Annotated in this window: 54 protein-coding genes (1 of these 54 cut by a window edge); 33 read left to right on the plus strand and 21 right to left on the minus strand. The window is 70.0% G+C overall.

Annotated features, from left to right (window positions below):
- Positions 1 to 227, plus strand: a 227-nt coding sequence (locus JJL56_RS17885) for a TRAP transporter large permease subunit (protein WP_200485806.1), incomplete at its 5' end; no start/stop codon positions are given.
- Positions 228 to 304: 77 nt separating this feature from the next.
- Here the strand turns inward: JJL56_RS17885 and mgrA are convergent.
- Positions 305 to 1,345, minus strand: a complete 1,041-nt coding sequence (mgrA, locus tag JJL56_RS17890) for an L-glyceraldehyde 3-phosphate reductase (RefSeq protein ID WP_145627721.1) — start codon at positions 1,343 to 1,345, stop codon at positions 305 to 307.
- Between the two features lie 95 nt (positions 1,346 to 1,440).
- Entirely contained in the window at positions 1,441 to 2,232 is a 792-nt protein-coding gene (locus tag JJL56_RS17895) for a GntR family transcriptional regulator (RefSeq protein WP_211111902.1), read from the minus strand.
- Between the two features lie 260 nt (positions 2,233 to 2,492).
- Here JJL56_RS17895 and JJL56_RS17900 point away from each other — a divergent pair, with 260 nt between their 5' ends.
- From JJL56_RS17900 to JJL56_RS17910, 3 genes are all read left to right on the plus strand, one after another.
- Positions 2,493 to 2,927 (plus strand): methylglyoxal synthase, encoded by a 435-nt coding sequence (locus JJL56_RS17900; protein WP_014199988.1) that lies wholly within the window; start codon positions 2,493 to 2,495, stop codon positions 2,925 to 2,927.
- A 211-nt stretch (positions 2,928 to 3,138) separates the two neighbouring features.
- On the plus strand, positions 3,139 to 4,542 hold the full coding sequence (uxaC, locus tag JJL56_RS17905; protein WP_145627719.1) for a glucuronate isomerase: 1,404 nt from the start codon (positions 3,139 to 3,141) through the stop codon (positions 4,540 to 4,542).
- A gap of 116 nt (positions 4,543 to 4,658) precedes the next feature.
- Entirely contained in the window at positions 4,659 to 6,182 is a 1,524-nt protein-coding gene (locus tag JJL56_RS17910) for a UxaA family hydrolase (protein WP_200485807.1), read from the plus strand.
- A 128-nt stretch (positions 6,183 to 6,310) separates the two neighbouring features.
- On the opposite strand, the gene gcvA (JJL56_RS17915) is transcribed toward JJL56_RS17910, so the two are convergent.
- Positions 6,311 to 7,225, minus strand: a complete 915-nt coding sequence (gene gcvA, locus JJL56_RS17915) for a transcriptional regulator GcvA (protein WP_145627715.1) — start codon at positions 7,223 to 7,225, stop codon at positions 6,311 to 6,313.
- 125 nt (positions 7,226 to 7,350) lie between these two features.
- On the opposite strand from gcvA (JJL56_RS17915), the gene JJL56_RS17920 reads away from it, so the two are divergent.
- The 15 genes from JJL56_RS17920 to JJL56_RS17990 all read left to right on the plus strand — a co-directional run bounded on the left by JJL56_RS17920 (position 7,351) and on the right by JJL56_RS17990 (position 23,535).
- Positions 7,351 to 8,103, plus strand: coding sequence for a TSUP family transporter (locus tag JJL56_RS17920; protein WP_247891130.1), 753 nt, complete (start codon positions 7,351 to 7,353; stop codon positions 8,101 to 8,103).
- A gap of 275 nt (positions 8,104 to 8,378) precedes the next feature.
- Complete coding sequence (locus tag JJL56_RS17925; RefSeq protein WP_186453014.1) at positions 8,379 to 8,546, plus strand: hypothetical protein; 168 nt, start codon at positions 8,379 to 8,381, stop codon at positions 8,544 to 8,546.
- A gap of 51 nt (positions 8,547 to 8,597) precedes the next feature.
- Positions 8,598 to 9,569 (plus strand): Bug family tripartite tricarboxylate transporter substrate binding protein, encoded by a 972-nt coding sequence (locus JJL56_RS17930; RefSeq protein WP_200485809.1) that lies wholly within the window; start codon positions 8,598 to 8,600, stop codon positions 9,567 to 9,569.
- A 79-nt stretch (positions 9,570 to 9,648) separates the two neighbouring features.
- Positions 9,649 to 10,626, plus strand: a complete 978-nt coding sequence (locus JJL56_RS17935) for a Bug family tripartite tricarboxylate transporter substrate binding protein (RefSeq protein WP_247890675.1) — start codon at positions 9,649 to 9,651, stop codon at positions 10,624 to 10,626.
- Between the two features lie 69 nt (positions 10,627 to 10,695).
- On the plus strand, positions 10,696 to 11,184 hold the full coding sequence (locus JJL56_RS17940) for a tripartite tricarboxylate transporter TctB family protein (RefSeq protein WP_145627711.1): 489 nt from the start codon (positions 10,696 to 10,698) through the stop codon (positions 11,182 to 11,184).
- A 53-nt stretch (positions 11,185 to 11,237) separates the two neighbouring features.
- Positions 11,238 to 12,770, plus strand: a complete 1,533-nt coding sequence (locus JJL56_RS17945) for a tripartite tricarboxylate transporter permease (protein ID WP_200485810.1) — start codon at positions 11,238 to 11,240, stop codon at positions 12,768 to 12,770.
- 27 nt (positions 12,771 to 12,797) lie between these two features.
- Positions 12,798 to 13,469 carry a TerC family protein gene (locus JJL56_RS17950; protein WP_200485811.1) on the plus strand — a complete coding sequence of 224 codons (672 nt, stop codon included), beginning with the start codon at positions 12,798 to 12,800 and terminating at the stop codon, positions 13,467 to 13,469.
- A 13-nt stretch (positions 13,470 to 13,482) separates the two neighbouring features.
- Complete coding sequence (locus tag JJL56_RS17955; protein WP_145627707.1) at positions 13,483 to 14,361, plus strand: universal stress protein; 879 nt, start codon at positions 13,483 to 13,485, stop codon at positions 14,359 to 14,361.
- Positions 14,362 to 14,399: 38 nt separating this feature from the next.
- Positions 14,400 to 15,074: a response regulator transcription factor gene (locus tag JJL56_RS17960; RefSeq protein WP_145627705.1), complete on the plus strand. Its 675-nt coding sequence runs from the start codon at positions 14,400 to 14,402 to the stop codon at positions 15,072 to 15,074.
- Positions 15,061 to 17,589 (plus strand): extracellular solute-binding protein, encoded by a 2,529-nt coding sequence (locus tag JJL56_RS17965; protein WP_345772601.1) that lies wholly within the window; start codon positions 15,061 to 15,063, stop codon positions 17,587 to 17,589. The genes JJL56_RS17960 and JJL56_RS17965 overlap by 14 nt, the downstream gene beginning before the upstream one ends.
- A 784-nt stretch (positions 17,590 to 18,373) precedes the next feature.
- Positions 18,374 to 18,781: a glycine-rich domain-containing protein gene (locus JJL56_RS17970; RefSeq protein ID WP_200485813.1), complete on the plus strand. Its 408-nt coding sequence runs from the start codon at positions 18,374 to 18,376 to the stop codon at positions 18,779 to 18,781.
- Positions 18,782 to 18,954: 173 nt separating this feature from the next.
- Complete coding sequence (locus JJL56_RS17975; protein WP_145627699.1) at positions 18,955 to 20,010, plus strand: helix-turn-helix transcriptional regulator; 1,056 nt, start codon at positions 18,955 to 18,957, stop codon at positions 20,008 to 20,010.
- A gap of 185 nt (positions 20,011 to 20,195) precedes the next feature.
- Positions 20,196 to 21,761 (plus strand): ABC transporter substrate-binding protein, encoded by a 1,566-nt coding sequence (locus JJL56_RS17980; protein WP_200485814.1) that lies wholly within the window; start codon positions 20,196 to 20,198, stop codon positions 21,759 to 21,761.
- Positions 21,762 to 21,811: 50 nt separating this feature from the next.
- Complete coding sequence (locus tag JJL56_RS17985; RefSeq protein WP_247889568.1) at positions 21,812 to 22,711, plus strand: ABC transporter permease; 900 nt, start codon at positions 21,812 to 21,814, stop codon at positions 22,709 to 22,711.
- A complete protein-coding gene (locus JJL56_RS17990) occupies positions 22,708 to 23,535 on the plus strand; it encodes an ABC transporter permease subunit (RefSeq protein ID WP_200485815.1) in 828 nt (275 codons plus the stop codon). Before JJL56_RS17985 ends, JJL56_RS17990 begins: the two co-directional genes overlap by 4 nt.
- A gap of 12 nt (positions 23,536 to 23,547) precedes the next feature.
- Here JJL56_RS17990 and JJL56_RS17995 read toward each other — a convergent pair whose 3' ends face one another.
- The 10 genes from JJL56_RS17995 to JJL56_RS18040 all read right to left on the minus strand — a co-directional run bounded on the left by JJL56_RS17995 (position 23,548) and on the right by JJL56_RS18040 (position 33,375).
- Entirely contained in the window at positions 23,548 to 24,318 is a 771-nt protein-coding gene (locus JJL56_RS17995) for a GntR family transcriptional regulator (RefSeq protein WP_145627693.1), read from the minus strand.
- An 81-nt stretch (positions 24,319 to 24,399) separates the two neighbouring features.
- Positions 24,400 to 25,671, minus strand: a complete 1,272-nt coding sequence (locus JJL56_RS18000; protein WP_145627691.1) for a TRAP transporter large permease — start codon at positions 25,669 to 25,671, stop codon at positions 24,400 to 24,402.
- Positions 25,672 to 25,700: 29 nt separating this feature from the next.
- Positions 25,701 to 26,312: a TRAP transporter small permease gene (locus JJL56_RS18005; protein WP_145627689.1), complete on the minus strand. Its 612-nt coding sequence runs from the start codon at positions 26,310 to 26,312 to the stop codon at positions 25,701 to 25,703.
- A 14-nt stretch (positions 26,313 to 26,326) separates the two neighbouring features.
- Positions 26,327 to 27,715, minus strand: a complete 1,389-nt coding sequence (locus JJL56_RS18010; RefSeq protein WP_200485816.1) for an amidase — start codon at positions 27,713 to 27,715, stop codon at positions 26,327 to 26,329.
- Positions 27,712 to 27,933: a hypothetical protein gene (locus JJL56_RS18015; protein ID WP_200485817.1), complete on the minus strand. Its 222-nt coding sequence runs from the start codon at positions 27,931 to 27,933 to the stop codon at positions 27,712 to 27,714. Before JJL56_RS18015 ends, JJL56_RS18010 begins: the two co-directional genes overlap by 4 nt.
- 76 nt (positions 27,934 to 28,009) lie before the next feature.
- Positions 28,010 to 28,774 carry a GntR family transcriptional regulator gene (locus tag JJL56_RS18020; RefSeq protein WP_145627685.1) on the minus strand — a complete coding sequence of 255 codons (765 nt, stop codon included), beginning with the start codon at positions 28,772 to 28,774 and terminating at the stop codon, positions 28,010 to 28,012.
- Entirely contained in the window at positions 28,771 to 29,976 is a 1,206-nt protein-coding gene (locus tag JJL56_RS18025) for a CaiB/BaiF CoA transferase family protein (protein WP_145627683.1), read from the minus strand. Before JJL56_RS18025 ends, JJL56_RS18020 begins: the two co-directional genes overlap by 4 nt.
- 158 nt (positions 29,977 to 30,134) lie before the next feature.
- On the minus strand, positions 30,135 to 31,310 hold the full coding sequence (locus JJL56_RS18030) for an acyl-CoA dehydrogenase family protein (RefSeq protein ID WP_186453012.1): 1,176 nt from the start codon (positions 31,308 to 31,310) through the stop codon (positions 30,135 to 30,137).
- 23 nt (positions 31,311 to 31,333) lie between these two features.
- On the minus strand, positions 31,334 to 32,740 hold the full coding sequence (locus JJL56_RS18035) for an MmgE/PrpD family protein (RefSeq protein WP_200485818.1): 1,407 nt from the start codon (positions 32,738 to 32,740) through the stop codon (positions 31,334 to 31,336).
- Between the two features lie 137 nt (positions 32,741 to 32,877).
- Positions 32,878 to 33,375, minus strand: coding sequence for a MaoC family dehydratase (locus JJL56_RS18040; protein ID WP_145627679.1), 498 nt, complete (start codon positions 33,373 to 33,375; stop codon positions 32,878 to 32,880).
- A gap of 135 nt (positions 33,376 to 33,510) precedes the next feature.
- Here JJL56_RS18040 and JJL56_RS18045 point away from each other — a divergent pair, with 135 nt between their 5' ends.
- From JJL56_RS18045 to dctP, 3 genes are all read left to right on the plus strand, one after another.
- Positions 33,511 to 34,407, plus strand: a complete 897-nt coding sequence (locus JJL56_RS18045; RefSeq protein ID WP_200485819.1) for an HpcH/HpaI aldolase/citrate lyase family protein — start codon at positions 33,511 to 33,513, stop codon at positions 34,405 to 34,407.
- 53 nt (positions 34,408 to 34,460) lie between these two features.
- Positions 34,461 to 35,663 (plus strand): MFS transporter, encoded by a 1,203-nt coding sequence (locus JJL56_RS18050; protein WP_186453011.1) that lies wholly within the window; start codon positions 34,461 to 34,463, stop codon positions 35,661 to 35,663.
- A 130-nt stretch (positions 35,664 to 35,793) separates the two neighbouring features.
- On the plus strand, positions 35,794 to 36,825 hold the full coding sequence (dctP, locus tag JJL56_RS18055; protein WP_200485820.1) for a TRAP transporter substrate-binding protein DctP: 1,032 nt from the start codon (positions 35,794 to 35,796) through the stop codon (positions 36,823 to 36,825).
- Between the two features lie 85 nt (positions 36,826 to 36,910).
- On the opposite strand, the gene JJL56_RS18060 is transcribed toward dctP, so the two are convergent.
- From JJL56_RS18060 to JJL56_RS18070, 4 genes are all read right to left on the minus strand, one after another.
- Positions 36,911 to 37,612, minus strand: a complete 702-nt coding sequence (locus tag JJL56_RS18060) for an SDR family oxidoreductase (RefSeq protein ID WP_200485821.1) — start codon at positions 37,610 to 37,612, stop codon at positions 36,911 to 36,913.
- A 139-nt stretch (positions 37,613 to 37,751) separates the two neighbouring features.
- On the minus strand, positions 37,752 to 37,877 hold the full coding sequence (locus JJL56_RS33710; RefSeq protein WP_256380068.1) for a hypothetical protein: 126 nt from the start codon (positions 37,875 to 37,877) through the stop codon (positions 37,752 to 37,754).
- A 207-nt stretch (positions 37,878 to 38,084) separates the two neighbouring features.
- Entirely contained in the window at positions 38,085 to 39,215 is a 1,131-nt protein-coding gene (locus JJL56_RS18065) for a glycosyltransferase family 9 protein (RefSeq protein ID WP_200485822.1), read from the minus strand.
- Positions 39,212 to 41,851, minus strand: a complete 2,640-nt coding sequence (locus tag JJL56_RS18070; protein WP_200485823.1) for a tetratricopeptide repeat protein — start codon at positions 41,849 to 41,851, stop codon at positions 39,212 to 39,214. The genes JJL56_RS18065 and JJL56_RS18070 overlap by 4 nt, the downstream gene beginning before the upstream one ends.
- An 81-nt stretch (positions 41,852 to 41,932) precedes the next feature.
- Between JJL56_RS18070 and JJL56_RS18075 the strand changes: the two genes are divergently transcribed.
- Genes JJL56_RS18075 through JJL56_RS18085 form a run of 3 tightly spaced genes read left to right on the plus strand, consistent with a single transcriptional unit; the run spans position 41,933 to position 43,535 of the window.
- The gene (locus JJL56_RS18075) at positions 41,933 to 42,646 is read left to right on the plus strand and encodes an RNA polymerase sigma factor (protein ID WP_282186567.1); all 714 of its coding nucleotides are present in this window, start codon (positions 41,933 to 41,935) and stop codon (positions 42,644 to 42,646) included.
- Entirely contained in the window at positions 42,643 to 43,071 is a 429-nt protein-coding gene (locus tag JJL56_RS18080; protein ID WP_200485824.1) for a hypothetical protein, read from the plus strand. Before JJL56_RS18075 ends, JJL56_RS18080 begins: the two co-directional genes overlap by 4 nt.
- Entirely contained in the window at positions 43,068 to 43,535 is a 468-nt protein-coding gene (locus JJL56_RS18085; protein ID WP_200485825.1) for a periplasmic heavy metal sensor, read from the plus strand. The genes JJL56_RS18080 and JJL56_RS18085 overlap by 4 nt, the downstream gene beginning before the upstream one ends.
- 6 nt (positions 43,536 to 43,541) lie before the next feature.
- Here the strand turns inward: JJL56_RS18085 and JJL56_RS18090 are convergent, their stop codons facing one another.
- Together JJL56_RS18090 and gcvA (JJL56_RS18095) are read right to left on the minus strand one after the other, a co-directional pair.
- Positions 43,542 to 44,072: an ankyrin repeat domain-containing protein gene (locus JJL56_RS18090; protein ID WP_200485826.1), complete on the minus strand. Its 531-nt coding sequence runs from the start codon at positions 44,070 to 44,072 to the stop codon at positions 43,542 to 43,544.
- Between the two features lie 30 nt (positions 44,073 to 44,102).
- Positions 44,103 to 45,035, minus strand: coding sequence for a transcriptional regulator GcvA (gcvA, locus tag JJL56_RS18095; protein ID WP_247890829.1), 933 nt, complete (start codon positions 45,033 to 45,035; stop codon positions 44,103 to 44,105).
- Positions 45,036 to 45,140: 105 nt separating this feature from the next.
- Between gcvA (JJL56_RS18095) and JJL56_RS18100 the strand changes: the two genes are divergently transcribed.
- Complete coding sequence (locus tag JJL56_RS18100) at positions 45,141 to 45,353, plus strand: YjiS-like domain-containing protein (RefSeq protein ID WP_145627660.1); 213 nt, start codon at positions 45,141 to 45,143, stop codon at positions 45,351 to 45,353.
- 41 nt (positions 45,354 to 45,394) lie between these two features.
- Here the strand turns inward: JJL56_RS18100 and JJL56_RS18105 are convergent, their stop codons facing one another.
- Positions 45,395 to 45,790, minus strand: coding sequence for a hypothetical protein (locus tag JJL56_RS18105; RefSeq protein WP_200485827.1), 396 nt, complete (start codon positions 45,788 to 45,790; stop codon positions 45,395 to 45,397).
- A 191-nt stretch (positions 45,791 to 45,981) separates the two neighbouring features.
- Here JJL56_RS18105 and JJL56_RS18110 point away from each other — a divergent pair, with 191 nt between their 5' ends.
- Genes JJL56_RS18110 through JJL56_RS18120 form a run of 3 tightly spaced genes read left to right on the plus strand, consistent with a single transcriptional unit; the run spans position 45,982 to position 48,596 of the window.
- Positions 45,982 to 46,377 carry a VOC family protein gene (locus JJL56_RS18110; protein ID WP_014200037.1) on the plus strand — a complete coding sequence of 132 codons (396 nt, stop codon included), beginning with the start codon at positions 45,982 to 45,984 and terminating at the stop codon, positions 46,375 to 46,377.
- A gap of 52 nt (positions 46,378 to 46,429) precedes the next feature.
- Positions 46,430 to 46,996: a twin-arginine translocation signal domain-containing protein gene (locus JJL56_RS18115; RefSeq protein ID WP_247891131.1), complete on the plus strand. Its 567-nt coding sequence runs from the start codon at positions 46,430 to 46,432 to the stop codon at positions 46,994 to 46,996.
- Positions 46,997 to 47,024: 28 nt separating this feature from the next.
- A complete protein-coding gene (locus JJL56_RS18120; RefSeq protein ID WP_200485828.1) occupies positions 47,025 to 48,596 on the plus strand; it encodes a GMC family oxidoreductase in 1,572 nt (523 codons plus the stop codon).
- Positions 48,597 to 48,679: 83 nt separating this feature from the next.
- Here JJL56_RS18120 and JJL56_RS18125 read toward each other — a convergent pair whose 3' ends face one another.
- On the minus strand, positions 48,680 to 49,219 hold the full coding sequence (locus JJL56_RS18125; protein ID WP_345772602.1) for a ribbon-helix-helix domain-containing protein: 540 nt from the start codon (positions 49,217 to 49,219) through the stop codon (positions 48,680 to 48,682).
- A 428-nt stretch (positions 49,220 to 49,647) separates the two neighbouring features.
- On the opposite strand from JJL56_RS18125, the gene glf reads away from it, so the two are divergent.
- The 4 genes from glf to JJL56_RS18145 all read left to right on the plus strand — a co-directional run.
- Complete coding sequence (gene glf, locus JJL56_RS18130) at positions 49,648 to 51,963, plus strand: UDP-galactopyranose mutase (RefSeq protein ID WP_200485829.1); 2,316 nt, start codon at positions 49,648 to 49,650, stop codon at positions 51,961 to 51,963.
- Positions 51,964 to 52,163: 200 nt separating this feature from the next.
- Positions 52,164 to 53,327, plus strand: coding sequence for a beta-glucosidase (locus tag JJL56_RS18135; RefSeq protein ID WP_200485830.1), 1,164 nt, complete (start codon positions 52,164 to 52,166; stop codon positions 53,325 to 53,327).
- The gene (locus tag JJL56_RS18140; protein ID WP_200485831.1) at positions 53,324 to 55,090 is read left to right on the plus strand and encodes an ABC transporter ATP-binding protein; all 1,767 of its coding nucleotides are present in this window, start codon (positions 53,324 to 53,326) and stop codon (positions 55,088 to 55,090) included. The genes JJL56_RS18135 and JJL56_RS18140 overlap by 4 nt, the downstream gene beginning before the upstream one ends.
- A 209-nt stretch (positions 55,091 to 55,299) precedes the next feature.
- On the plus strand, positions 55,300 to 55,768 hold the start of the coding sequence (locus tag JJL56_RS18145; RefSeq protein ID WP_247891132.1) for a PAS domain-containing protein. Its footprint extends 2,486 nt past the window's final position; only the first 469 of its 2,955 coding nucleotides appear in the window; the start codon lies at positions 55,300 to 55,302; its stop codon lies beyond the right edge, outside the window.

Consider the following 55,768-nt stretch of genomic DNA (forward strand, 5'->3'; position numbering starts at 1 on the left):
TGGACCCGGTGCAGTTCGGCATCGTCATGCTGATCAACTGCGCGCTCGGCCTCAACACCCCGCCCGTCGGCACCACCCAGTTCATCGGCTGCGCCATCGGCGAGGTCTCCGTCGGCGAGGTCATGCGCTCCATCACACCCTTCTACGGCGCCCTCTTCGTCACCCTCCTCCTCGTCACCTACGTCCCGACCTTCTCCCTTTGGCTGCCCCATCTCCTCATGCGCTGAGGCAACCTCCGCAGGGTCATGAAAAAGGGCCGCGCCGGCATCCCCGGCGCGGCCCTTTTCTGTTCGCCTCCGACGGATCAGCCGGCTTCGGCGTTCGACGAGTTCTGCCACAGGTTCAGCCCGCCATCGACGGCGTGGCGGTCGATCTCCGCCAACTCCTCCGGCGTGAAGGCGGTGTTCTTCAGCGCGTCGAGCGAGTTGTCGAGCTGCTCGACGTTGCGGGCGCCGACCAGGGCGGAGGTCACCCGCGGGTCGCGCAGCACCCAGGCGATGGCCATCTGGGCCAGCGTCTGGCCGCGCCGCTGGGCGATGGCGTCGAGGGCGCGCACCCGCTCCAGATTCTCCGGCGACAGGAAATGCGCCTTCAGCGTGCCGCCCTTGGCGGCGCGGGCGTCGGTGGGCTGGCCGTTCAAGTACTTGGTGGTCAGCATGCCCTGGGCCAGCGGCGAGAAGGCGATGCAGCCGATCCCCGTCTCGTCCAGCGCGTCGAGCAGACCGCCCTCGATCCAACGGTTCAGCATGGAATAGGACGGCTGGTGGATCAGGCAGGGGGTGCCGAGATCCTTGAGGATCGCCGCCGCCCGCCGGGTCATCTCCGGCGAGTAGGAGGAGATGCCGACATAGAGCGCCTTGCCCTGCCGCACGGCGTGGTCGAGCGCGCCCATCGTCTCTTCCAGCGGGGTGCGCGGATCGACGCGGTGCGAGTAGAAGATGTCCACATAGTCGAGCCCCATGCGCTTGAGGCTCTGGTCCAGACTGGCCGTCAGATACTTGCGCGAGCCCCAGCTCCCGTAGGGGCCGGGCCACATGTCGTAGCCGGCCTTGGTGGAGACGATCAGCTCGTCGCGGTGGGCCTTGAAGTCGGTCGCCAGGACGCGCCCGAAATTCTCCTCCGCCGAGCCCGGCGGCGGGCCGTAGTTATTGGCGAGGTCGAAATGGGTGACGCCGCGGTCGAAGGCCCGGCGCAGCACGGCGCGCCCGGTCTCGAACACGTCGGTGCCGCCGAAATTCTGCCACAGCCCCAGCGAAATGGCCGGCAGGTCGAGCCCGCTCCGCCCGCTGCGACGGTAGGTCATGGCGGTGTAGCGGGCCGGATCGGCGCGGTAGAGCGATTGCATCGCGGTCTCCTGGCTGTCTTGCGCGGTGTTGGGAGGAACGTGACTGATATATTAGAAATCAGCCGCGGTCCAAAGCCAAGTGCGCAGAGCAGCCTTCAGACCGGCTCGGCCTCGTCCTCCGTGGGAGCGGTGAAGTAGAGCGGGTTGGCCTTCTGCGCGTCGGCAATGGTGACCTGGAGATAGTCCAGATGCAGGTCGATGGCCTTCGCCGCCGCCTCCGGGTCGTTGTTGGCGATGGCCTCGATGATGACCGAATGCTCGGCGATCACGTCCGGCACGCGGCCCAGCACCGGCAGGGTCAGCAGGCGGTAGCGGTCCACCTGCACCTTCACCTGCTGCGTCAGGTTCCAGAAGCCGGGATAGCCGGCGGTCTCCGCCAGCAGCGCGTGAAAGGTTTCGTCGGCCTGGTGGAAGCCTTCGAAATTCTGGGCGGCCTCCATCTCGCGCTGGAGTTCCAGGTTGGCGCGCAGCTTGGCGATCTGGCTGCGGGTGGCGCGCTTGGCGGCGTAGCGGACGGTCGCCTCCTCCAGCGCCTTGCGGATGGCGATGGCTTCCGGCAGGGCGCCCAGCGGGATGCGGGAGACGAAGGTGCCCGATTGCGGGAAAATCTCGATCAGCCCCTCGTCCGCCAGACGCAGCACGGCCTCGCGCACCGGGGTGCGGCTGACGCCGTAGTCCTGGGCGATCACCTTCTCCGCGACCGGTTCGCCCGGCTTGCGGCGGAGCGAGACGATCTCGTTGCGCAGGTCACGGTAGATCGTCGCGGCCACGGTGGTGCCGCGCTGGGCCGGGCGGGCGACCGCCGCCGCCGTGCGGCGCCGGGTCCGCGTCCTGACGCCCTCCGCCTGTTCGGAATCCACCGCCGATGTCTGCGCCGCCTTTTTCAACACCCGCTCCTGCCAGGAAAACTCAGGGCGCCGGATCTCCGGGACACCGGCGTCGGACCCGCTGGTTCACGCCGCGGCCGGCCCACCCTTCATCGCAATATACTAATACCCGGCGGTGTGGGTCAAACGCCTTGGACCCGCGCGGCGCCCCGGTTCCGCGCCAGTTTGTCCCACCGGGAAGCGCGTTGCGCCACTTATCGGTATACTAGTATATTGAAGAAAGCTCCACCGCGGAGCGCACAGCCGCAAGGACCGTCACCGTGGACCGCAAACGCATCGCCCTCGTCGCCCACGACGCCCGCAAGCCCGACCTGATCGGCTGGCTCGGCGCCAACATCCACGCGCTGGAGGGCAATGTCTTCTGGTCCACCGGCACCACCGGCCGGCTGGTCCGGGAGGCCCATCCGCAATTGGACATCACCTCGCTGAAGAGCGGCCCGCTGGGCGGCGATCAGCAGATCGGCGCGATGATCGCGGAGGGCCGGATCGACCTTCTCGTCTTCTTCGTCGACCCGATGACCGCCCAGCCCCATGACGTGGACGTGAAGGCGCTGACCCGCCTCGCCACGCTCTACAACATCCCGATGGCCTGCAACGAGGCGACCGCCGACATGGTGATCTCCTCCCCCCTCTTCACCAGTGGCTACCGCCCGCGGGCCGTGGACTTCGCCGCCCACGATTCGCGCCGCCTCTGACCGGCCTTTATCGAACCGGCCCCTCTTGAATTGCGCGTCTTGCCGACAGAATTGTGGGCAAGGCGCACAAAGTCCTTGCATCCGGAACTGATATATTAATATATTCCGACATGCGGGGCACGACCGGCGCAGCACCACGCGCCACACCCGAACCACCCATTCAAATGGGCACCGGACCCCCGTCCGGCATCCCTCTTTCCGGAGATGAACGATGCTCCACCCCGACCGCCTCTTCCCCAGCGATCCCACGCAGCGCGACATCGCGCGCCGGCTGTACGCGGAGGTGGGCCACCTGCCGATCATCAGCCCGCACGGCCACACGGACCCGTCCTGGTTCGCGAAGAACGAGGCGTTCCCGAACCCGGCGTCGCTGTTCGTGGTGCCCGACCATTACGCCTTCCGCATGCTCTACAGCCAGGGCGTGACGTTGGAGAGCCTGGGCGTGCCGCGCAAGGACGGCGGGGCGGTGGAGAGCGACCCGCGCAAGATCTGGCGCCAACTGGCGCAGAACTGGCACCTGTTCCGCGGCACCCCGACGCGCATGTGGCTCGACCACGCCTTCGAGACGGTGTTCGGCGTGACGGAGCGGCTGAGCGGGGCCAGCGCCGACCGCATCTTCGACCAGATCGACGCCTGCCTGCAGAAGCCGGACTTCCTGCCGCGCGCCCTGTTCGAGCGCTTCAACATCGAGCTGCTGGCGACCACCGAATCCCCGCTCGACACGCTGGAGCATCACCGCGCCATCCGCGAGAGCGGCTGGAAGGGCCGCGTCATCACCGCCTTCCGCCCCGACCCGGTCGTCGATCCGGAGTTCGAGGGCTTCCAGGCCAACGTCGAGACTCTGGGCGCGCTGTCCGGTGAGAACACCGCGACCTGGGCCGGCTACCTCGCCGCCCTGCGCAACCGCCGCCAGTATTTCAAGGAGGTCGGCGGCGCCACCTCGACCGACCACGGCCACGCCACGGCGACCACCGCCGACCTGTCTGACGCCGACGCCGAGCGGCTGTTCGAGAAGGCGCTGCGCGGCACCATCACGGCGGCCGAGGCGGAGATCTTCCGCGGCCAGATGCTGACCGAGATGGCCAAGATGAGCCTGGACGACGGGCTGGTCATGCAGATCCACCCCGGCAGCTTCCGCAACCACAACCCGGGCCTCTTCGAGCGCTTCGGCCGCGACAAGGGCGCCGACATCCCCACCGGCACCGAGTATGTGCGGGCGCTGAAGCCGCTGCTCGACCGCGTCGGCAACGAGCGCGACCTGACCATCATCCTGTTCACGCTGGACGAGACCAGCTACGCCCGCGAGCTGGCGCCGCTGGCCGGCCATTACCCGGCGCTGCGCGTCGGCCCGGCCTGGTGGTTCCACGACAGCCCCGAGGGCATGCGCCGCTACCGCGAGATGATCACCGAGACGGCCGGCTTCTACAACACGGTCGGCTTCAACGACGACACCCGCGCCTTCTGCTCCATCCCGGCCCGCCACGACGTGGCCCGCCGCGTGGACTGCGCCTTCCTGGCCCGCCTCGTCGCCGAGCATCGGCTGGAGGAGGACGAGGCCGCGGAGGTGGCGGTGGATCTCGCCTACACCCTCGCCAAGAAGGCCTACAAGCTCTGACGTCGTAAATGCCCTTCTCCCCTCCCTTTCGCGCCCGCTCGCGGGCGCTGTCGGCGACAGGCGGCCTTTGGCCGCCGAGAGCGGGGAGAAGGAATCTCTACATAAGGACCACCACCATGGCATCGCTGACCATCCGCCTGCATCCCGCGGACAACGTCGTCGTTGCCGGCGCCGACCTGCCGGAGGGCACCTCCCTGCCCGACACCGGCGTCGTCGCCCGGACCGCGATCCCCTCCGGCCACAAGGTCGCGGTGCAGGCCATCGCGGTCGGCGGGCCGGTGCGCAAGTACAACCAGGTCATCGGCTTCGCGACCGCCCCCATCGCGCCGGGCGACCATGTCCATGTCCACAACATCGGCGTGGGCGACAGCTTCGAGCGCGATTACGCCTTCGGCGCCGACGTTCACCCCACCGACCTCGTTCCGGAGGCTGAACGCGCCACCTTCCAGGGCATCGTCCGTCCGGACGGGCGCGTGGCGACCCGCAATTACATCGGCATCCTGACCACGGTGAACTGCTCGGCCACCGCCGCGCGTATGATCGCCGACCAGTTCCGCGGCGACGCGCTGGCCGCCTACCCCAACATCGACGGGGTGGTCGCGCTGACCCACGCTTACGGCTGCGGCATGGGCTCCCAGGGCGACGCCATCGACGCGCTGCGCCGGACCATCGCCGGCTACGCCCGCCACCCGAACTTCGCCGCCGTGCTCGTGCTCGGCCTCGGCTGCGAAGTGAACCAGATCGACAAGCTGGTCGAGGTCGAGGGGTTGACCGTCGGCGACACCCTGCAGACGCTGGCGATCCAGGACAGCGGCGGCACCGCCGCCACCGTGCGGGCGAGCGTGGAGCGCATCCGCGCGCTGCTGCCCCGCGTCAACGACGTGAAGCGCGAGACCGTGCCGGCCAGCCACCTGATCCTGGCGCTGCAATGCGGCGGGTCGGACGGCTATTCGGGCATCACCGCCAACCCGGCGCTGGGCCACGCCGTCGATCTGCTGATCCGCAACGGCGGCACCGCGGTGCTGAGCGAGACGCCGGAGGTCTACGGCGCCGAGCATCTGCTGACCCGCCGCGCCGTCAGCCCGGCGGTCGGCGCGACGCTGGTCGAGCGCATCCGCTGGTGGGAGGATTACACCAGCCGCACCGGCGGCGAGATGAACAACAACCCGTCGCCCGGCAACAAGAAGGGCGGCCTGACCACCATCCTGGAAAAGTCGCTGGGCGCGGTCGCCAAGGCCGGCACGACCAACCTCGTCGAGGTGGTGCGCTACGCCGAACCGATCACCGGGCCGGGCCTCGTCTTCATGGACACGCCGGGCTACGACCCGGTGTCGGCTACGGGACAAGTGGCGGGCGGCGCCAACGTGCTGTGCTTCACCACGGGCCGCGGCTCCGTCTTCGGCTGCAAGCCGACGCCGTCGCTGAAGCTCGCCACCAACACGGCGCTTTTCCGGAAAATGCCCGACGACATGGACATCGACTGCGGCCCCATCGCCACCGGCGACGCCACCATCGAGGAGGTCGGGCGGGCGATCTTCCAGCTCATCCTCGACACCGCGTCGGGCCGGAAGACCAAGAGCGAGGATCTGGGCTTCGGCTCCGACGAGTTCACGCCCTGGCAGATGGGCGCCGTCATGTGAGCGAAAGAGCTTGCGCTCAGAGTGATATACTAGTATAAGTGTTTTCGTTCGGTTATCCTTTGAAACCCAGTCGGCAGGCCGCGCCATGCGCGTGGTTCCGCCGAGTGACGTTTCTCCAAAGTGCGACTTCAGACCGCCGGGGCACGCTCCGGCGGTCTTTTCTTTTCGGGGTCCGGCGATCCGACGGCGGCGCGCAGCCAGTCCCGGAAAACGGTGAAGCCCGGCTCCCGGTGCCGCGCCGGCCGCGAGACCAGATACCACGCCCGCCCCATCGGCACCGCCAGCGCGAAGGGCGTGACCAGCCGGCCCGCCGCCAGATCGTCGGCGATGTAGAGCTGCGCCCCCAGCGCCACCCCCACCCCGTCCGCCGCCGCCTGCAAGGCCATGGCGTAGCTGCCGAAGGACAGTCCCTTTGAAGCCGGCGGCGCCAGCCCCGCCGAGGCGAACCAGTGCGGCCACTCGTCCGCCCAGTGCGACACCGAGAGCAGCGTCGCCGACAGCAGATCCTCCGGACGGCGCAGGGTCCGCGCCAGGGCGGGCGCGCAGACCGGCAGCATGTCGGCGGTGAACAGCTCCTCCACCTCGTAGCCCGGCCAATGCCCGTCGCCCAGCAGCAGGGCGCAGGTCCAGTCCTCGCGGATCGGCGCCCCGGCGCCGCCGGTGGCGATGCGCACCTCCACGTCGGGGTGGCTCTCGTGGAAGGCCGACAGGCGCGGGATCAGCCAGCGCACCGCGAAGGTGGCCCCCACCCCCAGCGTGAGCACCGGGCCGTCGCGCATGGCGGCGACCCGCTCCACGCTGTCGGCGATCGCGTCGAAGGCGCCGGTCAGGCCGGGTTGCAGCGCCCGCCCGCGGCCGGTCAGCTCCAGCGCGTTGGCCCGCCGCTCGAACAGCGGGAAGCCCATCCGCTCCTCCAGCAGGCGCACCATACGACTCACCGCGGCCTGCGAGACGTTCAGCTCGCCCGCCGCCCCGGTGAAGCTGCCGTGGCGGGCCGCGGCCTCGAACGCCCGCAAGGCGTTCAGCGATGGCAGGCGCCGCATCCGATCCCCTCCCCCATGGACCCCAACATTTCCTGGGGGTCAGCATCAGACAATCCCGTTTGCGGCGCAAGCGTGCCAGGGGCATCATGCCGTCCACAGCCAAAGAAAACTTTCGGATGAGCGGGATGCTGACGGTTCCCCTGACACTCGGACTCGGCCTTGCGGCGCTGGTGACCTCGTTCCTGTCGGGCCTGTTCGGGATGGCCGGCGGCATGGTGCTGATGGGGCTGCTGCTGGTGTTGCTGCCGGTGTCCTCCGCCATGCTGCTGCACGGGATCACGCAGATGACCGCCAACGGCTGGCGGGCGTGGCTGTGGCGGCGGCACGTGCAATGGGGAATCGTCGCCCGGTTCCTGTTGGGCGGGGCGGTGGCGGTCGCCGTTTTCACCCTGATCCGCTATGTGCCCGGCAAGGCGGAGGCGCTGATCGTGCTGGGGCTTTCGCCCTTCATGGCGATGGCGGTTCCGTCGCACTGGTCGCCGAACGTGTCGCGGCGCGGCCACAGCACGCTGGCCGGCGTCCTGTGCATGGGCGTGCAGCTGATCGCCGGCATCTCTGGGCCGCTGCTCGATGTGTTCTTCGTGAAGTCCAGCCTGTCGCGGCAGAGCGTCGTCGCGACCAAGGCGACGATGCAGGTCTTCGGCCACCTGTTCAAGACGGTCTATTTCGGCTCCCTCGTCGCGGCGTCGGAGGTGGAGACGCTGGACATCACGGTGACGCTCGTCTGCATCGGCATGGCGGTCCTGGGAACGAACCTGTCGCGCCGCGTGCTGGACGCCATGAGCGACGCCCAGTTCCGCAGCTGGAGCCAGCGTCTGGTCGCCCTGACCGGCACTGTCTATCTCGGCCAGGGGCTGTTCCTGCTGGTGGTGGGGTAGGTTCCGGGGGGTTCTTGCCCCCACCCCGGCCCTCCCCCGCTTCGCAGGGGAGGGAGATTTTGTCCCCTCCCCTGCGATAGCGGGGGAGGGTTAGGGAGGGGGCAAAGTGCTCCTCCCCTTCACCCCGGCGGGGGGAAAACCGCCACGAACCGGTCTCCGCCTCTTCCGGGTGGAGCGCCGAAATTTTGCGTGCCCGGCTGGTGGCTGACAGGTTCATGACAGGTTCGCCTGCTAAACAGTTGGAACAACCAACCACCGTTCCCGGAACCTCCACCATGGCGACCGAATCCGCAGCCAGGAAGCCGGCGGAAACCACGGCGAAGACCGCATCGGCGGACGAACGCACCCCGCTCTTTTATGGCGCCGCCTGCGGCGCGGGGGCCGGCGGCTCCGTCCTCCTCTACGAGGCGCGTCCGCAGCGCCCCGACGCCAAGGCACCGTAAGGCGCGCCAAGCGCCATCCAAAAAGCAAAAAGTTCACTCGGAGGAAACACCATGAGCCTCGGCAACCCCGCCAAGGGGATGCTGGCGGCGGCCGTGCTGGCCGCTGCCGCCCTGTTCGCCGCTCCCGCGTCGGCGGAGATCAAGAACCTGGAGATCATCGCCCCCGCCAACGCCGGCGGCGGCTATGACCAGCATGCGCGCGCCATGCAGCAGGTCCTGCAGGACCACAAGCTGGCCTCCAGCGTCCAGGTCGTCAACATTCCGGGAGCCGGCGGCACCATCGGCCTCAGCCAGTTCGTCACCGCCAAGAAGCGCAACCCCGGCCTGATGATCTCCGGCCTGGGCATGATCGGGGCGATCCTGATCAACAAGTCGCCGGTGTCGCTCGATCAGGTGACCCCGCTGGCCCGCCTGACCGGCGAGTACCAGCCCATCGTCGTCGCCGCGGATTCGCCGCTGAAGACGCTCGACGACCTCGTCAGGAAGTTCAAGGCCGATCCCGGCTCCGTCTCCTGGGGCGGCTTCGCGGTGGGCAGCCCCGACCACATCCTCTACGGCCTGCTGGTCAAGGCGATTGGCGGCGACGTATCCAAGATGAACTACATCGCCGCCGGAGCGGGCGGCGAGATGATGGCCTCGGTGCTCGGCGGGCACATCACCGTGGCGACCGGCGGCTACAACGAGATGGCCTCGCAGCTCCAGGCCGGAAAGCTGCGGGCGCTGGCGATCTCCGCCCCGCAACGCCTTCCCGGCATCGACGTCCCGACCTTCAAGGAACAGGGCGTGGATGTCGAGCTGGTGAACTGGCGCGCCGTGATGGCGCCGGGCAACCTGAAGGCGTCGGAAAAGCAGATTCTCGACGACGCGGTCAGCGCCATGGTCCGCACCGACGACTGGAAGCGCATCGCCGCGGAGCGCGGCTGGATCGACCTTTACCTGCCGCCCGACCAGTTCGCCGCCTTCGTGAAGGACGAGCGGACCCGGATCGAAGGCGTCCTGACCGAGCTGGGCCTCGTCAAGTGACGGTTGGCCGGCGGCAGGCCGCCGGGTTTCAAAACAAAACACACCCCCAAAACAAGACACAGCCATGGAGCGAAGCGTCATGACCATCCGCATGCCGGGCGCCGTGAAGGGCGTCCTGACCGCCGCCGTTCTCGCCACGGCCTCCCTCGCCGCCACCCCGTCGCTGGCCGAGATCAAGGGGCTGGAGATCATCGCCCCGGCCAGCCCCGGCGGCGGCTGGGACCAGCACGCCCGCACCCTGCAGCAGGTTCTCCAGGACCAGAAGCTGGCGTCAAACATTCAGGTCGTGAACATCCCCGGCGCCGGCGGCACGGTCGGCCTCGCCCAGTTCGTCACCGCCAAGAAGCGCACGCCGACGGTGCTGGTCGGCGGCCAGATCATGCTGGGCGCCATCGTCACCAACAAGTCGGCGGTGACGCTCGATCAGGTGACCCCGCTGGCCCGGCTGACCGGTGAATACACCGCCATCGTCGTTCCCCCGGATTCGCCCATCAAGACCTTCGACGACCTGATCAAGACGTTCAAGGCGAACCCCGGATCGGTGTCCTGGGGCGGCGGCTCGGCGGGCGGCAGCGACCAGATCCTGGCCGGGCTGATCGCCAAGGCGGTCGGCGTCGATCCCAACAAGGTCAACTACGTCGCCACCGCGGGCGGCGGCGAGCTGCTGGCCTCGGCGCTCGGCGGCCATGTCACGCTCGGCATGGGCGGCTACAGCGAGTTCGCCCCGCAGTTCCAGGCGGGCAAGCTGCGCGCCATCGCCGTCTCCGCTCCGCAGCGCCTGCCGGGCTCCGACACGCCGACGCTCAAGGAGCAGGGCGTCGACCTGGAGTTCGTGAACTGGCGCGGCGTCTTCGCCCAGGCCTCCGCCAAGCCGGCCGAACTGAAGGAACTCCAGGAGGCCGTCGCCAAGGCCGTCGCCAGCGACGAGTGGAAGCAGGCCGTGAAGCAGCGCGGCTGGATCGACCTCTACCAGCCCTCCGCCGAATTCGCCTCCTTCCTGAAGCAGGAGCGCGCGCAGATCGAAGGCACGCTGAAGGACATCGGCCTCGTGAAGTGAGGGCCGAACCGGGTGGGCGCGGTCGCCGCGCCCACCGGTCCGCAAAAAACAGTCTGGGAGGATGAAGCGATGACCACCGGTCGGAGCATGCGCGCCGGAGAGGCGGTGCTGGGCGGCGGGCTGATCGCCCTTGGGGGCTTGATCGCGGTCGAAACCATGCTGACCCCGAGCGTCGGCCGGGCGGTGGTCGGCCCCGCCCTGTTTCCCTACCTGATCTCGGGCGGCCTCGTTCTGGTCGGCCTGTCCCTGCTGCGCGAAGCCTTCGCCGGGGCCATCGCCCACGCCGAGGGGCTGGAGCTGGACCTCTGGGCCGTGGCGCTGGTCGCGGCGGGGCTGGCCGTCCAGTTCCTGCTGCTGGACACGCTGGGCTGGATACCCTCCACCACCATCCTGTTCGCCGCGGTCGCCCGCGCCTTCGGCGGCCGGCGGCTGATGGTCAATCTCGCCATCGGGCTGGCGCTCGCCGCCTTCACCTTCGTGGCCTTCAATTACGGGCTCGGCCTGAACCTGCCCGAGGGCAGCATCGTCGAACGGCTCACGTCCCCCGACGCCGAGTAGGAACGCCGGACAAGCCTCGCTTCGGGGCCCCGCTTCGGGAAGGAAACTGCACAATGGATACCCTTGCCGCCCTGGGCCACGGCTTCCTCGTGGCGCTGACGCCGTACAACCTGCTGTGGTCGGCGATCGGCGTGACGGTGGGCACCGCGGTCGGCGTGCTGCCCGGCATCGGCCCGGCGCTGACCGTGGCCCTGCTGCTGCCGGTCACCTACGGGCTGGAGCCGACCTCCGCCTTCATCATGTTCGCCGGCATCTATTACGGCGCGATGTACGGCGGCTCGACGACCTCGATCCTCCTGAACGCGCCGGGCGAGTCCGGCAGCATCGTCACCGCCATCGACGGCCACGCCATGGCCCGCCAGGGGCGCGGCGCCCAGGCGCTGGCGACCGCCGCCATCGGCTCCTTCATCGCCGGCACCATCGCCACCGCGGCGCTGACCTTCGTCGCCCCGCTGATGGTCAAGCTGGCCCTGCTGTTCGGCCCGGCCGAGTATTTCGCGCTGATGGTGCTGGCGCTGACCACCGTCACCGCGGTGCTGGGCAACTCGCTGGCCCGCGGGCTGGCGAGCCTGTTCCTCGGTCTGGCGCTGGGTCTGGTCGGCATCGACATGCAGACCGGTCAGGCGCGGCTGGCCTTCGGCGTGCCGGAGCTGCTCGACGGCATCGACACGGTGGTCGTCGCGGTCGGCCTGTTCGCGGTCGGCGAGACGCTCTACGTCGCCTCCCGCCACCGCTTCGAGACGGAGGAGATCTACGCGCTCAAGGGCTCCAAATGGATGAGCCGCGAGGACTGGGCGCGGTCGTGGAAGCCGTGGCTGCGCGGCACGCTGCTGGGATTCCCCATCGGCACCCTGCCGGCCGGCGGCAGCGAGATCCCGACCTTCCTGTCCTATCTGGTCGAGAAGCGTCTGGCCAAGAAGCCGGAGGAGTTCGGCAAGGGCGCCATCGAGGCCGTCGCCGGTCCGGAGGCCGCCAACAATGCGTCGGCCGCCGGCGTGCTCGCGCCGCTGCTGTCGCTCGGCCTGCCGACCTCGGCGACCGCCGCCATCATGCTGGCCGCCTTCCAGCAGTACGGCCTGCAACCCGGCCCGACGCTGTTCGACAACAACCCGGAGCTGGTCTGGGGCATGATCGCCAGCCTCTACATCGGCAACGTGCTTCTGCTGGTGCTGAACCTGCCGCTGGTCGGCTTCTGGGTGAAGCTGCTGCTGATCCCGCGGCCCTGGCTGTACGCCGGCATCCTCGTCTTCTCGTCGCTGGGCGCCTACACGCTGAACAACAACGTCATCGATCTGGTCATCCTGTGGGTGATCGGGCTGGTCGGCTTCGGCATGCGCGTGCTGAACGTGCCGGTGGCGCCCTGCGTGGTCGGGCTGATCCTGGGGCCGCTGGCCGAACAGCAGTTCCGCCGGGCGCTGGCGATCAGCCAGGGCGACCCGTCGGTCTTCCTGACCCACCCGATCTCGGCGGCCCTGCTCCTCATCGCGGCCCTGCTGGTGATCGGCCCGATGATCCTGCGCTACCGGAGCAACGGGGCGGGCAAGGGCGACAGCGCCTCCCGGTCCGACACCCATCCCGCGACGTAAGACCGCCATTCCTCGAAGGACTTCTCCATGGAAAGCGTCGATCTCTGGTCCCAGCTCGCCGCCTTGGGACAGGTCATCGCCATCGACCTCGTTCTGGCCGGCGACAACGCCATCGTCGTCGGCATGGCCGCCGCTGCGGTTCCGTTGGCGCAGCGCCGCAAGGTGATCGTCTGGGGCATCGGCGCGGCCATCCTGCTGCGCATCTTCTTCGCGCTGATCACCACGCAGCTTCTCGCCATCATCGGCCTGACCCTGGCCGGCGGCATCCTGCTGCTGTGGGTCTGCTGGAAGATGTTCCGCGAGCTGCGCTCCCACGGGACGGACGAGGTGGCGCCCGACGAGGCGATGGACGCCCCCGACACGCCGGCGGGCGTGTCCGGAAACGCCGCCGCCGGTGCCGCGGTCGGCGGCGTCACGGTGGGAGCGGCGATCTGGCAGATCGTGGTGGCCGACGTGTCGATGTCGCTCGACAACGTGCTGGCCGTGGCCGGCGCCGCCAAGGATCACCCCACCATCCTGGTCATCGGCCTGCTGCTGTCCGTCGTCCTGATGGGGGCGGCGGCCAACATGATCGCGCATGTCCTGCACAAGCATCGCTGGGTCGGCTGGGTCGGTCTCGTCATCATCACCTATGTGGCGCTCGACATGATCTGGCGCGGCAGCAACGAAGTCCTCATGCACACCTCCCGGCTATCGTGACGGAGCGCTTCCGATGATCAAGAAGGTACTCGTTCCCCTGACCGGACGGCCGCTGGACCGCCGCGCCATCGCCACGGCCTTCCTGCTCGCCACCCGCTTCCGCGCCCATGTGGAAGGGTTGAGCGTCATGCCGCAGGTCGAAATCCGCACCTCCGTGGAAAGCGCCGCGATTCCCAAGGCGCTGGTCGAGCAACTCATCCGTATCGGGCAGGAGGATCAGGCGCGGGTGATCGACTCCGCCCACGACCTGTTCGAGGAATTCCGCAGCCGCTTCGGCGCCGCGGAGGCGGACAGCCTGACCGGCGGCGGCGAGGCGGCGGACGGGCTCTCCGCCTCCTGGCAGCAGGCGACCGGCCCGCTGGCCGAGACCCTGGCGGAGGAGGCGCGGCTCGCCGATCTGGTGGTGATCGCCCAGACATCCGACAGGACCAACGCCATGGGGCCGGCCATCGAGGCCACCCTGTTCGGCTCGGGCCGCCCCCTGCTGCTGGCGCCGGCGGCCGAACCGGCGTCGGTCGGGTCCGCGGTCGCCGTGGCCTGGGACGGCGGGGCCGCGGCCTCGCGGGCGGTCGCGGCGGCATTGCCCCTGCTGCAACGCGCCGGCAAGGCGGTCATCCTGTCGGCGGAGGTCGCCGATCCCGGACGCACCGCCGACCCCGACCGCCTGTCGGCCTACCTCGCCCTGCACGGCGTCGCGGCGACCATCCGCAAGGTCACGGCGTCAGGCCGCGCGGTCGGCCGGGCCTTGCAGGAGACGGCGACGGAGACCGGCTGCGACCTGCTGGTGATGGGCGCCTACGGCCACAGCCGGGTCCGCGAACGGGTGTGGGGCGGCGTTACGCTCGATGTACTGCGCGAACCGCCGGCCATTCCCATCTTCATGGCGCACTGATTTGTGCATTACGGTGCCCCGGCACCGGGAGACGGAACATGCGCATACTCGTCGTCGAGGATACCGAGGATCTGGCCGACGCCATCGTCCACCGGCTGCGCAAGCTGGGCTACGCCGTCGACTGGGCGCCGACCGGCGACGAGGCGGAGGAGCTGTTGCGCCAGGAGGCCTATCAGCTCGTCCTGCTCGACATCATGCTGCCGGGGGTGGATGGGCAGACGCTGCTGAACCGCCTGCGCCAGCGCCGGGACGTCACGCCGGTCCTGGTGATGACCGCCCGCTCGCAGGTGAACGTGCGGGTCGATCTGCTCGACCTCGGCGCCGACGACTTCATCGTGAAGCCCTTCGACCTGCGTGAGCTGGAGGCCCGCTGCCGCGCCCTGCTGCGCCGCTCGCACGGGCTCGCCTCCTCGCGCACGCAGTTCGGCAATCTGGTCTTCGACGCCGCGGCCAAGAAAGTTCTGATCGACGCCCGTCCCGTCGATCTGGGCGGCCGCGAGTTCCGGCTGCTGGAGCTGTTTCTCAGCAACCTGAACACCGTCCTGTCCAAGGAGGACCTGATGGACCGGCTGTTCAGCCTCGACCAGCCCACCGCGCTGAACGCCATCGAGTTGTATGTCTCCCGCCTCCGGCGCAAGCTGGAAGGCGCGTCGGTGGAGATCCGGACGGTTCGGGGGCTGGGCTATGTGGCGGAAGTGTGTGCCGAAGGCTGAGGGATTCTCGCTGCGGCGGCGGCTGTTCATCCGGCTGCTCGGCGTGCTGGCCGTCCTGACCGCCGGCCTGTTCCTGTTCGTCAGCGCCTACGCCCAGCGCGCCGCCGACGCCGCCTTCGACCGGCTGCTGATGGCGTCGGCCCTGTCGATCTCCGACACGGTGCGGGTTGAGGACGGACGCTTTTCCGTCGACCTGCCCTATTCCTCGCTGGGCATCCTGGCCCAAGCCCGGCGCGACCGCGTGTTCTACCGGATCACCGCGCCGGACGGCGAGCTGGTCACCGGCTACCACGACCTGCCGGTGGCGCCCGCCAAGGCCGCGGTCGCCGGCGCAGCCGGCAGCGACTCCACCACCCGTTTCGAGAACGCCAGCTTCCGCGGCATGCCGGTGCGCGTCGCCGTCCTGAAGCGCTTCGCCACGCAGCCGGACCTCGGCGGCTGGGTCACCATCGCCGTCGCGCAGACGCGGGAGGAGCGCGGGGCGCTGGCCCGCGACATCCTGGCGAACGCCTTCCTTCCCATCGCCTTCACCGTCGTCGCGGCGGGCGGGCTGATCTGGTTCGGGGTGCGGCAGGCGCTGGTCCCGCTGGGCTCGCTGGAGCGGATGATCCGCGAGCGGCAGCCCCACGACTTCTCCCCAATCGCCATGCCGCCGCCGCAGGAGGTGTCGCAGCTCGTCCAGGCGATCAACCAGCTCATGGCGCGGCTCAAGGCCAACCTCGACACCATGCAAACCTTCCTCGCCGACGCCGCCCACCAGATCCGCACGCCGCTGGCCAGTCTGCGCCTCCAGGCCGAACTCGCCATCGACGAGGACGATCCCGACGCCCTGCACCGCATCGCCCAGCGCGTGCACCGCAACGCGGTGGAGGCCAGCCAGCTGACCAGCCAGCTCCTCAACCACGCCATGGTGATCCACCGCAGCGAGGCGCTGAAGCCGGAGGACGTCGATCTCGGCGCCCTGCTGGAGCAGGTGTTCCAGCGCGCCCGCGCGGTGGCCGGCGACACGGCGATCCGCCTGGACATCGACCGCGCGGCGGAGTCGGCCACCGTCCCCGGCGACGCCATCAGCCTGCGGGAGGCCCTGACCAACCTGCTCGACAACGCGGTGAAGTACGCCGGCCCGTCCGGCCCCATCGACCTGTCGCTGACGCCCCGGCCGGCCGGGCGCGGCCTGCGCGTCGAGATCGCCGACCGCGGCCCCGGCGTGCCGGACGCCGAAAAGCGGCGCGTGCTGGAGCGATTCGGGCGCGGCAGCTCCGCCGCCGGGGTGGCGGGCAGCGGGCTGGGCCTCGCCATCGTCACCTCGGTGGTGGAGGCGCACGGAGCCGACCTCGCCCTGCTCGACCGTCCCGGCGGCGGGCTGATCGCGCGCATCGACTTTCCGGCGGCGGACGGCGGCGCCACGGCGGGGGGAGGAGCCGGGCGGGCCCTGCTGCCCCTGCTGTTTCTCTGCGCCCTGCTCTGGTCCCCCTGGGCGCAGGCGGCGCAACTGCTCACCTACCCCGCCCCCGGCGGCGAGCGGGAGCGGCTGCGCATCCATTCGGCCACCGACCGGCAGGCCATCGAGCCGCTGGTCCTCGACTTCCAGCAGCTCCACCCCGACGTCACCATCGAATACAAGGACATGGACACCGCCGACCTCTACGCCGAGGCGGTGGCCGTGCCGGCCAAGGGGGGTGCGGCCAAGGGGGCGGCGGCGGAGACGCCCGACCTGCTCATCAGCTCCGCCTCCGACCTGCAGGTGAAGCTGGCCAACGACGGCTACACCCAGCCCCACCGCTCCGCCCTGACGGACGCGCTGCCGGATTGGGCGAACTGGCGGGACGAGGCGTTCGGCTTCACCTTCGAGCCGGCGGTGATCGCCTACAACCGCGACCTTCTGCCGGACGCCGAGGTGCCGCGCACGCGCCCGGCGCTGATCCGGCTGCTGCGCGACGACCCGGCGCGCTTCAGCCGGCGCGTCGCCACCTACGACACCGCCACCAGCGGCATCGGCTATCTGCTGGCATCCCACGACGCCCTGCTGTTCGGCCAGTACTGGCAGCTCGTCGCGATGATGGGCAACGCCCAGGCGCGGCTGGCCTGCTGCTCCGGCGAGATCCTCGACATGGTGGAGCGGGGGGAGGTGCTGATCGCCTACAACGTCCTCGGCTCCTACGCACGGGCGCGGGCGGCGGCGGGGGCGGCCATCGGCATCGTGGTGCCGGAGGACTACACGCTGGTCATCTCCCGCGTCGCGGTGATCCCCCGGACGGCGCCCCGGCCGCAATTGGCCGGCCAGTTCATCGACTATCTGCTGTCGCCGCGCGGGCAGGAGGTGGTGGCCGACCGCTCCGCCCTGTACGCCATCTCCTCCGGGATCAAGCGGGAGGCGTCGGCGTCCGGCCTGCGCTCCAGCACGGCGGCGCCGCTGCACCCCATCGCCCTCAGCCCCGCCCTGCTGGTGTTCCTCGACCGGCTGAAGCGGGAGCGGTTCCTGCAGCAATGGCAGTCGGCGATCCTGCTGCCCTGAGCCTTGAAACGAGTCCGCAACCCGCTTCCCCGCGTGACGCCTCACCCATTCCAGCCCCCAGGCGGCGATGACCCCGCAGGGCCGCCAGCTCGAGCGGCACCGTCGTCGCGGAGTCGAAGCCACCCGACGGCGCGAGCGCGGCAAAAAGATCCGCAAGGATCAGAGCGTCCACGGCCCCGTCGGGAACCGGACGCCGCAAAGCCTCTGCGAGCAGTCCGTTGAGCCATGGCGAAGAAAAGGGATGCGCTCACCGGTCTTGCATCTGGAACCCCATAGCGCTGGCATGGATTTGCAACCTTGCGCAGAAGACACCAACTCTTCCGCGGATAGCAACGAAAACGATCCTATCAAGTGAGATGTTTCACAAGAATCGGCGATCACCCACACGAAAATGATTGCGTATGTATTCCACCCTGAGAAACCGTCATGCGCAGATTCAATACAAATACGCGATAAGTTCTTGAGCGTGTGCACAACCGTCACTATGATACACTCGGGTATGCAGGAGGGGCGCATGGCGGGCCTGTTGCAGGAGCGTACGGGACGCGCGGCGCACACGAACGCAGCCTTGGCGGCTTGCCCACGGCGTCCGCCGGATCAAGCCGAACGGTGCCACGCACTGGCACCGGCCGGCGGGACACCGCCGGTCAGGACACCTCCCGCCTGAATCCTGCCGGGTGCCACCGCGGGCAGTGTTTTCCCGCAGGGCGCGGTCCGGCGTCATCGAGCGGAGGTCTTTGAGGACCGACGTGAACCTCATTCCCTTCTGAAAGGACCATCGAGAATGAACGACAACTGCGAACGTGGCTCGACCGTGCAGCCGGCGAACCTCGACCTCTCCTTCATCAGCAAGCGGCTCGAGACGGCCGGCTACACGTCGGACCAGGCCGCGGCGTCGGTCGAGGCCTACCGGCAGTTCCTCGTCGTCGTGGCGGCGAAGCCGAACCTGATCCTGGTCCCGACGAAGGCGGCGGACGCGGCGTGGCACGAGCACATCCTGTTCATGGACCGCTACGAGGCGGACATGATGCGGCTGGTCGGCGCCCGGGTCCACCATCACCCGGACGCTCCCGACGACGCCGCGTGGCAGAAGGCCGTCGCCAACACCCAGGACGCGTTCCGGGCGACGCTCGGCGTGGAACTGCGGACGGAGGAACTCGCCGGCTGCTACCTCACGGTCGAGGCGGCCTGAGCGTCATACCATCGTATTGACCCCATCGTATTGACCGTTGCATGACGCGGTGGTTTTGCTGCTAAATTCGCTCAAATGGCAGCGCGCTCCGCGTACGCTCTCCTGACCGGCGGCCCAGGCCACGGTCAGGGGCGCACCCCGTCACCTCCGGCCGCGAAAGGGAGGAAGGATTGATGTCCGATCTGGTCCACGACCTCTCCAGCCGCGCCCGGGACATGAACGCGGCGCTGACCGTCTTCGACAAGAGCGACACGCTGCTGGCGACCAACGACAAGCAGAAGACGATCTATCCCTTCATCGACTTCTCACGCTCGGTGACGTTCCGCGACATCGTGTGGGAGTGCGTGAAGCATAAGAAGTTCGGCTCGGACACCATCTATTCCGATCCGGCGCGATGGATCGGCTACGCCGAGGATCTCCGCCGGTTCAACAGGTTCTGGCAATCCTTCACGCTCCATTCCGACGGGCGGGTCATCCAGATCACCTATGAGCGGTTGGATGACACGGACGGCTGGTGGTACCAGATCCGCCGCGACGTCACCAGCAACGTCCAGGAAAGCGTCCGGGGTGGCTTCGACAGCTTGATTTCCCTCAACGGCGGCAGTGTCCTGCCGTCGTCGGGCCGGCCCTCCTTCGTCTTGCGGCTGCTCGACGCCCTGCCCTACCCGGCGGCGCTTCTGACGCCGCGCTGCCAGGTCATCGACGGCAACCAGTCCTTCGCCTCCATCGTGGCGCGGGGGGACGGGCTGACCATGGTCGGCGGCCGGCTGTGCATCCCCGACGCCCCGGCCGAACAGGCGGAACTGTCGAAGCGGGCCGCCGGCTTCTTCCGCCGCCGCACCCGCACGCCGATCACGCTGCGCGTCTCGCGCCTGGACCAGCCGTCACCCTATTTCGCCACCCTGTCGGAACCGCCGGCCCAGAGCGTCGGAAGCGGTGGCCCGATGACCGGCATCCTCCTCCTGACCCTCGTCGATCCGGACGTGCTGCCCGCCGTGTCGGCGCGCGCCGTCGCCGAGCTTCTCCAGATCACCGGATCGGAGGCCGAGATCGCGCTGGCACTGTGCTCCGGGCGGAGCGTCGACGAGATCGCCGAGGACCGCGGGGTGGAACGGCGCACCGTTTACAATCAGGTCTCGTCCATCCTGGGCAAGACGGGGCTGCGCAACCAGGCAGGAATCGTGCGGCAGGTGACGACGATCTGCTGGCATTTCGGGTCGCGCGCCTGATCGAATCCGGGTATGGTGCTGGACGCATCGCCAGTGGCGCGAATACCTGGATATGAACGCACTCTTGTGCATACATATGGCGGACGTCCGGTGCGATTCCGGTTCCGCTCTGGCCGGAGGCCGTGAAGGAGGCAGGGGCGTCTGGTTTTCCCACCCCCGACTACCGCCCGGCAACGCCCCGCACCATGCCCCTGACCGCCGCCATCCGCCTGCTTCTGACCGTTCTGGCCATCGCGACCGGCGTTGCCGGTCCCGCGTTTCCGGCGATGGCGGGAACCTTGCGGGCCAGCCTGTCCGACGATCTGACGACCATCGACCCGTTCGCCTTCCCCGGACTGGTTTCTTCCGGTGTTCTCCGGCAGGTCTATGAGGGCTTCACCGCGATCGACGCCGCCGGCAACGCCGTTCCGGCGCTGGCCACCCGCTGGGAGACGCCGGACGGCGGGCGGACCTGGCGCTTCACCCTGCGCCCGGACGTGCGCTTCCATTCGGGGCGCCCGTTCACCGCCGCCGACGTCCTGTGGACCTGGGAACACCATCTGACGCGCAAGCCCCAGCCCGGCTACAGCGCCTTCTACCTGCGCGGCGTCGAGGGGGCCGCGGCGCTGCAGCAGGGAACCGCCGCGTCGCTGGCCGGCGTCGAGATTCCCGCCCCCCACACGCTCGTCGTCCGGCTGACCGAACCCGACGCGCTGTTCCCGCTCTACCCGTTCCTGTTCGTCGACCGCGGGATGGAGGCCGAGTTCGGACCGGCGTGGCACGAGCGGGCGTCCGGCGGCACCGGGCCGTTCCGCCTCGCGTCCTGGCGGCGCGGCGAATCCGTGCGTCTGGAGGCCCACGCCGATTATTGGGGCGGCGCCCCCACCGTGGACGCGGTGTCCCTGGCGGTGCTGCCCGACACCAACACGCTGCTGGCGCGCTACGACGCCGGAGAGTTGGACGTCGCGCCGCTTCCCGACAACGCCGTGCGCACGGTGGTCCGCCAGCCGCGCTACGACGGGCAGATCGCGGCCTTCGCCCGCGCGCAGGTGCGCTATCTCGCCCTCAACCAGGATCTGTACCCGCCCTTCCGCGACCGGCGCGTGCGCGAGGCGGTCGGCCTCGCGCTGGACCGCGCCGCCACGGTGAATGGCCTCCATGCCGGGCGGGCAGCGCTGACGAACGGCTTCGTCACGCCCGGCCTGGGCGGTTACCAGCCCGACGCGGTGCCGCTGCCGCCATTCGATCCGGACCGGGCCAAGGCGCTGCTGGCGGAGGCCGGCTACCCCGGCGGGCGCGGACTGCCGCCGCTCCAGATCGCCGGCGGCCCCAACGTGCGCGAGGAGGCGACCTATTTCGCCGCCCAGCTCACCGCGATGCTGGGGATTCCGGTCGGCGTGCGCATCCAGGAGCGCGCGGCCTTCGTGGCGGCGATCAACGAGGGTCGCGAGGCGCTGTTCATCAACGGCTGGACGGCGGATTTCCCCGATCCCATGGACCAGCTCGCCACCCAGTGGCACAGCGCCAGCCCGACCAACCGCATCCGCTGGCACAACCCGGATTTCGACCGGCTCATGGAGCGGGCGCGCGGCCTCGCCGACCCCGCCGCCCGCAACACGCTCTACCGGGACGCCGAGGCCCTGCTCCGGAACCAGGCCGTGGCGCTGCCGCTGCCGGCGCCGCAGTTCGTGGCGCTGGTGCGGCCGGGCGTGACCGGCGTGGTCATCCGGCCCGACGGCACGACGGACTATCACGCCGCCCGGTTGCCATGACGGGACGCCGGCTCGACCGCTGCGGTTCATCCCGGCGATTGGCTTGGCGATTGGCCCGGCGCCTGCCGGCGCTTCTTCTCCTGACCGGCGCCGCCGTGCTGGTGAGTTTCCTGGCCTCCCACGCGCTTCCCGGCGACCCGGTCATGCTGATGGTCGATGGGCGGGCCGCCGACCCGGAGATGATTCGGCGCCTGCGGGAAGACGCTGGGCTGGACCAGCCGCTGGCCGTTCAATTCCTGTCCTACGCCCTGGCCGTCCTGCGGGGCGACCTCGGCCAATCGCTGCGCTACGGCGGCGTTCCGGTGACGGCGCTGCTGACCGAAGCCTTGCCGGTGACGCTGGGGCTGATGGCGGGCGCCGCGGCGCTCGCCCTGCCCCTCGGTCTCACACTGGGCCTCGCCGCCGCCGATGTGCGGCGGGCATGGCCGGGCACGGCCCTGACCATCGGATCGGTGCTGGCCCTGTCGACGCCGCCGCTGGCGCTGGCGACGTGGCTGATGCTGGCGGGGTCCGGCACGCCACCATGGGCCATGGCGGCGCTGGCCCTGCCGGCGGCGGCGATGATCGCCCGCCTGACGCGGACCCAGGTGATGGAGGTGCTGGGACGTGACTTCATCCGCACCGCGCGGGCCAAGGGGCTGGGACGGGTCGCCCTACTGCTGCGCCACGCCCTGCCGAACGCCCTGGTACCACTGGCGGCGGCGGCCGGGTCGGTGGCCGGGACGATCCTCACCGCCACGGCGGCGGTAGAGAGCGTCTTCGCCCTGCCGGGGGTGGGGCGGTTGACCGTCCAGGCGGTGCTGGCCCGCGACCACACGGTGGCCGGAGCCGCCGTTCTGGTCTTCGTCCTGATGCAGATCGCCATCAGCCTGACCGCCGAGCTGCTGATCGGCCTCGCCGATCCGCGGCTGCACGACGATGGGTTGCGCGACGATGCGGAGGCGCCGTGATCGCCACGCGCTCCTCCGCCGGACGCGCCGGCCTGCTCCTCGCGGCGGCGCTGGCGGTGCCGCTGGCCCTGGCCGCCCTTCTGCTGCCGCTCGACCCGTCCGCCATGGATCTCGGGCAGGCCTGGGCGGGACCATCCGTCGCCCACCCGCTGGGGTGCGACGGGCTGGGCCGCGACGTCGCCGCCCGGCTGATCGCCGGGACGGGAACCTCCGCCGCCATCGCCGGGCTGGCGCTCACCCTCGCGGTGGGGCTGGGCGTCGCCTCGGGCGGGGTGGCGGGCTGGATCGGCGGGCGCACGGACGCCGTGGTCCTGCGGCTGGCCGACCTGCTGCACGGCTTTCCCGAGCTGTCGCTCGCCATCGTCGCCGCCGCGCTGCTGGGTCCGGGCACCGAGGCCATGGTGCTGACGCTCGCCCTGGCGGCGTGGCCCTCGCAGGTCCGCTGGTGCCGGGCGCTGGCCCTGTCCAACCGGACCGCCGAGCATGTGCGGGCCTCCGCCGCCCTCGGCGCGGGACCGCTGCACACGGTCCGCCGCCATCTGTTGCCGGCGGTCGCCGGGCCGGTCGCCATCCGCGCCGCCCTGTCCATCGGCCCGGTCATGGTGGCGGAGGCGACGCTGAGCGGTCTCGGTCTGGGCATCCAGGAACCGGCGGTGTCGCTGGGCACGCTGATCCGCGACGGGCTGGCCGACCTGCGCGACGCCCCCCATCTGATCGCCGCGACGACCATCACCGTCGCCGCCGTCGCGCTGGCCGTCAACCTGCTGGCCGAGGGTCTGCGCGAGGGTCTCGACCCGCGGTGGGCACCGTTCCGCCGTCCGTAACGGCCGCGCGTCTCAGCGCCGCTGCAGGGACATGGTGTAGCGGAAGCCGGCGCCCGGATGGGTGTTGACGGCGATCTCCACCAGACGCCCGTCGTCGGTGAAATAGCGCCGGGTGATGACGAGGATCGGCGACTGCGGCGGGACATGCAGGCGCGAGGCGACGTTCAGGCTGGCTGGCGCTGCCTCGATGTCCTGCATCACCTCGGCGATGCGGACGCCGTAGCGCTGCTCCAGAACCGTGTAGATGGCGTACTGCACCACCTCCAGGTTGCGCACCACATCGGAAAAGGCAGCGTCGATGTAAACCTCGACGTAGGAGAAGGGCTCCGACGTCTCGCGGGTGCGGCGCAGCGCGCTGACGCGGAACCATTGCGTCTCGGGGCGGCAGCCCAGCCGGCCCGCCAGTTCCTCCTCCACGATGATGCGGTCCACCGAGAGGATTTCCAGCCGGGTCGAGGTGGCGTACTGCACCAGCTCGTCCAGGGAGCTGATGGAGTTGACGAAACGCCCGTCGGCGCGGCGCGCCGCCAGGACCGAACCCGATCCCTGGCGGCGCAGGATGTAGCCCATCTCCTGAAGCCGGCGCAGCGCCTCGCGCACCGTGTGGCGACTGACGGCGAAGCGGCTGCACAGCTCCTGCTCGGTCGGCAGGCGATCGCCGACGGCGTAGGCGCCGGCGTCGATCTCCTCCAGCAAAGTGCGGACGATCTCCTGGTAGAGCGGGGTTTCCGCCCGCTCCGCCCCGCCGCTGTTGTCCTTCAGGCTGTCCGCTTCTTCCGACATCGCATCCCTCATGATGCCGGAAGATGGACGAGCCGGGGCGCCGATGCAACCGGCGTACGAGGATGTTCCGCGTGGGGCGGATTACGTGAGCAGAACCAGCGACAGGGCCGGGAATGCGTTGATGGCGACCAGCGCGACCACCCGCATCCCATAGAAGGGCAGCACCCCCTTCACGATGGAATGAAGCGGCATCTTGGTGATGCGGCTCATCACGAACAGGTTCAGCCCGACCGGCGGCGTCAGGGTCGCCACCTCCACTAGCGCGGTCATGATGACGGCGAAGTGGATCGGGTTCACCCCCACCGCCTGCGCCATCGGGAACAGGATCGGCGCCAGCAGCACGATCATCGACACGCCGTCCAGGAACATGCCGATGACGAGCAGCAGCAGATTGACCGCCAGCAGGAACTCGAAGGGGGAAACCTGCGCCTCCTTGAGCATCGCGGTCAGCTCGGCGGACAGGCCGAGGCGGGTCAGCACCGCGGTCAGCAGACCGGAGCCGAGCAGCACGCCGTAGATCATCACGGTCTGGAGCACCGACTCCCGCGCCGTCTCCCACACCGCGACGAGGTTGGCCGTGCGGTAGACCAGCGTCACCAGAACCACCGCGTAGATGGCGGCCAGCGCCGACACCTCGGTCGGGGTGAACCAGCCCATGTAGATCGTGCCGATGATGAGCACCGGCATCATCAGCGCCCCGGCCGCACCCGGCAGGCGCTGGCCGAAGCCCTTCCAATCCGGACGCTCGCCGACATGGCCGTAGCCCTTGAGCCGGCTGACGATCAGCGTGGTGATGCCGAGCAGGAACGCCTCGAACAGGCCGGGCACGATGCCGGCGATGAACAGGTCGGTGATCGGCAGGCCGACGATGGAGCCGATCAGGATGAAGGTCAGCGACGGCGGGATCATCAGCCCCAGCGTGCCGCAGACCGCCACCAGCGAGGCGGCGAAGCGGGGCGGATAGCCCTCCTTCGGCATCAGCTTCACCGCCGCCGGGCCGAGCGCCACGGCGCAGGCCACGGACGAGCCGTTGACCGCGGCGAAGAACACGCTGGACATGGCCAGCGCCAGCGCGATGCCGCCGCGGAAGTAGCGGATGAGCGTCCCGACCAGCTCCAGGATGACCAGAGCGAGGTTGCCGCGCGACATCAGGTTGCCGGCGAAGATGAAGAACGGGATGCAGACCAGCGCGTATTTGTCCACGGAATCCCAGGCCATCTGCGCGACCAGGACGACCGGGATGTTGAAGTTGAAGGTCAGCAGGCCGACCGCGATGACGCCCAGCGCCAGGGCGATGTGCACGCCCGCGGCCACGAAGAACAGCAGGCTGACGACGGCAACAATGGTGGTCATGGTGTTTCCTCCCCTTTTTCAGCCGTCGTTCAGAGATTCTCGCCCTCGACGGGCGGATCGGGGTCGTGGCCGCGCAGCAGCAGGATGATGTTGCCGACGAAGGCGAAGCCGTAGAGCACCCCGCCCAGCGGCAGCACCAGCCGGACTGTCCACAGCGGCAGGTCGAGGTTGGATTCGGTGAACATGCCGATCGCCTGGAGATGCGTGACCTCCTGGACGCCGGCGATCACCAGCAGCACGCTGAAGGCCAGCCCGATCAGGCTGTTCAGCCAGGCGAAGGCCAGCCGCACCCGGTGCGGCATCATGTTCAACAGCAGGTCCATGCGGATGTAGTGGCCATGCCGCGTGCCGACGCCCAGCGACAGCAGGACGCTCCACACCACCAGGAAGCGGACCAGTTCCTCCGCCCACCAGTGGCTCTCCGACAGGAGGGAGCGGCTGGACGCCTCGTAGAACATGAAGCCGATGGCCGCCATCATCAGGATCGTGGCGACGTTCAGGAGGATGCGGTCCTCGATGAAGCTCCACCAGCCCGGCAGGCCGCGGCCCGGCGACGAGGCGGCGTCTTCCGCCTCGGTGTGTGGGGTCGCGGAGGTCGCCGCAGAAGTCGCCGCGGACGTCAATGTATCGGTTCCCGGCATGGGTGGAACTCCCTTCACGAGAAGACCTGTGTCTGGGGGACGCGGCGCAGCCAGCCGGTGGCGCGCTCGTAGGCGTCGGCGATGCGCAGCAGCGTGGCCTCCGCCTGCGGGCGCCCGACGAGTTGCATGGCGATGGGCATCCCGTCCGGATCGAAGCCCGCGGGCGTGACGAGCGCCGGCAGGCCGAGGTAGGACACCGGTCGCGTCAGCGCCGCCACCCCGGCGACCACCGCGGCCATCGCCGGCCCGGCGCCCACGTCGGTCTGCGCGGCGGTCGGCACGCGGCTGCGCAGGGCGGGAACGAACAACGCGTCGCATTGGGCGAAGGGGCCGTCGATCATCGCCCGGAGATGAAGCGCGCGAAGCTGCTTCGCCTGGAGGTAGGAGGCCGCCGGCACCATCAGCCCCTGCAGAAGCCGTGCGCGCACCTGCGGTCCGTAGTCCTGCGGGCGCTCGCGCAGCCACGGCGCATGAACGGCCGCCGCCTCCGGCGTGAAGACGAGGTTGGCGAGGTCGCCGTAGGGCTCGTGGTCGGGAATGTCCACGTCGACGACGCGGGCGCCGCCGCGCTCCAGCACCGCCCGCGCCTGCTCCAGCGCGGCGGCCACGGCGGGGTCCAGGCCGTCGTAGTAAAACTGGCGCGGGATGCCCAGCCGCAGCCCCTCGACCCCCTGGCCGATGGCGTTTGCGGCGTCCGCCCGCCCGGTGATGACCGAGAACAGCGTCGCCGCGTCCTCGGCGCTGCGCGCCAGCGGGCCGACGCAGTCCAGGCTTTCCGACAGCGGCATCACGCCGTCCATCGGCGTCGCCCCCTGCGTCGGCTTCAGCCCGACCACGCCGCACAGCGCCGCCGGAAGCCGCACCGACCCGCCGGTGTCCGATCCCAGCGAGCCGAAGGCCAGCCGCCCCGCCACCGCCGCACCGGAGCCGGAGGAGGAGCCGCCGGTGATGCGGTCGGGGTCCCAGGGGTTGCGGCAGCGCCCGAGATGGGCGTTGTGGCCGGTCGGCCCCATGGCAAACTCGGCCATGTGCAGCGTGCCGAGCGTCACCGCGCCCGCCGCGTCCAGCCGCTCCAGCACCGTGGCCGTCCGCTCCGGGCGGAAGCCGCCGCGGATCGTCGGGGACCCGCAGGTGCAGCGCTTGCCGGCGCGATGGAACATGTCCTTGTGGGCCAGCGGCACGCCGTGCAGCGGCCCGCGCGGCCGTCCGGCCCGCGCCTCCGCATCGGCGGCGCGGGCGGCGGACAGCGCCTCCTCCGGCTCGACCGACAGGAAGGCGTTGAGCGTCGGATTCAGCCGGGCGATGCGGTCCAGACAGGCGTCGACCAGGGCTTCCGCCCGCAGCGCACCGTCGCGGACCGCCCTTGCGGCGTCCGTCAGGGTCAGCGATGTGGGATCGGTCATGCCCGCTCCCCGGTAATGGTTCCGGCCACCAGCGCGGTATGGGCGCCCAGCGGCACGTCGAACAGCGAGCCGCCGGAATGCGCCGCCGCCAGCATTCCCGGCACGGCGGCCAGCAGGCGCCCGCACAGGGCGGCGTCGGCATCGTCCAGGGCCACCCCCTGAATCCTGGCCAGGGTCCGTGCGCAAGCCGCGGCGTCCCCGATGAGGTTTTCCGTCATTCCTTCCCTCCCTTCCGGTGCTGTCCCCGCGCGGCTCTTCCGGCCGTTCGCCGCAGGCAGGGCCTTAATGGCCCCCTTACCCGGATCGTTGCAGCGTCATTTCATAGCGGTATCGTCCGGCCGCGTGGCTGCTGACCGCAACCTCCAGCGCGTTTCCTTCGGCGTCCAGATAATGGCGGATCACCACCAGGATCGGCGTGCCAACCTCCACCGACAGGCGGGACGCCAGATTGGCGTCCGCCGAGGTGGCCTCAATCGACTGCACGACCTCCTCGATGCGCAGGCCGTAGCGGCTTTCCAGCACCGCGTAGACGGCGACCGGAAAGGTGCCGATGGCCTGGGCCACATCGTCGAAGGCGGCCGGCAGGAACACCTCGGTGTAGCAGAGCGGCGTCCGCTCCCCCGGCTGGCGGCGCAGCGCCACGACCCGGACCCAGGGCGTGTCCGGCTGGGAGCGCAGAAGCTCCGCCGTCCGCCCCTCCACCAGGATCTTCTCCACCGCCAGCACCTCCAGCCGGGTGGAGGAGGCGTACTGCCCGATCTCCGCGAGGCTGGACAGCGTGTTGTGGAACCGCCCGTCGGGGCGGGCGGCGGTCACCACCGACCCCGAGCCCTGGCGACGCGCGATCAGGCCGAGATCCTGGAGCCGGCGCAGCGCCTCCCGCACCGTGTAGCGGCTGGCGGAGAAACGCAGGCACAGCTCCTGTTCGGTCGGCAGCCGTTCGCCGACCCCGACCCGCCCACCCGCGATGTCGGCGCGCAGCGCGTCCAGGATCTCCTGGAAGCGCGGCCCCTCCGCGGCGGACGGGCGGACGGAGGCCGGGCGAACGGCGGCCTTCACAGCGCCCCCTGCTCGCGCAGGGCGGCGATCCGCTCCGGCCCGATGCCGATGCGGCCCAGCACGTCCTCGGTGTCGGCGCCCAGCGCCGGGGCGGTGCGGGTGGGCAACGTCTCGCCGCCGATGCGCACCGGCCCGGTCAGCATCCGCACCTTACCATTTCCGTCCGGGGCCGACCCGTCCGGGTAGGCGAAATCGGCCACCCGGTCGCTGTCGCGGACGAAGGGGTTTTCCAGCGATTGGGCGATGTCGAGGACCGGGGCGGCGGGAACCGCGCCGCCGAGGATCTCCACCCACTCCGCCGTGTCGCGCTGGCCGAGCACCTCGTCCAGCAGGACGGTGAGCTGCTCGCGGTTGGCGAGCCGGTCCTTGAAGCTGCGGAAGCGCGGGTCCTCGCCCCATTCCGGCTTGCCGATCTTGTCGCAGAAGACCGGCCAGAACTTCTCCTTGTTGCACATGACGAACAGCCAGCCGTCGCGCGTCCGGTAGAGCTGCGACGGGGTGAGGGACGGATGCGCGGAGCGCGGCTCCCGCCCCTGGTTGTGGCCGCCGTTGAGGTACCAGGTGGCGAGGTAGGTCATGTTGTGCAGCGCCGTGTCGAACAGGCTGACGTCCACGTCCGTGCCCTTGCCGCTGGCCCGCGCCCCGACCACGCCGGAGACGAGGCCGAAGGCGGTCATCAGGCCGGTCATCATGTCGACCACCGACATGCCGAAGCGGGCGGGCGGGCCGTCCGGCTCGCCGGTGACCGACAGGTAGCCGGCCTCCGCCTGCATCAGATAGTCGTAGCCCGGCCAGGCCCGCCGCGGTCCCGTGCGCCCGTAGGCGGACAGGTGGGCGCAGACGATCTTCGGGTTGACCGCCTTCAGATGCTCGTAGGTCAGGCCCAGCTTGTCCGGCAGGTCGCCGCGCAGGTTGTCCAGCACGGCGTCGGCGTGGCGCACCAGCTCGTGCAGCACCGCCATGCCCTCGGGGTGCTTCAGGTTGAGTGTGATGCTGCGCTTGTTGCGGTTGAAGGACTGGTAGAAGTGGCTGTTGCCGGGGCCGAAGAAATGGGGGCCGACATGCCGGCCGACCTCGCCGCCCTCGGCGGGATTCTCGACCTTGATGACCTCGGCCCCGAGGTCGGCCAGCAGCATGGTGCCGAACGGGCCGGCGCCGTATTGCTCCACGGCTATGACGGTGACGCCTTCGAGGGGTAGCACGCGGTGTCTCCCTGATGGGGGTGTGCGGGGTGTGGAGCGAAGTGGCTGCGCTTGCCCCCCTCCCGGCCTCCCCCCGCTTTCGCAGGGGGAGGAGAGAAGTCCCCTCCCCTGCGAAGCGGGGGAGGGTTAGGGTGGGGGCCCGTGGCGACCACCCGCACTCACACCGGATTCTGCTCGATCAGCCGCTTGGCGATGATGAGGCGCTGGATCTCGTTGGTGCCCTCGCCGATGCACAGCAGGGGGGCGTCGCGGTAGAGCCGCTCCACCACGAACTCCTTGGAATAGCCGTAGCCGCCGTGGATGCGCATGGCGTCCATGGCGTTCTCCACCGCCGCTTCGGAGGCGAAGAGCTTCGCCATCCCGGCCTCGTAGTCGCAACGTTCACCGCGGTCGAGCGCGTTGGCCGCCTGCTGCACGAGAAGCCGCGCCGCGGAGACGCGGGTTGCCATGTCGGCCAGCTTCATCGCCACGGCCTGATGCTCGTGGATCGGCTTGCCGAAGGTCTTGCGCTGCTGGCTGTACTTCACGGATTCGTCCAGCGCCGCCTGGGCGACGCCGACGCCGCGCGCCGCCACGTTGACGCGACCCAGCTCCAGGCCGGAGATGGCGCAGGCCATGCCGCGGCCCTCGACCCCGCCGATCAGCCGGTCGGCCGGGACGCGGTAGTCCTCGAAGACCAGCTCGGCGGAATCGATGCCCTTGTAGCCCAGCTTCTCCAGCTTGCGGCTGACCTTGAAGCCCGGCCCCTTCTCGGCCAGGACCATCGACATGCCCTTGTGGCGGGGCTGCGCCGTCGGGTCGGTCTTGACCAGAAGGGCGAAGCAGCTTCCCTGGATGCCGTTGGTGATCCAGGTCTTCGAACCGTTGATGACGTAATCGTCGCCGTCGCGCCGGGCCACCGTGCGGATGGCCTGCAGGTCGGTGCCGCAGTCCGGCTCGGTCAGGGCAAGGCCGCCGCGCAGCTCGCCGGTGGCGAAGCGCGGCAGGAAGGCGGCCTTCTGCTCCTCCGTCCCCGTCTTGGTGACGATGAAGGCCATGATGAGGTGCGAGTTCATGATGCCGGTCAGCGACATCCAAACCGACGAGATGCGCTCGATCATCTTGGCGTAGGTGGAGGGGCGCAGGCCGAGCCCGCCATACTCCTCGGGGATCGTCGCCCCGAAGAGGCCCAGCTCCTTCATCCGCTCGACGATCTCGTCGGGGTAGGTGTCGTCATGCTCCAGCTTCAGGGCGACCGGCCGGACGTGGCGGTCGAGGAAGCGGTCCACGCTGTCGAGGATCAGGCGTTCCTGCTCGTCGCGTTCCGCGTCGTTCATGGTGGTGGTCTCGCTCATGGCGTGTTTCCCGGATTGGATGGTCAGCGGACGGACGGCGACAGCACGGACAGGGAGTCCGCCGCGCACGGGCTGGCGTCGAGGCCGAGGACGGCGTCGGCGATGCGCGCCGCGGCGGTCTCGTTCACGGCCATGGCGGCGTTGCCGCGGTACTTGTCCACGATCTCGGCGTTGGACAGCGGACGGTCGGCGGCGCCGCGGTTGATGTGCTCGCGGTGACGGAGTTCCCGCCCGTCGTCGAGCGTGATGACCAGCTCGCCCGAATAGGCCTTCGGGAAGGGCGAGTCCGGGTCGTGGCGGTAGGACACCTTCGACGCGATGTCGAGGATCGCCGCGTCGCCCAGCGCGTCGTTCTCCAACTCCGCCAGGGTCAGGCGCCCGCGCACCAGCGCGGCGGCGACCAGGAAGGGCACGCTGAACTGCGCGTCGTAGGAGTTGGAGGGGCGCTTCTTGTTGGCCTCCGGCTCGCAGACGGTCTTGACGACCTGCTCGGGCACCAGCGCCTCGATGCGGCGGATGCGCGCGAGGTCGAGGCCGTCGCGGCGCAGCTCCAGGGCGGCGTCCACGCAGGCGTGGGTGAAGTGGCAGGCCGGATAGGGCTTGATCGCCGTCGCCATCAGCTCCCACGTCCCGCCGAGGCCGGCGGTGGCGATGCCCAGATCGGCGCGACCGGCCTCCTTGCCGAGATAGGCGTTGAACAGACCGAAGCGGCCTTCATAGGGGCGGGTGACGCCGGTGAAGCCCTCGCGGGCCAGCGCCGCCGCGGTGATGCCCGCCGCCGCCGCCCAGCCGGGATGCAGGCGCTTGTTCCAGGCACCGTCCTCCAGGAACTCCAGGCTGCCGCTCGCCATCGACAGGGCGATGCCCTGGGCGGCGGCCAGTTGCGCACGGGTCAGGCCGAGCAGCCGGCCGGCGGCCAGCGCGCAGCCGAACACGCCGATCATGCCCGTCGGGTGGAAGCCCACCTGATGGAAGCCGCCGCGCGCCACCGCGCCGAGCCGGGCCGCCACCTCGACGCCCAGCACATAGGCGCTGACCACGGAACGGCCGTCCGCCCCGGTCATCGCCGCCGCCGACAGCACGGCGGGCATCACGCTGGCGGTCGGGTGGATGACGCCGCCGATGTGGGTGTCGTCATAATCGAGGCCGTGGCAGAGCAGCCCGTTGACCGTCGCCGCGTCGCGGGCGGGCAGCGAGGCGGGCATGCCGATCACCGGCACCGGCCCCTCCCCCGCCAGCCCGCGCAGCGCGGTCAGCGTCTTGTGGGCGAAGTCGTAGCGCGTCGAGGCCAGCGCGATGCCCACGGCGTCCAGCATATGGTGCGGCGCGCGGGTGCGGACCTCCGCCGGGATGGCGTCGTCGGGCGTGTCGGCGACGAAGGCCGCCAGCGTGGCGGCGATCGAGTTGGTGGCGGGATCGGTGGCGGGCATGGTTCCTCCCTTTTGTTTTCCCTGGCCTTTTGTTCTTCTCGGGCCATCAGTGCTGTCGGACGCGGCTGTCGGACGGGGCTGTCGGATTGTCCGGATCAGTCGCCCCGGATCAGTCGCCCCGGATCAGTCGCCCCAGATCAGTCGCCGACGCCGTGGCCCCGCTTGGGGACGAGGCTGGCCCGTTCGAAGGTCACGAAGACCGTGCCGTCGGCCTTGTAGCCCTCGGTGTAGGTGGTCACGATGCCCTGGGTCGGGCGCTTCTTGGATTCGCGCACGTCCAGCACCTTGGAGCGCGCGTAGATCGTGTCGCCGGGGAAGACCGGAGCGACCAGCTTGATCTCCTTCCAGCCGAGGTTGGCGACGGACTTGTAGGAGACGTCGTCCACCGTCATGCCCAGCACCATGGCCAGCGTCAGGCCGCTGTTGACCAGCGGCTTGCCGAACTCCGACTTCTCGGCGAAGGCGTGGTCGCAGTGCATGGGGTGGCGGTTCATCGTCAGCAGGCTGAACTGGATGTTGTCCGCTTCGGTGATGGTCCGGCCGGGGCGGTGCTCGTAGACATCGCCGACGGTGAAATCCTCAAGGTAGCGGCCAAGGTCGGCGACGATGGTCCGCGGTTCCTGAACATCGGGCATGGGCGGGAGTCTCTTGTCTGCGGATCGGAGGGATGATTGCGGGGCGCCGATCATTTCAAGGTGACATGTTCAGCGCGTGTGATAGCATGTTGTACGTACAAATAACACGCCCCTTCACCCTTGGAAAGCGTTTTCATGCCCAACAATCCGCAGAACGCAGCAACGGCGCCGGAATCGCCGGTCCGCCGCTCCTACCTGTTCGTTCCCGGCGCCCGTCCCGACCGTTTCGCCAAGGCCCTGGGGGCCGGCGCCGACGCGGTCATCATCGATCTGGAGGACGCGGTGGCCCCCGGCGACAAGGACAGTGCCCGCGCCGCCGTTTGCGCCTTCCTGCGGGAGCACACCGACGCGGGCGGGCCGGCGGTTTTCGTTCGAACCAATTCGGTGCGCAGCCGCACCGGCCTGATCGACATCCTCGCTTTGACCGATCTTCCGGACGGCGCCGCGCCGCGCTGGGCGGGCATCCTGCTGCCGAAGGTGGACGGGGCCGAGGACGTCCGGCTGGCCGCCGGGCTTCTCGACGAGCGCAATCTGCCCGGCGCGCTCGGCGCGCTGATCGAGAGCGCCGACGGGTTGGAGAACGTCATGGCGATCGCCGCGGCCTCCCCCCGCCTGTCCTTCCTGATGTTCGGCGGGGCCGACCTGTCGGCGGAGCTGCGCGTGCCGCTGTCCTGGGAGCCGCTGGTGCAGGCCCGCACCCGGATCGTGCACGCCGCCGCCCGCTTCGGGCTGGACGCGCTGGACATGCCGTGGATCGCGCTGGACGACGAGGAAGGTTACCGCCGGGAACTGGCGCGCAGCGTCCTGCACGGCTTCACCGCGCGCTCGGCCATCCATCCCAAGCAGATCGCCGCCATTCACGACGCCTACACCCCGTCGCCGGAGGCGGTCATCCACGCCGGGCGGGTCCTGGCCGCCTTCGAGGCGGCGGGCGGCGGGGTCTGCGTGCTCGACGGCAAGCTGGTCGAGCGGCCCCTGGTGCTGGGGTCCCATCGAATCCTGGCATTGGCCCGCCGCGCCGGAATGCTGTAGCCAGGGATTGCCCGTTCATGCGCACCGCGCCACCGCCACTTGTACGGACCCCCATGACCACGCAAGAAACCCCGCCCGCCCCCTTTCCCCTGCTGCTGGCGGAGGTGACCAGCGTCCAGACCGTCGCCACCCTGTCGGTCCTGACGCTGGCGACGGTCGCCCCGCTGGCCGCCGCCTCGCTGGGGGTGGGGTCGGAGGCGGTCGGCTACCAGATCAGCGTCATCTACAGCGCCGCCGCGCTGGTGTCGGCCTTCGCCGGTCTGGTGGTCCGCCGCTGGGGCGCCGGGACGGTCGGCATCCTGGCCTTGGCTCTGGGGCTGGTCGGTTGCCTGGGCATCGCCACCGGCTATTTGTGGGTCGCGGCGCTGGCGTCGGTGCTGCTCGGCATCGGCTACGGGCTGGTGAACCCCTCCTCCTCCCACCTGTTGAACCGCTTCACCCCGCCGGCGCGGCGCAATCTGGTCTTCTCGCTGAAGCAGACCGGCGTGCCGCTGGCCGGCGTGCTGGCCGGGCTGACCCTGCCGGGGATCGGCGAGATCGCCGGCTGGCGCGGGGCGGCGCTGGCGGTGGCCGGCATGTTCGCGCTGCTGCTGGTCCTCTTCGCGCCGGGCCGCCGGGTGTGGGACGACGACCGCAGCCCCGGCCTGCCGATCCGCGGCAACCTGATGGAGGGGCCGCGGCTGGTCTGGCGGGTGCCGGCGTTGCGCGGCTTCGCGCTGATGGGCTTCTTCTTCTCGGCGATCCAACTGTCGCTGATGGCCTTCACGGTCAACATGCTGGTGCACGACCTGCATTGGTCCATCGTGTCCGCCGGGCTGGCCGTGTCGGTGATGCAGGCGGCGGGGGCGGGGGCGCGCATCGGCTGGGGGCTGCTGGCCGACCGGCTGCGCTCCGGCGTGGCGGTGCTGGGCGGCATCGGCGGGCTGTCCGCCGCCTCGGCCCTGGCCACCGCCGGCCTGGGACCGAGCTGGCCGGTGCCCGCGGTGATCGGCGTGCTGACGGTGTTCGGCATCGCCGCCATCGGCTGGAACGGCGTGTTCCTGGCGGAGGTGGCGCGGGTCGCCCCGAAGGGCACGGCCAGCACGGCGACCGGCGGCGCCCTGATGTTCACCTTCTCCGGCGTGGTCGTCGGGCCGGCGCTGTTCGCCACCCTGTTCAATACGGTCGGCAGCTACGGCGAGACCTTCGCGCTGATGACGGCCTTCCCGCTGGCCGGGGCGGCGGCGGTCCTGTTCTGGTCGCGCCGCAAGACATAAGGGCGGCGGCGATCGGCCCATGGCGTATAGTTGTCCGTACAATAATGTTGGCACACCGCACAGTTTTCCCCTATGATCGTTCGGACAAGCGGGCCAGAAGCGTCCGAACGCAGCCATGGGAGGGAAGCCAATGTTCAATCCGTCACTGTTCAGGCCATTTTGGGCGAGGACGCTGCTGGTCGGAATGACCGTGGCCGGGCTGGCCGCCGGGACGCCGGGCCAGGCCCGCGCGCAGGCGGCGCCGGTCGAGATGGTGATGACGGACGAGATCGCGACGTCCCACTGGACCGCCAAGATGATGGACGAGTATGCGGCCCTGATCGAGGAGCGCTCGAAGGGCCGCATCAAGCCGAAGGTCTTCCATTCCGGCACGCTCTACAAGGACAAGGACGCCGTCGCCGCCCTCGGGTCGGGCGCCGTGCACATGGTCTGGCCGGTCAGCGTGCAGCTTGAGAGCATCGCCCCGCAGTATGGCGTGGTGAACCTGCCCTTCGCGGTCACCGACGCCGCGATGTCCAAGCCGGAAACCGCGCAGGAGGTGTCCAAGCTGCTGTCCGGGCTGGTGTCCGACAAGGGCATCCGCGTCATGGGGCTGATGCGCACGGCCGACCTGATCTTCCTGTTCAAGGACAAGGAGGTCGCCTCGGTCGGCGACCTGAAGGGCAGCAAGATCCGCCTGACCGGCGGGCGCGTCCTGCAGCTGCTGATGCGCGACTTCGGGGCCAGCCCGGTGTCGATGCCCGCCTCCGAAATGGCGGCGGCGCTGATGCAGGGGGCCATCGACGGCATCTACACCTCCGCCGGCGGCTGGGAGATGGTCGGCACCAACGCCGCCAAGGTCGCCTCGCTGGTGCCGGGCATGAGCCTGCTCACCTACTCCGTCCTGGTCGACGACAAGTGGATGAAGGGTCTGCCCGACGACCTGCGCCAGGTGGTGGAGACGACCACCAACGAGATCATCGCCAAGCAATGGCAGCGCGCCATCGACGCCGACAAGAAGACCATGGACCAGATGATCGCCCAGGGCGGGCGGCTGGCCGTGGCCCCCGAGGCCGAGCAGGCGAAGTTCCGCGAGATCGCCAACAAGGTCAACCAGGACTATGTCCGTCGCTACCCTGAGATCTGGAAGCAGTATCAGGCCATCGTCGGCAACAAGAGCTGAGGCGATCCCCCTCGCTTCACCTCGCGGTGCGGGCGGCGTTCCGGAAGGGGCGCCACCCGCACCGATTTTTTTTGAGGAATGCTTCTCAGACCGACCGCGACAGGCCGCCGTCCACCCGGATGTTCTGTCCGGTGATGTAACCGGCCCCGTCGGAGGCGAGGAAGGCGACGGTCGCCGCGATCTCCTCGCTCTTGCCGTAGCGGGCCATCGGCACGCCCTGGCGCCGCTCCTCCGTCGCCGGAAGGCTGTCGATCCAGCCGGGCAGCACGTTGTTCATCCGCACATTGTCGGCGGCGTACTGGTCGGCGAACAGCTTGGTGAAGGACGCCAGCCCGGCCCGCGCGACGGCGGAGGTCGGGAACATCGGGCTCGGCTCGAAGGCCCAGGCGGTCGAGATGTTGATGATCGCCCCGCCCTTCTGGCGCACCATGACCGGGGTCACCAGCCGGACCGCGCGGACGACGTTCAGGAAATAGACCTCGATCCCCTTGTGCCAGTCCTCGTCGGTCAGCTCCAGCAGCGGCTTGCGCGGGCCGTGGCCGGCGCTGTTCACCAGCGCGTCGATGCGGCCCCAGCGCTCCATCGTCCGGGTCACCAGACGCTCCAGATCCTCGGCGGACTGGTTCGAACCGGTCACGCCGATCCCGCCCAGTTCCTCCGCCAGAGCCTCCCCCTTGCCGGAGGAGGACAGCACCGCGATGTTGAACCCGTCCGCCGCCAAACGCCGCGCCGCCGCGGCACCCATGCCGCTGCCGCCCGCGGTGATGATGGCAACCTTATCGCCCATGATTCGTCATCCCTCTCCTGCCGGAACGGTTCGTCCGTTCCTTCTCTCCTCCTGTATCGCACCGGACGCAGGACGGGGCCAAGGGATGCGTGCGCGTGCCTTCGGGCGCCGATAAGGACAGCGCCGGATTCAAGGCCGGTCAGTGGGCGAGCAGGAAAGCCAGCGAGGCGACCGGGGCCACCGTGACGAAGCCGACGGCGACGAAACGCTCGACCGGGCTCCAGGACGCCCAATCCCGCTGAAGCGAGGACAAGAACGACTTCATGATCCCTCACGGACCGGCTGATGTTGCAATGCATATAAGATACGGTTTCCAGGGGCGTTCGTGCCAGGGGCGTGGCTTCCGTATCGCGAAATATCGGGGAGTGATGCAGCGCCGCCACAGGCCGGAAAGCGGCACTCCGAAAGGGCTTCGCCGATCCGGTGGCATCACGGGTTGCCCATCGGCCACACTGACCGATGGACGGGCGGTTCAGGGCGATGCACCACCACGCCCGCCGAACAGGGCGAGGATGCGCGCCGCCGCCAAGTCCGGCGGAATCGACGCGATGCAATGCGCCTCCGCCGCCGTGCAGCTTTCCGGCTGACAGGGCGCAAGCGCCGTCGCGGGCCGCAACACCAGCGCCCGCGCGCACCAGGGACGGAAGCGTTCCGGCGCGTGGAAGTGGTTGGGGTCGCCGCCCACCGGATGGCAGGAGAAGACAGCGACCGGCACGCCCACGGCGGCCCCCAGATGGGCCGGGCCGGAATCCATGGCGATCAGCCCCGCCGTCCGCTCGATCACCGCCGCCGCTTGTCGCAGCCCGGTCCGTCCGGTGAGGTCGGTCACCCGCCCCGGCAGGGCCGCGGCGATCCGCTCCGCCGTCGCCCGCTCCAGCTCCGTGCCGACAACCGCCACCCGCGCGCCGAGCGCGATCGCCACCACGGCGACCACCGCCGCCAGCCGGTCCGGCGGGTATTCGCGGCGCGCGGCCGCCGCCCCCGGCGCCACGGCGATGATCCGCTCCCCCGCCGCTTCGGTCAGCCGGCGGGCGGCCTCCGCCCGGTCCTCCGCGGTCAGACGCAACTCCACCCCGTCCCCGTCCGGAACCCCGCCGGCGAAGCGCAGCAAGGCGAGGTTCTGCTCCACCTCGTGGCGGCCCGGCGGCGGCATCAGCCGGTGGGTGTAGGCGCGGTCGAAGCCGGCGTTGCCCGACACCTTCCAGGGCGTGACGGTCTCGGAGAAGCCCACAACAGCGCGGGCGCGGCTGCTCGCGGCGAGCGCCGTGGCACCGTGGCGGTCGAAATCGTAGCGGGGGACCAGCGTCAGGTCGAAGCCGGCGCGGAACGCCTCCGCGAAGGCCGCGGCGCCGCCGGGCGTGACGCCGCGCAGGTCGATGCCGCCGCCCGGCTGCGGATGGGGCGCCACCACCGCGTCGACATGCGGGCAGGTCACGGCGAGGTCGGCCACGGCGGGGCGCACCGCCAGCACGATGCGCGCCCGTGGCGCCGAGGCCCGCAGCCCGCGCAGGAAGGGCGTGGCGAGCACGAAGTCGCCCGCCTCGTCCAGCTTCACCACCAGGATGCGCCGGGCGGACGAAAGGTCAAAGACGGCGTCCGTCATGCCGCGCTCATGTCGATGCGGGCGGGCGGCAGGCCGGCGCACCAGCGCCGCCACGCCATGCGGTAGCCGGCCTCGACCGCCGCGGTGTAGCCCGCCTCGTCCATCAGGGGGGAGCGCGCCATCCGCTCGCGCAAGCCCGCACGTTGCGCCGCCAGGAAGGCGCGGTCGTTGGCCAACCGGACGGCGAGCGCCACGTAATCGTCCTCGCGCTCCACCACCAGCGCGTCCAGCCCGACGCTGCCGAGCATGGTGGCGCCCCAGCGCGAGATCATCGCCTCCCCCGCGATGGACAGCACCGGCACCCCCATCCACAGCGCGTCGCAGGTCGTCGTGCCGCCGTTGGCGAAGACGGGGTCCAGCGCGCAATCGAGCAGCCGGTAATCCTCGTAGGGGTCCGGGGCGGTGCCGCGCAGCAGCAGCCGCGACTCCTCAACCCCATGGGCGGCGAAGGCGTCCAGCACCCGCCGCGCCACCCCGCCGCCGGACAGCCCCCGCCATTTCAGCATCAGCCGCGCCTCCGGCACCGCCGCCAGCACCCGTCCCCACAGCGCGAGGGTGGAGGCGTTCAGCTTCGTCAGGTTGTTGAAGGAGCCGAAGGTGAACACCCCCGCCGTCTCCACCGGCGGGCGGGCGGGCGGTGTCGCGGCGGACTCCGCGGGGCGGTAGCACAGCACGCTGCCCGGTAGGCGGATCAGCCTCTCCGTGTGCAGGGCGTCCGCGCTCGCCGCAGCGAAGCGGTGGTCGGAAAACTGGTAGTCCATCGCCGTCAGCCCCGTCGTGTTCGGGTAGAGCGGCAGACTGACCTGCACCGGCGCCGGGCGGCGGATGAACAGCGGCATGCGGTTGCGCGACATGTGCCCGCCGCAATCCACCAGCACGTCGATGCCGTCCGTCCGGATCAGGCGCTCCAGCTCGCCGTCCGGCAGGGCCGCGACGTCGCGCCAACGGTCGGCCAGCGCGGCGAAGCGGGTGGTCGCGGTGTCCTTCGGAAGGTCGGCGTAATAGCAGGTCACCTCCACCGCCGACCGGTCGTGGCGCTCGATCAGCGGTAGCAGAAAATGATAGCCCGGCCCCGGGTAGCGCTGGAAATCCGGCGACAGGTAACCAACGCGCAGACGGCGCTCGGGGTCGCGGTTCACCGCGTCGAAGCGCCGGACAGCGGGCGGCACCGGCATCACGGCGCGCTCGAACCGCCGGTGCTCCCCGAACACCGCGCCGAGGTCCGCCTCCTCGGCAAAGCACAGGCAGAACAGCAAATTGGAGCGCACCTCCGCATCCTGCGGCGCGCGGTCCAGCGCGGCGCGCAGAGCGGCCACCGCCTCGCCATGGCGCCCGAGCGCCATCAGCGCGACTCCCAGGTTGGAGCTGGCCAACGCCTCCCGTTCCGCCGTGCGCAGGGCCAGCGCCCGCCGCAGCAAGGTGAGCGCATCGTCGAAGGCGCCCGCGTCGATGGCGTGGGAGCCGAGGTTGGTCCAGCCGGCGGCGCCGTCGGGCTGCAAGGCCAGCGCGCGCCGGAACCACGCCCGTGCGGCCTCGGGGCGCTTGGCCCGGTGCTGGACGGCCCCGGCGTTGAGGGCGTGGCCCGCCTCCTCCGGGTCGGTGCGGACGGCGCGGCGGGCGGCCGTCGTAGCCTCCTCCACCCGTCCCAAGGCGGACAGCGCCATGCCCAGCCCGGTCAGCGCCGTCGCGGAGCCCGGGGCCAGCGCCAGGGCGCGCCGGTAGCAGCGCGGCGCCGCCGCGGGATGCCCTTGCTCCTGCCACAGGTTGCCGAGCACCAGCAGGACGTCGGGGGCCGGGACCAGCACCGCCGCCCGTTCCAGCCACGCCGCCCCCTCGCGCCAGGGTCCCGCCGCGGCCAGCGCCGCGCCCAGGATCTTCGCGCCTTCGCCGTGGCCCGGTTCCAGCGCCATCAGCCGGCGTCCCGCCTCCGCCGCGCCGGCCATGTCGCCCAGCGCGTGGCACAAGCCCGTCACCTGCTCCTGCGCCTGAACCAGCAGCGGCGCCAGAGCGGCGGCGCGGCGGAAGGCGGCGAGCGCGTCGCGCGGGCGCGCGGCGTCACGCAGCGCGGCACCCTGGTTGTAGGCGGCCAGAACCTCGGCGGGGCCGAGCGCCGACGCCCGCCCGTACCAATCCGCCGCCGGTCCGGTCCGCCCCAGATCGTACAGCGCATCGGCCAGCGCGTTGGCGGTCTCCCCATCCTCCGGCAAAAGGGCCAGCAGGCGGCGGAAGGCCCGCGCCGCGGCCTCCGCCCGGCCCAGCTTGGCGTGGGCGGCGGCCTCCAGCCGGTGATGATCGGGGGTCAGCGGGTCGAGGCGGGCGGCGTGGCCATAAGCGTCCGCGGCCTCCGCCCAGCTCCCCGCCGCTTCCAGCACGCGCCCCAGATTGAGGCGGAAGACCGGCTGGGTCCCATCCTTCGCCACGGCCTTGCGGATCAGCGCGATCCCCGACTCCGCGTCGCCGGTCTGCGCCGTCAGCAGGCCCAGCAGATGCAGCGCGTCGCTCTGGTCCGGCGCGTGGCGCAGCACCCGCTCGTAGAGGGGCCGCGCCTCCGCCAGCCGTCCGTACTGGTGATGGACGACGGCCTGCGCCAGCGTCTCCTGGAGCGTGGCGGGAGAAGAATCGCGGCTGGCGCTCATGACGGTCCGTTCGGCTGGCCCATGGACAGGGCGTCGGGGCGCGCAGTGTAGCGCGCCCGCGCGACCACGGGTACGAATGCCTTGCTGCCGTCGGGAGCATGCGGCCGCAAAATTTCCGATCCAGACCGCGCAGGAGTTCCCGACAGCCCGCGTATCACTGACGACAAGGGGCGCCGACGCCGGACGGGGTTCGGTAACCGGGAAGGAGCAGAGGATGGCCGCGTGGCGGTGATCGACGAGGATGACGACGAATCGCTGATGGCCGAAACGGTCGCCGGCAACCGGGCGGCCTTCGACCGGCTGACCCGTCGGCATCTGCGCCGCAGCCTCGCGCTCGCCCACCGGGTGGTCGGCAACGCGAGCGACGCGGAGGAGGTCGTGCAGGACGCCTTCCTGCAGATCTGGACGCACGCCGACCGCTGGCGCGGCGACGGAACCCGGTTCTCCACCTGGCTCTACCGCATCGTTGTCAACCGCTCGATCGACTACCGCCGCCGCAGGAGCTTCCAGCCCCTGGACGACGCCGTGGACTTGGCAGACCCGGCCATCGGCGCCGAGGGAATGCTGGAGGAGCGTCAGCTGGGTGCTGCGGTGGACGCGGCGATCGCCGCCTTGCCGGAACGGCAGCGGGCGGCGCTCAGCCTGTGCTACTACCAGGAGATGAGCTGCGCGGAAGCATCGGAGGTCCTGCACGTCTCGGTTTCGGCCATGGAAAGCCTGCTGGTCCGGGCGCGGCGTGTGGTCCGCACCCGTCTCAACTCCCTGATCCGTCAGAAGGACGGCGACGAGAAATGACACTCAAAGAGTTCAAGCGCTTCGCCGACCTCTACGGCGGCGACATCGACCGCTGGCCCGCGACGGACGGCGTCGATGCCCTGACCCTTCTTGAAGACTCCGCCGAGGCGCGCGCCATCCTGGCCGACGCCGCGGCGCTGGACGCCCTGCTCGACCGTGCCGCCCCGGCGGTTACCGAGGACAGCGTGCAGCGGGTCCTGAAAGGCATCGCGGCAAGGCTGGACGCGCCGGTGAGGCCTGCCCCCACCCCCTGGACCCTGGCGGCCGCGCCCATGCGCTTCTGGCCGACCGCGGGATTCCTCGCGGCCATGGGAATGGCGGGTTTCCTCGCCGCCGCCCAAGGTGTCCTGCCAGTGTCGCCGCCCCAGGCGAACGGTTACGCGGAGGTCGTGGTGAACAGCAGCTATCTGGGAGCGATCCAATGAGCCGGACCATCGGCGGCCCCGCCACCCCGCGCCGCTGGCCCTGGTATCTTCTGGTCGGCTCGCTCGCCATGAACATGCTGCTGGGCGGCATCCTGGCCGCGCAGGCGCTGCATCTCATGCCCCCGCCGCCGCCGCCCGATCCCGGCCAGGGGATCGCGCGCTTCGTCGAGCGGGCCGAGCGCGGGCTGTCCCCGGCTGACGCGGCCATCCTGCGGCGCGGCTACGAGGCGGAGCGCGCGACGGTCGACCGCATGCGCGAGAACATGGAGGCCATGCGACGCCAGATTCGCGACAGCATGAAAGCCCCCACTTTCGACCCGGAAGGCCTGCGGCGCGCGCTCGAACAGGCCCACGCGACCGAGGCCGACCTGCGCGGCCGGATGGACAGCCGGGTGATCGAGGTGCTCGGCCAACTGTCGCCAGAGGGGCGCCGCAAGCTGCTGGAGATGGGGCCGCCCCGTTAGGCCGCGCTAGACCGCTTTCGCGCCGGGGGCCAGCCGGGCGGCGGCGTTGGCGGCGCCCATGGCGAGCGCAGCCTCGCGGGCGGTCAGGCCGCGGGCGTCCCGCGCGTCGGGATCGGCGCCGCGGGCCAGCAGGAAATCCACCATAGCGACGCGGTCGAACATGGCGGCGGTCATCAGCGCCGTCCGCCCGTCCGGCCCGCAGCCGTCCACCGCGGCGCCCTCCTCCAGCAGGACGCGCAGCATCGCGCCGTCCCCCTTGAAGGCGGCGGCGGCCAGCGGTGTCTGGCCGCGGTCGTTCGCCTGCTCCGGATCAGCGCCGTGGCGCATCAGGTTGCGGGCGAGCTCGGCATGGCCGTGGTAGCTCGCCAGCATCAGCAGGCTGTCGCCCTTGTCGTTGCGCAGGTTGGGCGGCAAGCCCATTTCCAGCAGCTCCGTCAGCTCGGCGGTGCCGCCGGACCGCGCCCAGTGGAACAGCTTCCCGGCGAAGGCGATGGTGTCCTCATCGAGTTCCCTGCTCGGCTCCCCCTGCGCTCCCATGGCGGCGCTCCCCCCGGTCAAGGCTTTGGCTCAAACCGGGGAAACAGCCGCCGTCACGCTTTGTTGCGCCATCTCGTCGCGCGCCTCCTGCAGCAGCCAGCCGCGGAAGGCAGCGACGGCGGGGCGGTCCTGCATGCCCTCCGGGCAAACGAACCAGTAGCTGCCGGACGACGCCTCGATCTCCGGGAAGGGCAGGACGAGGCGGCCCGCCGCCACGTCCTCGGCGCACAGCATGCGGTCGGCGACGGTGGCGCCCATCCCGGCGGCGGCGGCCTGCATCGCCGGGTCCATGGCGTCGAACACCGCGCCCTGGCGAAGCGCCTCGAAGAAGGGCAGCCCCGCCGCGGCCAGCCAGACCCGCCAGTCCTGCCCCTCCGAACAGCCGTGCAGCAGCGGAATGGCGCCGAGGTCCATCGGGACCCGCAGCCGCTCCGCCAGAGCCGGCGGGCAGACGACGGTCAGCCGCTCCGGCAGCACCTCCACGGCGGAGAAGCCGGCCGGCACCTCCCGGCAATAGGTGATGGCGGCATCGAATTCCTGCGGGTCGAACTCCAGCCCGCTGCTCCAGGCGACGGTCACCCGCACCTGAACGTCGGGGTGCCGCGCCTGGAAGCGGACCAGCCGCGGCATCAGCCAGCGGATGCCGAAGGAGAAGGCCACCTTGATCCGCAAATCCCGCCCTCGCGCCGCCAGACGGGCCGCCGTCCCGGCGATGCGGTCGAAGGACTCCGACAGCACCGGCAGCAGGGCGCGCCCGTCGTCGGTCAGCTCGACCCGGCGGGTCAGCCGCCGGAACAGCGGCACGCCCAGCCACTCCTCCAGCCCCATGATCTGCCGGCTGACCGCGCCCTGCGTCACGCACAGCTCGTCCGCCGCCTTGGAAAAGCTCTCGTGGCGGGCCGCCGCCTCGAAGGCGCGCAGGGCGTGAAGGGGCGGCAGGGCACGCCGCATGGGACGCTCCATGGATGACTCTCGCTCATCCATCTTATGAGAAAGCATGGTTTGTCGTCCACGCTCCGACGCGCGATTTTCCGGCTTCGAGGAATGACCGACCGGCGGGAGGGCCGCATGACGAGCATGAGCGGAGCGCACGACCAGCGGAGCGGCGGGACGACCGCCGGCCCCACCGCCGGCCCCTGGCTCGACCGCCTGAACGGCTGGCGGGAGCGGCGGGCGCTGCGCCGTGCCCTGGCCCGCATGGACGCGCATCTCTGGGCCGATCTCGGCTTCGACGAGGCGGCGGCGCGGGAGGAGATGGGCAAGCCGTTCTGGAGGCGGTGATCTCCGCCTAATCCATCGACTGGCCTAAACCATCGGCTGGCCTAATCCATCGGCTGATCGAGCGGGCGCCCCATCGCCCCACCCGCCGCAGCCCCCAGGGCGCAGCCCAGCGCCGCGGCCGGGCCGGTCGCCGGCAAGGCGGCCCCTCCGGTCGCGGCACCCGCCGCGACGGCGCCCGTCGCTCCCATCGCCCCGCCGGCCAGACAGCCGAGCGTCAGCCCCGCCACCATGTGCCGATTCTGGTAGAGCAGGCCGCCACCCAGGATGATCGCGCGCTCCGCCCCGTCGCGCAGCCCGCCCGCGCCGTCGGACAGCCAGCCGCGCCACTCCGCCCGCCACTCCGATGCGGGCGATGCGGCGTTGGCTGCCGGCGCGGCCATGACCAGCAGCGCGGCGAAGCCCGCCGCGGCGAGGGGTCGGCCCGTCCTGTGTCGCATGGGATGCTCCTTTTCCGGGTCGTCAGGATACGCCATCGCGGCCGGAAAGCCCTCCCGAAAGGAGGGATGGGCGACCGCCGACCAGGCTACCCCCTTCGCGTTGAGCCTGTAGTAGATACTTACTGCCAAGACAACAATCAGCATCACTAACATTCACGCTGGAGCCACCAACCGGAACGGAGCCAGCCCCCATGGCCAAGGCCATCCACATGATGATCCGGGTCCTCGACGAGGAGCGGTCGCGGGATTTCTACGCCCGCGCGTTCGGCCTGGAATGCGCCGACCGCTACGCCTTCGACGGCTTCACCCTGGTCTATCTGCGCAACGCCGAAAACGACTTTGAGATCGAGCTGACCATCAACCACGGGCGCAGCGAACCCTACGCCCACGGTGACGGCTACGGCCATCTGGCCGTCTGCGTCGAGGATCTGGACGGGGAACACCGGCGCTTCACCGCGCTCGGCTATGGCCCCAACCCGATCAAGGAGTTCGCGCGGGACGGCGCGCTGATGGCCCGCTTCTTCTTCGTCCAGGACCCCGACGGCTACAAGATCGAGGTCCTCCAGCGCCATGGCCGCTACCGCTGACACATGCGCGGCCCCTCGAAGCAAAAATCATAATCGGTCTTGGGAGGAAGCGATGCGTTCTCCGACGAGCACAACAGCAAAATCCGCCCTGAAAACCGCCATGGACCGGCGCGCCTTCCTGGCGGCCTCGGCCACCGCCGCCGCCGCGACGGCCATCCTGGTGTCGGGCGGGGCGATCCTCTGCCCGCGCGAGGCCTGGGGCTATGAAACCAAGGCGCTGGCGCCCGACACCATGCGCTCGCTGATCCGGGTGTCGCGGGACATCTACCCGCACGACCGGCTGGCCGACCGCTTCTACGCCGTCGCCATGAAGGCGCAGGACGAGAAGGCGGCCGCCGACGCCGCCCTGAAGGAGCTTTACGAGTCCGGCATGGCGAAGCTCGACCGGCTGGCCAAGGCCAAGCACGACGCGCCCTACGCGGAGGTCGGCTGGGAGGCCGACCGGGTCCGCCTGCTGCACGAGATCGAGGCCGATCCCTTCTTCCAGACGGTGCGCGGCGGGCTGGTCACCGGGATCTACAACAACCAGGAGGTCTGGCCGCTCTTCGGCTACGAGGGCGAGAGCGCGGCCAAGGGCGGCTACATCGACCGCGGATTCAACGACATCGAGTGGCTCTGACCACCGTCTCAGGAAGGATGTTTCAGCCATGGCAGCGAAATTCGACCTGAACGACGACAGCGTCGTGGTGATCGTGGGCTCCGGGGCCGGAGGCGGCACGCTCGGCACACAACTGGCGCTGAAGGGCATCAGGACGGTGATCCTGGAAGCCGGCGGGCGCCACAACATGGAGGATTTCCAGAACGACGAATGGGCCAGCTTCGCCCAGATCTCCTGGCTCGACCCGCGCACCACCTCGGGAAGCTGGCGGGTGGCGCGGGACTTCCCCGGCCTGCCGGCCTGGATCGTCAAGGCGGTCGGCGGCTCCACCGTGCATTGGGCGGGGGCCGCGCTGCGCTTCCAGCCGCACGAGTTCAAGACTCGCACGACCTACGGCGAGGTCGCCGGCGCCAACCTGCTGGACTGGCCGATCACGCTGGAGGAGCTGGAGCCCTGGTACGCCAAGGCGGAGGACCGCATGGGCGTCACCCGCACCAACGGCATCCCCGGCCTGCCCGGCAACAACAACTTCAAGGTCCTGAAGGCCGGCGCCGACAAAATGGGCTACACGGAGTGCCACACCGGCAACATGGCCATCAACTCGGAGCCCCGCGACGGGCGCGGGTCCTGCCAGCAGATCGGCTTCTGCTTCCAGGGCTGCAAGTCCGGGGCGAAATGGTCCACCCTGATCGCGGAGATCCCCAAGGGCGAGGAAACCGGAAAGCTGGAGGTCCGCGCCAACGCCCAGGTGCTGAAGATCGAGCATGACGCCAAGGGCAAGGTGACCGGCGTCGTCTACGCCGACAAGGACGGGGCGATCCAGCGCCAGAAGGCCCGCATCGTCGCGGTGGCCGGCAACTCCATCGAAAGCCCCCGGCTGCTGCTGAACTCGGCGTCCTCCCTGTTCCCGGACGGGCTCGCCAACTCCTCGGGCCAGGTGGGGCGGAACTACATGCGGCACATGACCGGCTCGGTCTACGGCGTGTTCGAAAAGCCGGTGCGTATGCACCGCGGCACGACCATGGCCGGCATCATCCGCGACGAGGCCAAGAACAAGCCCGACCGCGGCTTCGTCGGCGGGTACGAGATCGAGACCCTGTCGCTCGGCCTGCCCTTCATGGCCGCCTTCCTCGACCCCGGCGCCTGGGGGCGGGAGTTCACCTCGGCGCTCGACGGCTACGACCATATGGCCGGCATGTGGCTGGTCGGCGAGGACATGCCGCAGGAGAGCAACCGCATCACCCTGCACGCCGACAAGAAGGACAAGTACGGGATGCCCGTCCCGAACGTCCATTTCGACGACCACCCCAACGACGTCGCCATGCGCCAGCACGCCTACCGGCAGGGCATGGCGCTGTATGAATCGGTCGGGGCGACCCGCAGCTTCCCGACGCCGCCCTACCCGTCCACCCACAATCTGGGCACCAACCGGATGAGCGAGAAGGCGCGCGACGGCGTGGTGAACAAATGGGGCCAGACGCATGACGTGGCGAACCTGTTCGTCTCCGACGGCTCGCAGTTCACCACCGGCGGCGCCGAGAACCCGACCCTGACCATCGTCGCGCTGGCGCTGCGGCAGGCCGACTACATCGCCGGCCAAATGGCCAAGAACGCGATCTGACCCTGCACTGTCCCATTATTCGGGACCCCGCGCTGTTTACAGCCCCTCTCTTCCGGATGGAGGAGGGGGGCACTCCTTTGCGCTCAGGCCGTCTCGCGTTCCTTTTTCGGGGCGGTGAATGAGGTCGGAATTCTTGCCGGAAGGGCGGCGGCGGCCACCGCGGCAAAATCGGTGCGTGCCTCCCGCTCCAGTTCCTCCACGCAGGGGCGGTGGCCCTTCACCTCCTGGGCATAGGTCAGGCAGGCGCAACGCAGCAGGCCGGCGAAATTGCGCCGCTCCACCCCGCGGGCCAAGACTTCATCGTGCAACTTTGACAAGAAACGGCCAAGCGACACGCCCTGCATCGCCGCGATGTCCTCCAGCGTGTCCCAGAAGGCCGCCTCCAGACAGACGCTCGTCGAATGACCGCTGAGGCGGACCCGCCGGGTTACCATACGGAAGCGCTCCGGGTCCTGACCGGCAAAAATTCGGCACATCCCTCGTCTCCTTCCAAACTTCCCCGACCCCTTGAATGCACTATGAACGGAAAATCCGTTATGCGCATTAATTTCCCGAAGCCGGAACCCGCTCAGGTCGAGTGAAGAGAGAGAAACATCACCAAATCCGTGCGCATCAAAAAGCACTGGAGACGCGCAGTCTTCCCCGGATACCACCCCCGCCCGCTGAAATATGCGCTTACCTCAGCCAACCCGGCGCAAAAGAACGAGCGTTGAAAAATTGGGGAACCGTTTCCGCAGCGCATTTCTGTCACGGAACCCACCCCAGCCGACCCCGTTACTGGTTTCCGGTTTTCGACGTCATTCCGCTGCGCCGCAAAAATCCACTGTATTCGTGGCGAATTCCCGGCGGCACCCCGACGATATGTCACTTAAGAGAGGATGGAAACATGAGTTGGGCCGGCCAACACCAGTTCCCAATCGGCAGAAACCGAAAAAGAACACGTCCGACCGCCGACTCTCCACACTCCGAAGTCACCGCCCCACCCTCGCAAACCCTGATCTGCTTTTCTCACCTGCGCTGGAGCTTCGTTTATCAGCGCCCCCAACACCTTATGTCGCGATTCGCGCGTGACCACCGCGTGCTGTTCGTCGAGGAGCCGATCCACAACGACACGCCCGAGCCCTGGCTGGACGTGCGCGAGGACGAGGGCGTCCTCGTGCTGGTGCCCCGCCTGCCCGCCGGCCTGGACGGCGAGGCGGCCGTCACCGCCCAGCGGCAGCTGCTCGACCGCTATCTGGCCGAGGAGGGGGTGACCGACCCGATCCTCTGGTACTACACGCCGATGAGCCTCGGCCTGTCCGGCCATCTGCGCGGGGCGCTGGTGGTCTACGACTGCATGGACGAGCTGTCGGCCTTCCATGGCGCGCCCCCGGAACTGGTCGAGCGCGAGCGGCAGCTGATGGCGCGGGCCGACGTGGTGTTTACCGGCGGCGTCAGCCTCTACGAGGCCAAGCGCAACCTGCACCCCAACGCCCACCCCTTCCCCAGCAGCGTCGACGTCGCCCATTTCGCCGCCGCCCGCGGCATCGTGGAGGAACCCGCCGATCAGGCGACCATCCCGCACCCGCGGCTCGGCTTCTACGGCGTCATCGACGAGCGGCTGGACATCGCCCTGCTCGACGCCGCCGCCGCCGCCCGGCCCGACTGGCAGTTCGTCCTGGTCGGCCCGGTGGTGAAGATCGACCCGGCCGACCTGCCCCACCGTCCGAACATCCACTATCTCGGCCCGAAGAGCTACGACGACCTGCCGCATTATCTGGCGGGCTGGGACGTCGCCCTGATGCCCTTCGCGCGCAACGAGTCCACCCGCTTCATCAGCCCGACCAAGACGCCGGAATATCTGGCCGCCGGGCGCCCGGTCGTCTCCACCTCCATCACCGACGTGGTGCGCGGCTATGGCGACAGCGGCGTCGTGCGCATCGCCGACGCGCCGGAGGATTTCGTCGCCGCCGTCGCGGCCGCCCTGGCCGACGCCGCCGACCCGGAACGTCTGCGCGCCACCGCCGACCACGTCCTGCGCGACATGTCCTGGGACAAGACGCAGGGCCGCATGAAGACGCTGATGGAGCAGGCCCGCCAGCGCGGACGCGCCGCCCCGCCGGCCCACCGCCCGGCGCCGGCGATCCATCCGGTCGGGCACCCGGCCAAGCACGCCAACGGGCGCGCCGCCGGCCGCCGCTCCGGCTTCGATTACCTGATCGTCGGGGCGGGCTTCGCCGGCAGCGTGCTGGCGGAACGTCTGGCGACGGGGCTGAACAAGCGCGTGCTGTTGATCGACCGGCGCCCTCACATCGGCGGCAACGCCTACGATCACTACGACGACGCGGGCGTGCTGATCCACCGCTACGGCCCGCACATCTTCCACACCAATTCCAAACCGGTCGCCGACTACCTGTCCCGCTTCACCAAGTGGCGCCCCTACGAGCACCGCGTCCTGGCGCGGGTGGACGAGCGGCTCGTCCCCATCCCGATCAACCGGACGACGGTCAACCAGCTGTACGGGCTGGACCTCGACGAGGCCGGCGTGGCGGAGTTCCTGAAGAGCCGGGCGGAGCCGGTCGCCGACGTCCGCACCTCGGAGGACGTGGTGGTCGGCGCGGTCGGGCGGGAGTTGTACGAAAAATTCTTCCGCGGCTACACCCGCAAGCAGTGGGGCCTCGACCCGTCGCAGCTCGACAAGGCGGTCACCGCCCGCGTGCCGACGCGGACTAACGACGACGACCGTTATTTCGGCGACAGCTTCCAAGCGATGCCGCTGAACGGCTATACGCGGATGTTCGAGAGCATGCTCGATCACCCGAACATCAAGGTGATGCTGAACACCGATTTCGACGACGTGCGGGACGAGATCGCCTATGACCGCATCGTCTTCACCGGTCCGATCGACGAGTATTTCGGCCACCGTTTCGGCAAGCTGCCTTACCGTTCCCTGACCTTCCGGCACGAGACGGTGGATCAGGAATGGTTCCAGCCCGTCGCCGTGGTCAACGAACCGTCGGAGGGGGTGCCCTACACCCGCGTCACCGAGTACAAGCACCTGACCGGGCAAAGCCACCCGAAGACCAGCATCACCTACGAGTACCCCTCCGCGCAGGGCGATCCCTATTACCCGATCCCCCGCCCGGAGAACCAGGAGCTGTTCCGCAAGTACCAGGCGCTGGCCGACGGCACCCCGGACGTGATCTTCCTGGGCCGGCTCGGCACCTACCGCTACTACAACATGGATCAGGTGGTGGCGCAGGCGCTGGCGGTCTACGCCCGCCTGGAGAAGGAGGAGCAGCAGAGCCGCGGTCTGGCCGCCGCCGCGCGGGCCTTCGGCTCGCTGGGTGCGGAGCGCGAGGTGCGGGTCGCGGGGATGGGGGATTAGGCGCACTCCTGCCCCCACCCCAGCCCTCCCCCGCTCTCGGCGGACCAAAGGTCCGCCTGCCGCGTCAGCGCAAACCCATGGTTTGCGCGAGAGCTGGGCGGGGGAGGGAGCCTTCTTTATCCCCTCCCCTGCGAAGCGGGGGAGGGTTAGGTGAGGGGGCAATGCCTCCCCGACTCCCCGCCCTCTACGAAGAGTCCCCCATGCACACCCCCACCCTGTTCGACAGCGTCTTCCTCGGCGGCTTCGAATGCTCGACGCACCGGCGGCATGACGGGCGCCGGTTGGACCTGATCGCGGCGACCGGCCACGACCGGCTGGCCGCCGAGGACTACCAGCGCATGGCCGCCCATGGCCTGCGCAGCGTGCGCGACGGCGTGCGCTGGCACCTCATCGAGACCACGCCGGGCCGCTACGACTGGTCCAGCCTGCTGCCCATGGTCCGCGCGGCGCGGGAATCCGGGGTCCAGGTGATCTGGGACCTCTGCCATTACGGCTGGCCGGACGACGTCGACATCTGGCGCCCGGCCTTCGTCGAGCGCTTCGCCCGCTTCGCCGGGGCCGCCGCGGCCCTGCTGCGCGACGAGGGCGTGGAGACGCCCGCCTACTGCCCGGTCAACGAGATCTCCTTCTGGGCCTGGGCCGGCGGCGACATGAAGCGCTTCAACCCGATGGCCGAGCACCGCGGCTTCGAACTGAAGCACCAGCTCGTCCGCGCCAGCATCGCGGCCATCGACGCGATCCGCGCCGCCGACCCGCGCGCCCGCATCGTCCAGGTCGATCCGGTCATCCACGTGCTGCCCCGCCCCGACCGCAAGGGCGACGCCGGGGCCGCGGAGGCCGCCCGGCTGGCCCAGTACGAGGCGTGGGACATGATCGGCGGCTACGCCTGGCCGGGGCTGGGCGGCAAGCCGGAGTATCTGGACGTGATCGGGGTCAACTACTACTCCGACAACCAGTGGTTCCTGAAGGGCGGCACCATCGGACGCGACGACCCGCGCTACCGCCCCTTCGCCGACATCCTGGCGGAGGTCCACCAGCGTTACGGCCGCCCCGTCCTGGTGGCGGAAACCGGCGCCGAGGGCGATGCCCGCGCGCCCTGGCTCGATTATGTGACGGAGGAGGTGACGACCGCCCTGCGCGCCGATGTGCCGGTGGAGGGGATCTGCCTCTACCCGATCCTCGACTATCCCGGCTGGGCCAACGACCGCCATTGCGAGACCGGCCTCTACGGCCTGTGCGACGAACAAGGTGAGCGCTGCGTCAATCAACCGCTGGCCGCCGCTCTGGAGCGCGCGCAGGCCCGCATCGGCGCGCTTCTCGGTCAGCCGCGATTTGGCCGGCCGGAACTCCAGGCGGCTCAATGAGCGGTTCCAACACGGACACCATCCCGGACCGTCCCGGCCGCTTCCTGATGCGCTACATCCGGCGGCGGCCCTGGTCCTTCGGCGGGCTGTTCACGGTGATCGTGGCGGCGGCGGGCTGCGCGGTCGCCGTGCAGTACGGGATGAAGCTGCTGATCGACGCCATGGCCTCCTCCGACCGGGCGACGGCGGACGTCTGGACTCCGCTCGGCCTGTTCCTGGGCTTCATCGCGGCGGAAAACGTGCTGTGGCGGCTGGGCGGCTGGCTCGGCTGCCGGACGGTGCTGGCGACCGGCGTGGACATGCGGCTGGACCTGTTCCGCCACCTGACCGGCCATTCGATGCGCTATTTCTCGACGCATCTGGCCGGGTCGCTGGGCAACCGCATCGCCGCCACCGAGAACGCGGCAACCACCATCTTCCGCACCCTGACCTGGAGCATCGTCCCGCCGGTCACCGACTTCGTGGGGGCCGTCCTGGTGCTGCTGACCATCCATTGGGGGATGGCGGCGGCGCTTGTGCTGTTCGCCCTGGTGGTCGCCGTCGCCATCGTCGGGCTGGGGCTGCGCGGGCGGACGGTGCACCACGCCTTCGCCGAGCAGTCCGCCCGCACCAACGGCGAGCTGGTCGACGTGGTGTCCAACGTCTGGACGGTGAAGGCCTTCTCCGCCCGCGCGCGGGAGCGGGAGCGGCTTCGGCAGGCCTTCACGGTGGAGGCCGGGGCGCACCGCCGGAGCTGGATGCATCTGGAGAACACCCGTGTCGTCCATGACGTCTGCCTGTGGGTGATGGCCGGGTCGATGCTGCTGTGGGCGCTGCTGCTGTGGCGCGACGGCACGATCACCACCGGCGACGTGGTGATCGTCAGCGCCCTGACCTTCCGCATCCTGCACGGTTCCCGCGACCTCGCCTTCGCGCTGGTCACCGCCACCCAGCAGGTCAGCGCCATCGACGAGAGTCTGCGGGTGATCGCCCGCCCGCACGACGTGCTCGACCCCGTGCCGGCGCAGCCCGCCACGCCCGGCGGCGGCGCCATCGCGTTCGAGCGGGTTTCCTACCGCTATCCCGAAGGGCGCAAGGTGCTGGAGGATTTCAGCCTGACCATCCCGGCCGGGCAGAAGGTCGGGTTGGTCGGCCCGTCGGGGGCCGGCAAGTCCACCATCATCAGCCTGATCCAGCGCCTGGACGATGTGCAGCGCGGCGACATCCTCATCGACGGGCAGCCGCTGACCGCGCTCGCCCAGGACGACCTGCGGGCCAAGATCGCCGTAGTGCCGCAGGACATCGCGCTGTTCCACCGCCCGATCCTGGAGAACATCCGCTACGGCCGCCCCGACGCCAGCGACGAGGAGGTGTTCGAAGCCGCCCGCCACGCCTTCTGCGACGGCTTCATCCGGCAATTGCCGGAGGGCTACGGCACGCTGGTCGGCGAACGTGGCGTGCGGCTGTCGGGGGGGCAGCGGCAGCGGCTGGGCATCGCCCGCGCCTTCCTGAAGAACGCGCCGATCCTGATCCTCGACGAGGCGACCTCCGCCCTCGACACCCAGTCGGAGCAGGAGATCCAGGCGGCGCTGGCCGATCTGGCCCAGGGGCGGACGGTGGTCGCGGTGGCGCACCGCCTGTCCACGGTGTCGGCTTTCGACCGCGTGCTGGTCCTGGTGGACGGCCGCATCGCGGAGGACGGCCACCCCACGGAGTTGCGGCGGCGCGGCGGTCTTTTCAACTCCCTGTGGCAGCTCCAGGCACAGGGCTTCGCGGCGGAATAGATGACGCCCCCCGCACCGTGGCGCGGGGGCCGCATCAGCCGGAACGGTTAGGGAAAACGGCCCTTCGACGAGCTATCTTTCCGGGCGTCGTGTGTTAAGACACCAGACGCAACCTCGCCTCGGCCCGAAAGCTCGATGAAAGCCACGACCGACGATAGCAATCTCAAGATCCGAACTCCCATACCGTGCAGAAGCCGTGGGGTCGGCGCATGACCGACCTGTCGGTGATCGGCGGCAACCTGGATTTCCTGTCCGGCGGGGGCGAGATGGGAGAGCGGATGCGCTCCCACGACTGGGCGTCCACGGCGCTCGGCCCGCCGGAAGGCTGGCCGCAGAGCCTTCGCACCATCGTCAGCGTCGTCCTATCCTCCCGGCAGGCGATGTTCGTGGCCTGGGGGCCGGAGCTGTCCTTCCTCTACAACGACGGCTACGTGCCGATCTTCGGAGCGAAGCACCCGGACGCGCTCGGCCGCCCCTTCGCCGAGGTGTGGTGGGACATCTGGCCGCAGATCAAGCCGCTGGTCGACCGCACGCTGGCCGGCGAGGCGTCCTGGTACGAGGATCTGCTGATCCCGATGGAGCGCCGTGGCTTCCGCGAGGACGCCTGGTTCACCTTCTCCTACAACCCTGTGCGGGGCGAGGACGGGCGCATTCCGGGCATGTTCTGCGCCGCCATCG

Origin of the sequence: Azospirillum aestuarii, assembly GCF_016632405.1 — a bacterium.
GTDB classification, from domain to species: domain Bacteria; phylum Pseudomonadota; class Alphaproteobacteria; order Azospirillales; family Azospirillaceae; genus Azospirillum; species Azospirillum aestuarii.

Excerpts from the sequence above, each read along its gene's own strand:
- mgrA (WP_145627721.1), bottom strand. The coding sequence starts at position 1,345 with ATGCAATCGCTCTACCGCGCCGATCCGGCCCGCTACACCGCCATGACC.
- uxaC (WP_145627719.1), top strand. The coding sequence starts at position 3,139 with ATGCTCCACCCCGACCGCCTCTTCCCCAGCGATCCCACGCAGCGCGAC.
- JJL56_RS18040 (WP_145627679.1), bottom strand. The coding sequence starts at position 33,375 with ATGCCCGATGTTCAGGAACCGCGGACCATCGTCGCCGACCTTGGCCGC.
- JJL56_RS18140 (WP_200485831.1), top strand. The coding sequence starts at position 53,324 with ATGAGCGGTTCCAACACGGACACCATCCCGGACCGTCCCGGCCGCTTC.
- JJL56_RS18060 (WP_200485821.1), bottom strand. The coding sequence starts at position 37,612 with ATGGGCGATAAGGTTGCCATCATCACCGCGGGCGGCAGCGGCATGGGT.
- JJL56_RS18000 (WP_145627691.1), bottom strand. The coding sequence starts at position 25,671 with ATGACCACCATTGTTGCCGTCGTCAGCCTGCTGTTCTTCGTGGCCGCG.
- JJL56_RS18100 (WP_145627660.1), top strand. The coding sequence starts at position 45,141 with ATGACGAGCATGAGCGGAGCGCACGACCAGCGGAGCGGCGGGACGACC.
- JJL56_RS17925 (WP_186453014.1), top strand. The coding sequence starts at position 8,379 with ATGGCGACCGAATCCGCAGCCAGGAAGCCGGCGGAAACCACGGCGAAG.
- JJL56_RS18090 (WP_200485826.1), bottom strand. The coding sequence starts at position 44,072 with ATGGGAGCGCAGGGGGAGCCGAGCAGGGAACTCGATGAGGACACCATC.
- JJL56_RS18115 (WP_247891131.1), top strand. The coding sequence starts at position 46,430 with ATGCGTTCTCCGACGAGCACAACAGCAAAATCCGCCCTGAAAACCGCC.
- JJL56_RS17920 (WP_247891130.1), top strand. The coding sequence starts at position 7,351 with ATGCTGACGGTTCCCCTGACACTCGGACTCGGCCTTGCGGCGCTGGTG.
- JJL56_RS18005 (WP_145627689.1), bottom strand. The coding sequence starts at position 26,312 with ATGCCGGGAACCGATACATTGACGTCCGCGGCGACTTCTGCGGCGACC.
- JJL56_RS33710 (WP_256380068.1), bottom strand. The coding sequence starts at position 37,877 with ATGAAGTCGTTCTTGTCCTCGCTTCAGCGGGATTGGGCGTCCTGGAGC.
- JJL56_RS17940 (WP_145627711.1), top strand. The coding sequence starts at position 10,696 with ATGACCACCGGTCGGAGCATGCGCGCCGGAGAGGCGGTGCTGGGCGGC.
- JJL56_RS18010 (WP_200485816.1), bottom strand. The coding sequence starts at position 27,715 with ATGACCGATCCCACATCGCTGACCCTGACGGACGCCGCAAGGGCGGTC.
- JJL56_RS18105 (WP_200485827.1), bottom strand. The coding sequence starts at position 45,790 with ATGCGACACAGGACGGGCCGACCCCTCGCCGCGGCGGGCTTCGCCGCG.
- JJL56_RS18045 (WP_200485819.1), top strand. The coding sequence starts at position 33,511 with ATGCCCAACAATCCGCAGAACGCAGCAACGGCGCCGGAATCGCCGGTC.
- JJL56_RS17930 (WP_200485809.1), top strand. The coding sequence starts at position 8,598 with ATGAGCCTCGGCAACCCCGCCAAGGGGATGCTGGCGGCGGCCGTGCTG.
- JJL56_RS18070 (WP_200485823.1), bottom strand. The coding sequence starts at position 41,851 with ATGAGCGCCAGCCGCGATTCTTCTCCCGCCACGCTCCAGGAGACGCTG.
- JJL56_RS17975 (WP_145627699.1), top strand. The coding sequence starts at position 18,955 with ATGTCCGATCTGGTCCACGACCTCTCCAGCCGCGCCCGGGACATGAAC.
- JJL56_RS17970 (WP_200485813.1), top strand. The coding sequence starts at position 18,374 with ATGAACGACAACTGCGAACGTGGCTCGACCGTGCAGCCGGCGAACCTC.
- JJL56_RS17950 (WP_200485811.1), top strand. The coding sequence starts at position 12,798 with ATGGAAAGCGTCGATCTCTGGTCCCAGCTCGCCGCCTTGGGACAGGTC.
- JJL56_RS18135 (WP_200485830.1), top strand. The coding sequence starts at position 52,164 with ATGCACACCCCCACCCTGTTCGACAGCGTCTTCCTCGGCGGCTTCGAA.
- JJL56_RS18050 (WP_186453011.1), top strand. The coding sequence starts at position 34,461 with ATGACCACGCAAGAAACCCCGCCCGCCCCCTTTCCCCTGCTGCTGGCG.
- JJL56_RS17955 (WP_145627707.1), top strand. The coding sequence starts at position 13,483 with ATGATCAAGAAGGTACTCGTTCCCCTGACCGGACGGCCGCTGGACCGC.
- JJL56_RS18065 (WP_200485822.1), bottom strand. The coding sequence starts at position 39,215 with ATGACGGACGCCGTCTTTGACCTTTCGTCCGCCCGGCGCATCCTGGTG.
- JJL56_RS18110 (WP_014200037.1), top strand. The coding sequence starts at position 45,982 with ATGGCCAAGGCCATCCACATGATGATCCGGGTCCTCGACGAGGAGCGG.
- gcvA (WP_247890829.1), bottom strand. The coding sequence starts at position 45,035 with ATGGAGCGTCCCATGCGGCGTGCCCTGCCGCCCCTTCACGCCCTGCGC.
- JJL56_RS18015 (WP_200485817.1), bottom strand. The coding sequence starts at position 27,933 with ATGACGGAAAACCTCATCGGGGACGCCGCGGCTTGCGCACGGACCCTG.
- JJL56_RS17910 (WP_200485807.1), top strand. The coding sequence starts at position 4,659 with ATGGCATCGCTGACCATCCGCCTGCATCCCGCGGACAACGTCGTCGTT.
- dctP (WP_200485820.1), top strand. The coding sequence starts at position 35,794 with ATGTTCAATCCGTCACTGTTCAGGCCATTTTGGGCGAGGACGCTGCTG.
- JJL56_RS18085 (WP_200485825.1), top strand. The coding sequence starts at position 43,068 with ATGAGCCGGACCATCGGCGGCCCCGCCACCCCGCGCCGCTGGCCCTGG.
- JJL56_RS17960 (WP_145627705.1), top strand. The coding sequence starts at position 14,400 with ATGCGCATACTCGTCGTCGAGGATACCGAGGATCTGGCCGACGCCATC.
- glf (WP_200485829.1), top strand. The coding sequence starts at position 49,648 with ATGTCGCGATTCGCGCGTGACCACCGCGTGCTGTTCGTCGAGGAGCCG.
- JJL56_RS18030 (WP_186453012.1), bottom strand. The coding sequence starts at position 31,310 with ATGAGCGAGACCACCACCATGAACGACGCGGAACGCGACGAGCAGGAA.
- JJL56_RS17980 (WP_200485814.1), top strand. The coding sequence starts at position 20,196 with ATGCCCCTGACCGCCGCCATCCGCCTGCTTCTGACCGTTCTGGCCATC.
- JJL56_RS18080 (WP_200485824.1), top strand. The coding sequence starts at position 42,643 with ATGACACTCAAAGAGTTCAAGCGCTTCGCCGACCTCTACGGCGGCGAC.
- JJL56_RS18035 (WP_200485818.1), bottom strand. The coding sequence starts at position 32,740 with ATGCCCGCCACCGATCCCGCCACCAACTCGATCGCCGCCACGCTGGCG.
- JJL56_RS18120 (WP_200485828.1), top strand. The coding sequence starts at position 47,025 with ATGGCAGCGAAATTCGACCTGAACGACGACAGCGTCGTGGTGATCGTG.
- JJL56_RS17935 (WP_247890675.1), top strand. The coding sequence starts at position 9,649 with ATGACCATCCGCATGCCGGGCGCCGTGAAGGGCGTCCTGACCGCCGCC.
- JJL56_RS17945 (WP_200485810.1), top strand. The coding sequence starts at position 11,238 with ATGGATACCCTTGCCGCCCTGGGCCACGGCTTCCTCGTGGCGCTGACG.
- JJL56_RS17995 (WP_145627693.1), bottom strand. The coding sequence starts at position 24,318 with ATGTCGGAAGAAGCGGACAGCCTGAAGGACAACAGCGGCGGGGCGGAG.
- gcvA (WP_145627715.1), bottom strand. The coding sequence starts at position 7,225 with ATGCGGCGCCTGCCATCGCTGAACGCCTTGCGGGCGTTCGAGGCCGCG.